Below are 57,671 nucleotides of genomic sequence, written 5' to 3' on the forward strand. Positions count from 1 at the left end.
CCCAGGCGCTGACGAACTCGCTGATCGCCTTGAGGATGCCCGAGGAGGTGCCGTCCGTGTCGAGATGCGAAGAAGTGAGATAGGCCATGATGTCTCTCCAGCGTGTGTCCGTCGTTCTTTGGAGAGAACATAATCTGGTATACGCGATACCAGAATCGCAAAACCCACAATGCAGCGTAGCACAAACGCATGACTGCACCCTTTGGGGTTGCTGAAATTCAGCAATCGGAACTGTCAGCGTCACCAGCGGAACTGTCCGCTATGTCTGCTCCCGATGTGCGATAAGGCTGCTCTGCTGCTGGATTCCAATGGCCGGCATCGCTCCTCTTCGCACTTGGCCGTGCCGCACGGAGGGCCCCGTCCTGCTTGGGTCCTCCTCCGCGCCGATCCGGCTCAGACCGGATATCGCCTTCCGGCCCCGGCGGCGCAGGGCCCATCCTTGTCACGCCAGTCCAGCCGCCGTTACGGCCAGGATCAGGCTTGTCTGTGGCTCTCACCTTGGCCGTGGATGTCCCGACTGGCCCGCCGTCTCCCTGCCGCTTCCCGGCGGCGGGTCATTTTCCCCACGCTTTAGGGCTTCGGGTTCGACCGCCGCGGACATGTCGCGGCTAGACGGACCCACCCTTCCAGCTCCTGAACCAGGCCAAGCCGCCCGAGCGTAGCGGGGCTTCCGAGCAATCGGGATAAGGGCAACTGCAGGACGGAAAACGGCATTCATCGCCATTCAGGTCATTCGAGCGGATCGCCAGCTCGTAACGGCGGCCACTCAATTCGTCGGGCGAGGCTCTGCCCAGCAGCGCCTCGCGATCCAGCATCTCCCTGAGCTGCGCCAGGGTTCGGCGCTCCATCTCGTCTCCATACCCCATGACCACTCTCGTTTGGTCTCCGGTCCGGATAGCAACAGGGAGCGCGGCCCATGAGCGCGCCGGAAAGATCCTCGGGGACCCTTTGGGGACGGGCGAGCTTCAGAAACCGTCCTTCAGCTCGGACAGGCTGGGCTGCTTGCGGTCCTTGTCGGAGAGCAAAGCCTTTTCGGCGGAAACGGGCCACTCGATACCCAGTTCGGGGTCATTCCACAGCAGGCCCCGATCGTGCTCGGCCGAATAGAAGTTGGTCACTTTGTAGATGACCTCGGTGTCAGGTTCGAGCGTGCAGAAGCCATGGGCGAAGCCGATCGGGACCAGGATCTGGTTCCACTCCTCGGCGCTGATGACCGCGCTGACATGCTGGCCGTAGGTGGGGGATCCCCTACGGATGTCGACGGCCACGTCGAGGATGGCGCCCTTCACCACGCGCACCAGCTTGTCCTGGGCAAAGGGTGGAAGCTGGAAATGCAGCCCGCGCACCGTTCCCACCTCGGCGGAAAGGGATTGGTTGTCCTGCACGAAGTCGTACAGCAGCCCCGCGGCTTCGAATGCCTTCTTGTTGTAGGTTTCCGAGAAGAAGCCCCGGCTGTCACCGAACTTCTTGGGGTGGATGATCTTCACCTCGGGAATGGCAAGGGCAACGACGTCCATGATCAGGTTCTTCCTATCGAAATGGCTTGGAATGCGGCAGGAAAGCCGGTGATGAGCGCAGAGATGCTGTGATGCAGTTTCCGGTCCATCCGCGCTTACGAGCGCGGCGCGAGCGACAAGTAGCCCGACGTCAGCAGCAGGTCCTCGACCATTTCCATCAGCGCATGGCCGGCGGTAATGTGCGACTCCTGGATGCGGGCGGTGTCCGCGGAGGGCACGACGAAGGCGATCTCGCAATCGGCCAAGGCCGGTCCCCCATCTCCGCCCAGGAAGCCCAGCGTCAGGATGCCGCGCCGCTGCGCGGCCTTGAGGGCCCGGATCACGTTGGGGGAACGGCCCGACGTGGTGATGCCCAGCAGCACGTCGCCCGGCTGTCCCAGCGTCTCCACCATCCGTTCGAACAGCACCTCGTAGCCATAGTCGTTTCCGCAAGCCGTCAGGGTCGAGCTGTCCATGGTCAGGGCGATGGCCGGCAGGCCCTGCCGGTTGACCGAGGAGCGCAATCGGACCAGCAGTTCCGCCGCGAGATGCTGCGCGTCAGCGGCGGAGCCGCCGTTGCCGCACAGCAGGAGACGGCCACCCTTCGACAGCGCATCGGCGAGGCGCAGGGCCATCACCGCGAGGCTGTCCAACTGGCCGGACTCCAGAACCGCCTTCTTCGTGGCGATCGAGCCCTCGAAAAGTGCGCGGGCCTGCGCGGCGAGATCCGGGATGTTCCTAGAGGACACGGCTATTCCAATCTTCCTGGCTTTCACGCGACCAACCGGCCGCGCGCGGCCGGCAGACTAGCAAAGGGCGGAACCATCCGTTACCGGCTTTCGAGATCGGCCGGGGCGAAGGCCGCCCGGAATGCGCGGTAGGACAGCGGGGTCTCCATTACACCCCCCGATACCGTGTTCACGGCCGCACGCTCCAGCTTCTTGGAGTCGGTCAGGTGCAGGATTCCGATGGGATGCAAGGGAGCCCCAGGATCGCAGAGCAGCCCCCGCGACGGATCGAGAAGCGGCCTGTGGGTGGTGACGTTCCAGTTGCAGGACTGCGGCAGCAGGGAGAAGGAGACCTTCCGGTCGAGGATGGCGAGGTTGAGCGCCTGCTGCTCCACCAGCCAGGTCTTGGCACCCGGCCTTAGCCCCCTGGCCAGATAGGCTTGCCACACCTTCCAGACGGGGGATTCGGCGGAAAGAGCGAACACGCCCGTGTTTACGATCAGCTTCTTGGCCCGTTCTGCTCCGTCTTCGCCGAAGCATTCGGTGTAGCAGTGGGCAACCATGGCCCGTATTCGCGCTGCATCGATGATGGCGCCACCGGTGGGGAGCTGCACGGGCTCCATCACGTCGAGATCCTCGGCGGCCAAGGCCACGCGATGTCCGACCGCGGCCTCTTTCATCCGTTCCAGGCAGGACGCGTCCTGCACCCAGGCGTCGGCGTCGATCCACAGATAGGTGTCATATTCCGGGAAATGGTCCGGCAGGAACGGGCGTGCGGTCATCGCCTTGAACCAAGCCGGCGTGGCCGCCTGGTTCGGAAAGGGAAGATCCCAACCCGGCCGCTTCAGGATGACGCCGCGTCGCTCCAGGCCAGTCGCCTGTTCGAGGGTCAGGCCGAGATCGAGCACGGCGACCGCGTGGCGGGCAAAGACCCCGCCATCCTCCAGCGAGGCGATCAAGCCGTCGAGCAGCCGGAAATATCCCTGGTCGGCCGCGCTGACAACCACACTCCTTGGCATGCGAAAGCTCCTGTAAGGCCGTCCTCCGAATCCCGGCGGCCTTGCGACGTCCGCCGCACCATATCGCCTTTCCCGCGGGCCGGGATCCGTGAATTGGAAAAAAACCCAGCCGTCTTTCCGGACGAAGTCCTCAAAAGCTTGGGAGTTCACGTGGGTTGTTGTAAAAACCAGCCGTTCGCATTTTTGGATCGGAAGCGGCTCATGTCCGTCAACAGCGGTGCGGCCTACATCGACGCGCTCGTGCAAGGCCTGGACTATCGGTGGAACGTTGGCAGTCCAGTGGGTACGCCCGTGGCGTTGACCTACAGCTTCATGTCGTCAGCACCGTCGAACGCCGATGCGGAAGACCGGAACGGCTTCCAGCAGCTGACCGAGGTCCAGAAGGCTGCGGTCCGGACCGTGCTGGCCGAATTTGCCAGGGGCTCCAGCCTCACCTTTGCCGAGACGATCGATGTGGCGGGGGTGAACCTCCGGTTCGGCGCGAACTCCCAGGGAACCGTGTCGGCGGCCTACGCCTATCTGCCTCACTCGACCGAGGCCGGAAATGGCGGGCAGGTCTATCTCAACGCCGACGATCCCAGCATGCAGGCCATCGCGCCGGGCGGCTACGGCTTCTCGACGCTTCTGCATGAGACTGGCCACGCGCTGGGGCTGAAGCATCCCGGCAACTACAACGCCGGCGACGACAGCGCAACGGCGGGCACGCCGCCCTTCCTTTCCGCGGCCGAGGACAATACGAACAACACCGTGATGTCCTACACCGACCTGTCCTCCCTCCAGCCCATGACCCTCATGCGCTACGACATAGCGGCGCTGCAGTATCTCTATGGGGCGAATAGCGGCACCAACGCGGGCAACGACATCTACAGCTTCCCCGCCTCTGCTGGCCTTTCCACGCTGTGGGACACCGGCGGGACGGACAGCCTCGACTTCTCCAACCAGACCCTAGGGGTTCGGGCCGACCTTGCCCCCGGCGGCGTCTCGTCCGTCGGCGCGCTCGACAACGCCCTGGCCTCGGGCAATCTGTCCATCGCGTTCGGGGTGATCATCGAGAACGCCACTGGCAGCGCCCATGCGGATTTCGTCATGGGGAACACGGTAGCCAACCGCATCACCGGAGGCATGGGCGGAGACACGCTGCATGGCGCCGGAGGCGGCGATCTCCTGGCGGGCAACGCCGGCCAGGACCTGCTGTACGGCAACGCCGATCGCGACACGCTGTTCGGCGGCGCCGACGACGACACGCTCTATGGTGGCCAGGGCGACGACGCGCTGAGCGGCGACAACGGGTCCGACCGCATGATGGGCGACCTCGGCAATGACCTGCTGGTCGGCAACGCCGGAGCCGACACGCTCTACGGCGGCCGCAACGAGGACACGCTCTACGGCGGCGCAGGCGATGATTGGCTGTCCGGGGATCTCGGCAACGACTGGCTGAGCGGCGACCTCGGCGCCGACACGCTGGCCGGCGGTGGCGGGGCCGATCTTTTCGTCTTCCGCTCAGGCGGCAACGCAGACCTCGTGGCAGACTTCTCCTTCGCCGACGGCGACCGGCTGGCGGCTGGCGGACGGACCTGGACGGTGGCCGACGGAGCGGCAGGGGCAGTCGTGAACTTCGGCCTCGGCGACACCGTCACCCTGGCCGGCATCGCCGCGCGGCAGGTGAACCAGGCCTGGTTCGCCGCCTGAGCCCGTAATCCGCCGCTGCCATGCGACGCCCTTCGAACCATTCCGGTGCATGGAATGGCGCGACCGTTCCTCAGCAATTCTCGCTGTCCAAACCTACTTTACTAGGATAGAACAGATTCAGACCAAATCCTTCCTGGCGAGCTATAATGTTCCTTGACATATTGAAAAAATTTCGTCGCGCCCGCACAGAGCTTCATTCAATTTACCAGGTAATAACGGCCCAGCGAGGGCTGATGGAAGCTCAGCAGGAACTTGTCCTGGCTCAAAAAGAGCAAGGGGCAGAGTTGGTCGCGCTGAAGGATGCTGTCCAGAACGTAAGAGTGGTTTTGGAGGGAATCCCGCCTCCCGCGCCGACCACCTGGGTTCCGCCGGGGCATTTCTACTCCCCGATCGTCGACACAGTGGAATTGGCCAAACGGCGCAAGGCCGTGTTCGACCGGAATCAGGCGCCGGTCGACGTCGATATGCGCGAGGCCGAACAGCGCGCCCTTCTCGCCAGGATGAAGCCCCATTACGATCGGCTGCCCTTCGCCGATGAAAGGCGGGATGGATTGCGTTACCAGTATGTCAACGGCGCCTTCAGCTATGGCGACGCGATCATCCTGGCCTGTCTGCTGATGGAGTTGCGCCCGAAACGGATCGTCGAAATCGGTTCGGGTCATTCATCCTGCGTCACGCTCGACGTGAACGACCTTTTCCTCGACGGCTCGACCGAGGTTACCTTCGTCGAGCCTTATCCGGACCTGCTCCATAGCCTGATGAAGCCAGGTGACCGTGAGCGCTATCCGGTGATCGCGACCCCCGTCCAGGACTTGGACCTGTCCGTTATCGACCGGCTTTCCGCCGGCGACATTCTGTTCATCGACTCCACTCACGTCGCAAAAGCGGGCAGCGACGTCAATTTCGAGTTCTTCACGATCCTGCCGCGCCTGAAATCCGGCGTTTATATACATTTCCACGATATGTTTTACCCGTTCGAATATCCGGAATCCTGGTTCTTCGAGGAAAACCGGTCCTGGAACGAGCTTTACCTCATGCGCGCCTTCCTGGCGGGCAATCGGGACTATGAAATCGTTTTTTTCAACCACTTCATGCAGCTCCGCCACGGGGCCGAGATGGCGGCACTGATGCCCGATTTTTCTAAGAACTGCGGCGGCAGCCTATGGCTGCGCAAGGTCTGAGCCGTCGCAGGGCCTTCCGCATGGCTTCATAGGTTCGGCAGGCCGGGTGGGAGCCCGGCCTGCCGAACCTCCCCAAGTGCAGAGAGCTGTGGGGGTGCATCGAAGGAGAAGGCGCCTAGCCTTCCGCCGCTTGTCCGTCTGCTCCTGCCGTTCCTGCCATCGCCTACCCCCATATTGGGGGCCGTTGGAACCGGCAAGAATGGGGGAGGGATATGGACAGGCCCGGTGATCGCTTCAGCGTCGATCCTTACAGCCTGCCGGCACCCCAGTCGGGCGTCTGGACCAGCAACCAATCAGCCGGAACGGGCCGGCCGGCGGGGGTACTTCCGCAGGTGCCCGCCGGCTTTGAGGTCACGGTCTTCGCCGAGGGGCTGGGCCGCGCGCGCTGGATTGAGGTCGCGCCCAACGGCGACGTGCTGCTGTCGCGGCCGAACAATGGCGACGTCCTCGTCCTGCGCGACGGCGACGGCGATGGGCGGGCCGACTCCGTCTCGACGCTCGCCAGCGGCTTCTCGGTGCCGCACGGCATGGCGGTCGGTGCCGGGGGGCTCTATGTCGCCGACGTGAACGCCGTATGGCGCGTGCCCTACACGCCGGGCGACACTGCGGCATCGGGCGCGCCGGTAGCCCTGACGCCGACAGGCGCCCTTGGCGGCACCGCCGGGCACACATCGCGTTCGCTCGCGCTGAGCCCGGACGGAACATCCCTCTATGTCGGCATCGGATCCGAGAGCAACATCGCGGAGGAGTCGGCGCCGCGCGCCACGGTGCTGCAGTTCGACAGCAACGGAGGCAACGGGCGCGTCCTGGCGAGTGGGCTGCGCAACCCCGCCGGGCTAGAGTTCGACCCGCGCACCGGCGCGCTCTACGCCACGGTGGTGGAGCGCGACGGCATGGGCGACAATCTGGTTCCGGATTACGTCACCCGCGTGCAGTCCGGCGGCTTCTATGGCTGGCCCTACGCCTACATCGGACCCAACGCGCAGCCCGGCATCACGGCGCGTCCCGACCTGGTTGCCCAGACCATTATTCCCGACGTGCTGTTCGAGGCCCATTCGACGCCCATCGGCCTGACCTTCTACAGCGGCAACCAGTTTCCGGCCGAGTACCGGGACGACATGTTCGTCGCCATGCGCGGCTCCTGGAACGCCTCTGAGACCCGCGGCTTCATGGTGGCCCGTGTGAACATAGAGAATGGGGTTCCGGTGAACGGGTACGAGGCCTTCATGACTGGCTTCGTGCTGAGCGAGCGGGCGCCCGTGTCGGTCTTCGGGCGGCCGACCACGGTGGCGGTCGCCGGAAACGGCTCCCTGCTGGTCGGCGACGACATCGGCGGCACCATCTATTCGGTGCGCTACACCGGCGCTCCCGGCGCCAATGCGGATGCCAACATCCTGACCGGCGCCGCCGGGGCGGACAACCTCATGGGGCTGGGCGGCGGTGACACGCTCTATGGCGCTGGGGGCGCCGACCTCCTGGCGGGCAACGCGGGCCGGGACCTGCTGTACGGCAACGCCGACCGCGACACGCTGTTCGGCGGCGCCGACGACGACACGCTCTATGGTGGCCAGGGCGACGACCTGCTGAACGGCGACAATGGCTCCGACCGCATGATGGGCGACCTCGGCAACGACCTGCTGGTCGGCAACGCCGGAGCCGACACGCTCTACGGCGGTCGCAACGAGGACACGCTCTATGGCGGCGCAGGCGATGACTGGCTGTCCGGGGATCTCGGCAACGACTGGCTGAGCGGTGATCTGGGCAATGACACGCTGTCCGGCGGCGCCGGGGCCGATCTCTTCGTCTTCCGCTCAGGCGGCGGCGCTGATCTCGTGGCGGACTTCGCCTTTGCCGACGGCGACCGGTTGGCCATTGGCGGACGGGCCTGGAGCGTGGCCGATGGAGCGGCGGGGGCCGTCCTGGACTTCGGCTCCGGCGACACCGTCACCCTGGCCGGCATCGCCGCAGGGCAGGTGAACCAAGCCTGGTTCGCCGCCTGACGGGGGCTCCGCCGCCGACCTGATCTCCTTTTGCTTTTCCCTTCAGGGCCGCTTCGGAAACGGAGCGGCCTTTTCCATTTTCGGCCGCAGTCCAACCGCCGTTCCGGAGCCATGTCCTCGCCGGCCGAAGAATTGCGCCCAAGATCAAGCTACCACTGATTTTCTCGTGAGAATTCAGTGATAACGTTGTTGGCGGAGAGGATGCGTTAAGACAATGGGCGTCAGAACTTCTGGATAGCTCCCTCAGGAGGGCGCCATCAGGTCGAGTTTCTAGACGATGCAATTCTCCTCTTGCGTGTGTGCCTTCTGTGCCGGGACGCCCGGCTCCACTCAGCCCAGCTTCGTCCGGACCGGCGCCGGTTCGGATCCATTCAAGGCGGGCATAACCACGGGTTCCGGAAGCCCCGGCTACATCACCTATGGCTGGCGCTGGGGCGGCATGGCGGATCTGGGAAACACTGCGCAGGTCACCTGGAGCTTTGCGCAAAGCAACCAAAACGGCCAGCCGGGTGGCGCCTTCGACGCTCCGCTCGACGCCGATCAGCAAGGCGCCGTCCGAGCGGCCCTGGCCCGTTGGGAAGAGGTGTGCCGGATCGATTTCGTGGAGGCCGGCGCGGATTCGGCCTCCGTCGGCCTCCGCTTCGGCATGGATGCGATGGACGGCCAGAACAACGTGCTCGGCCAGTGCAGCTATTTCTACAACAACGGCGCCTTCGTCAGCACCTTCGTCCGTTTCGACAGCGCGGAAAGCTGGAGCTATGCCGGCTCCGGAAGCGCGCCGGGCGGGACATACTCCTTCTACACGGTGGCTCTGCATGAAATCGGCCACGCCATCGGCTTGGCTCACAGCAGTTCCCTGAGCGCCCTGATGGCCCCCGCCTACAATTCCTCCCGTCTCGACCTGCAGGCCGAGGACATCGCGGGCGGCGTGTATCTCTATGGAGCAACAGGGGGAGACTCCGGCGCGTCCGCGCTCGCGGACGGCGGCACAGCGGCGCCCCCGCAGCCCTCCCCGGTGCAAGCGGGCACCCACCTGAGCGGCACCGGCATCGCCGATGGCATAATGGGCCAGGCGGGGAACGACACCATCCTTGGCGATGGGGGGAACGACACGCTTTCGGGAGCCTCCGGCGCGGATCTGGTCTTCGGAAACCAGGGTAACGACCTCCTGTATGGCGGCGATGACGCCGATACGCTGTTCGGCGGACGCGACGGCGACGTGCTGAACGGCGACAACGCTTCCGACCGCCTGATGGGCGACCTCGGCAACGACCGGTTAGACGGTGGCGACGGTTCCGACACGCTCTACGGCGGCCGCAACGAAGACACGCTGCATGGCGGCGCCGGCGGCGACTGGCTTTCCGGGGATCTCGGCAACGATTGGCTGAACGGCGGTGCCGGCGCCGACCTCTTCGTGTTCCGCGCGGGCGGTGGGGTCGATCTCGTGGCGGATTTCGCCTTCGCCGACGGTGACCGGCTGGCCACCGACGGGCGGGTCTGGAGCGTGGTTGATGGGGCGGCGGGAGCGGTTGTGGACTTCGGCTCCGGCGACAGCGTCACTCTGGCCGGCGTCGCTGCGGGGCAGGTGAATCAAACTTGGTTCACCGTCGCCTGACCTTGATGTCCACCAGCCTCTGGAGTCGAGACGGCAGGGCTTCTGCGCACAAATCGGGTTGAGGGCAGAAGCCGCCTGCACCCAGCGGTGATAAGGTGAACCGCACCGGGTTTGCCGGAGGCAGTTTGTGTTGAGTCACGCCGCCCTGGCGACGTCCTTGGTTTGAGCATAGTAGCGCGCTTCGGCCTCGGCGGGAGGAATGTTGCCGATGGGTTTGAGGAGACGCCGGTGGTGGAACCAATCCACCCATTCCAGGATGGCGAACTCGACGGCTTCCAGGATGCGTCATGGCCCGCGGCGCCGGATCAGCTCGGTCTTGTAGAGGCCGTTGATTGTCTCGGCCAAGGCATTGTCGTAGCTATCACCGACGCTGCTCACGGAGGGCTCGACCCCGGCCTCCGTAAGACGCTCGGTGTACTTGATAGCGACACGCGCTCCAGCGCTTTGATCCGCTCCTGCTCATCCGTCGTTGGGCCCGGCCGTTTGTCCTGGTCGCGTTCGGCCTGGCGGACCCAACCCCGCAACGTCTCCGCTGTGCAGTCAATCTTCCGCGATCGAGCTGATCGCCGCCCATTGCGGGGCGTGCTCGCCTTCATGCTCGAACACCATCCGAACCGCGCGCTCGCGGACTTCAGGGGCGTATTTGGGTGATGCTTGCTTCGTCATGATGACCCCACTTCTTCAGAAAATAGAGCCTCCGGCAAAGCCGGCGCGGTTCACTCCTCCTACGCTGAAAAGCATGCAAGACCAATCCGTCACGGCGTTCGCTTGTATCGGAAGCAATATGATTTTTTGGAAATAATCAGACTTTTGGCCGAATATCAGCGAAATGCACGATGCGGCACCGGACCTGGAGAACCGCCGCCGCAGTCGCAACGGTCGCAATCGCCTTTACGGACACCGGCAGGCGGGCACCGTAAAAAGGGTCGCCGTCATCGGCGGTGCTTCGCTATCCTGACGCGGTCGTAGCGTTCGAGGGATCATGACGGTTCCATCTGTGGAGGCGCTGTGCCGCGTAGGAATCGCGCGGCACGACCGTGGTGAACAGGCTCAAGCGTTGGCCGCGTTGCGCCGCGCCGCCAGCATCAATCCCCAGGATGCCAGAGCGCTGACCGGCTTGGCTTGCGTGTTGGACACCATGGGCGACTGGCTGATCGGGCTGCGCCATCACACCCGTGCCTTCGTCGCCTGTCCGACCCCAGCCGCGGCCGTCAACCTCGCCATGGCGCTGCTGCTGCACGGCCGGTTCCAGGACGGCTGGGATCTCTTCGAGGGGCGCTTCGTGCTGTCGTCGTGGTCCGGCATGGTCAGCCGCGACAGCCTGCTGCGCCACGCCGGACGCCGCCTTCGCCCTGGCGTGGCGCTGGCCGGGCAGCGGATCGTGGTATTCACCGAGCAGGGCTTCGGCGACGCGCTCCAGTTCGTGCGCTATGTGCCGCTGTTGGGCGCGGCGGGCGCCCGCGTGACGCTGGTCTGCCCGGCGGCGCTGCACCGGCTGTTCGCCGCCCTGCCCGGTGTGGAGCGCGTGCTGGCCCCGCCCACCGCGGGCGTGTCGCTCAACCTGGACGCCCTGCCGCACGACTGGCACGTCGCGGCCATGAGCCTGCCCTGGGTGTTCGGAACCACACTGGATAGCGTTCCGTCCGTCACGCCGTACCTGAGACCGTCCCCGGAAGCCATCGCGGCATGGCGGGCGCGGCTGCCCGATGACGGGCCGCTGAAGGTAGGCTTGGTATGGGCCGGGAACCCGCGCCTGCATCACCTCACCGATCGCCAGCGCAGCCTGCCGCCGGAGCGGCTGGGGGTGCTGGCGGGAATCGGCGGGCTTCGCTTCGTCAGCGTGCAAAAAGGCGATGCAGGCCAACCACCCGCCGGGCTGGCGCTACTCGACCCTATGGCGGGCGTGACGGACTTTGCTGACACCGCGGCGCTGATCGCCAACCTGGACCTCGTGGTCACGGTGGATACGTCGGTCGTGCACCTCGCCGGGGCGCTGGGCAAGCCGGTGTGGCTGCTGTCGCGCTTCGACGGGTGCTGGCGCTGGCTGCTCGAGCGCGAGGACAGCCCCTGGTATCCGAGCCTGCGTGTGTTCCGCCAGCGCGCGCCAGGGGATTGGGACAGCGTGCTGGAGAGGGTCGCGGTAGAACTCGCTGCCGTCGCCCGCCGTTGCCCGCGGTGGTCAGGGGCTGACGTGAGGGCGTGATCCGGTGGACGCACCGTTTTTATGAGGTATACCCTGGCAGGATGTCTCAGCCGACCGTCGGATTGGCGGAATCCTGTGTCCCATTTGGGTCGGTTCTGGGCTACGGAACAGGTCCGGCAAGTGGGTCCAGACCCTACTGAAACAGAGGCGAAACAGCCCGGAGAGCACGCTTCTAAACCTCCCTGAGGAGGGGGCAGAGAAAGGTGAAGGAGGAGTGAGCAGGCCTCGGAACGAGGCGGTGAAAAGAGATAGGGCCGCCCCGAAGAGCGGCCCTTTTCCCGAAGGTGCCGAGTGGATGCGGGTTACGCCACCAAGAACCAGCTTGCGGTCACCTGATTGGCGGTGATGCCGGTCAGGGTGAGCGTATCACCGGTGTTGAAGGTCAACACCGCACCGGCTGCGCTGTTTGCAGCCGTCCAGCTGCGTTCGCCGGCCACCAGACGATCTCCATCGGCGAAGTTGAAGTCCGTCACCGTGTCGTTGCCGTCGCCGACCCGGAAGACGAACAGGTCCGCGCCTGCGCCGCCGGTCAGCCGGTCGTTCCCGATCTCGCCCACCAGCGTGTCGTTGCCCCAGTCGCCGAACAGCACGTCGTCGTCCTTGCCGCCGTGCAGCAGGTCCATGTCCTGGCCGCCGTGCAGCGTGTCGGCGCCGGCGTTGCCGTACAAGGTGTCGTTGCCGGTGTTGCCGAACAGCAGGTCGTTGCTCACGTCGTTTATGACGCGGTCGGACACGCCGCCGTACAGCCGGTCGTTGCCGAACTCGCCGAGCAAGGTGTCCGCGCCGAGGTCGCCCGTCAGCACGTCGTTGTCCTGCCCGCCATGGAGCAGGTCCATATCCTGGCCGCCGAACAGCGTGTCGTTGCCGGTGTTGCCAAACAGCGTGTCGTTGCCGGTGTTGCCGAACAGGCCGTCGTTGTCGGCACCGCCCTGGACCGTGTCGTTGCCCTCGTCACCGTACAGCCAGTCGTTGCCGGTCAGCGAGCCGACGAAGTCGTCGCCGCCGCCGCCGTGCAGGGTGTCGTCGTCAGCGCCCAGCACAATGTACTGCGCGTTGCCGTCGCCCCAGACATTCTGCGAGCCCTCGCCGCCGGTTACCCGCACGGCGCCGATCACCGCCGCGAACTCCACGTTCTGCAGCTGGATCACCGTGCCAGACGGCAGGCCGCGCGTGTCGATGACCAGCGCGGTCAGCGGGTTGCCCGCGGCCGCCGACGTGCCGGTGATCACCAGCGGCTCGTTCGGGGCCGCCGCGTTGAACGCGACGCTGGGCACGATCGTCTGCACCAGCAGCGGCGCGTCGGCCGGCAGTCCCTGGAGGAAGCCGGAGCCGCCGCCCGTCAGCTTGTTCTGGTCATCCGACCCCGCCGTGGTGTGGGCCTTGATCTCGCGGATCAGGTCGGTTAGCGAGGTACCGGCCGCCTTCGGTGCCGCCGAGCCCTGCACCGACAGGCCGAAGCCCGTCGGCACCTGGGCGGTCAGCAGGTTGCCGCCCGTGCTGGTCGTGACCAGCGGAATGTCGGCCACCGCGTTGTTGCCGACCAGCTCCTGACGCGTGTTGGTGACCACGGGAATGGTGACCGTGGTGGAAGTCGTGCCGTCGTTGTTCGTCACCATGCCCGTGCCGACCTGAACGCCGTCGACCGTGGAGGTCTGTGTCGGAGCGGGCGGCGGGGGGGGCGGGGGGGGAGGCGAGACGGTCGTGAAGTTGTAGTCGTACACGCTGCCGGTCTTGGTCAGGCCATCATGGGCATTGCCGGCCAAGTCGAGGATCGCTCCGCCCGCCAGGGTCACGTAATACTCGGTCGAATAAGCCAGGTCGGCGACAGGGTTGATCGTCACGGTACTGCCGCTGACGGTCACGGCGCTGGAGGTCACATTGATCGTCTCGATGACCGTGTCGTCGCTGACCTTCCGGACGAGGATGTTACCCGTCCCCTTCTGCACCGCCGCGTCGAACGTCAGGACCAGGTTCGCGCCAATGGCCACCCCGGTCGCGCCATCCGCCGGATTGAGGGTTGCCGTCGGCTTGGTGGTGTCCACCACGAAGGTCTGGGTGGCGCTCGTGCCGGCGTTATTCAAAGCATCCGCGACCCGCGCCTGGACCTTGTAGGTGCCTTCGCCGAGCGTGTTGAGAGCGATGGTGGCGGCGCCGGCGGTGATGGTGCCGCTGCTGTGGTTCGCCTCGCCGGCGTCGGCGAAGTCGCCGTCGTTGTTGAGATCCACGTCCACGGCCACCGCCGTCCCGTCCGCGACACCCGAGCCGGCATCCGTCACCGACACATTCAGGTTCGATGTTGGGTCGTTCGTCCGGGCGGAAATGGTCGCCGCCACCGCCGGGGGGGTATTGTCAACCAGGAAGCTTTGCGTGCTGCTCGTGCCCATGTTGCCCGCCGCGTCAGCGACGCGCGCCTGTACCTTAAAGCTTCCGTTGGCCAGCGTGTTGAGGGCGATGGTGGCGGCGCCGGCGGTGATGGTGCCGCTGCTGTAGCCGGTCTCGCCGGCGTCGGCGAAGTCGCCGTCGTTGTTGAGGTCCACGTCCACCGCCACGGCCGTCCCGTCCGCGACGCCCGAGCCGGTCTCGATCACCGAAACCGTGAGGTCCGGCGTCGTGTCCGCGGTCGTGGCGGAAATAGTGGCCGTCACTACCGGCGCGGTGCCGTCCACCATGAAGTTCTGGACGGTGCTCGTGCCCATGTTGCCCGCCGCGTCGGCGACGCGCGCCTGAACCTTGAAGCTTCCGTCGATCAGCGTGTTGAGGGCGATGGTCGCGGCGCCGGCGGTAATGGTGCCGCTGCTGTGGCTGGCCTCGCCGGCGTCGGCGAAGTCGCCGTCATTGTTGAGATCCACGTCCACGGCCACTGCCGTCCCGTCCGCAACACCCGAGCCGGTCTCGATCACCGAAACCGTGAGGTCCGGCGTCCGGTCGTTCGTGAGAGTGGCGACCATCACCGTCACCGTCGGAGCGGCAGTGTCGACCATGAAGCTCTGCGTGCTGCTCGTGCCCGTGTTGCCCGCCGCGTCGGCGACGCGCGCCTGTACCTTGAAGCTTCCATTGGCCAGCGTGTTGAGGGCGATGATTGCGGCGCCGGCGGTGATGGTGCCGCTGCTGTGGTTGGCCTCGCCGGCGTCGGCGAAGTCGCCGTCATTGTTGAGATCCACGTCCACGGCTACCGCCGTCCCGTCCGCGACGCCCGAGCCGGCATCCGTCACCGACACGTTCAGGTTCGGTGTCGTGTCGTTTGTCGGCGTCGTCAGCGTCGCCGTGACGGCCGGCGCGGTCTGGTCGATGGTCACCGTCGAGCCGGTCGTATTGCCGTTGCCGGCACCGTTCCCGCCGATGCCGACCGTGCTGACCTTGACGCTGTCGTCATCGACGAAGTTCACGCCCAGCGTGCCGTTGCCGGCGACGTTGGTCACGGTCAATTTGAAGGTCCTGGCGTCTCCATCCCCGTTGTCGGAAACGGTCACCGTCGTGTCGGCGGTCACGCCGGCACCCGCCACGACGCTGAAGTCGGCCGCATCGACGGTTGCGGCATCGTCCGGCGCGTGACTGAAGGTCGCCAAGAACTCGACGCCGTTCGCCTTGGTCGGAGTCGAGGTGATCGCGGTGACGCTGACCGACGGCACGTCGTCGTCCGTCATCGTAAGGGTGACCGAGTTGGTCGAACCCGCCGTCGCGTTGGTCAGCGTGCCGAGCGTTGCGATGATGGTTTCATTGCCCTCGATCAACGCGTCGTTGACACCCGTCACGGTCACGCTGCCGGTGGTCTGGCCGGCGGCGATGGTGATGCTGGTGTCGGAGATGTTGTAGTCGGTGCCGCTGCCCATAGCCGTTCCGGTGACGGTGATCGGGATCGTCACCGTCTTGGAGGACGCCGCGCTCAGCGTCGCGGTGATGGTGGCCGTGCCCCCATTCTCCGCGACGCTCCCCGGCGTGACCGACAGGTTCACCGTCGGTAACGGGTCGTCGTCGACGATGGTGATGGTCTGCTGCTGGGTGCCGCTTTCCGTCGCGCCGCCGCCGCCCGTGACATTTGCGATGTCCAGGATGATGGTCTCGTTCGCCTCGTTCAGCGCGTCGTTGTTGAGGGTGACGGTGGCGGTGCCGGTGGTCTGCCCGGCGAGAATGGTGATGGTGGTGGAGGACAGCGTGTAGTCAATGCCGCCGCCCGTCGCCGTGCCGGTCGGCGCCAGGGTCACGACCGTGTCGGCCCCGGCCGGCGCGCTCAGCGTCGCCGTCACCGTCACGGCGGCGCCATTCTCCGCAGGCGTCGCGTTGCCGACGCTAAGCGTCACCGTCGGGGACGCCACGGTGACGTTGTAGGTCGTGTCGTCGGTGATCGCGGCCAGCGTGCGGTTCGCTCCGTCCACCAGGGCGCCCGCAGCGAACCGCACGCTGTAGGCGGTGCCGGCCAGCAGGTTCGCATTCGGGTTCAGCGTCAGCGTGTCGCCGCTGATCGTGGCCGTGCCACCGGCGCTGCCCGTGAAGGCCGTGCCGTTGCTGGTGAAGGTTTCCACCACCGCGCCCGCCACGGTACGCAGTTCGATCGTGGTGCCGTTGGCACCGGCCGCTACGTTCTCGCTGAACTTCAGAGCGAGGTTATCGGCTACTCCGACACTGGTGGCGTCGTCCGCGGGCGTGGAGCCCGCCCGGTTCAGCGTTGGGGCGACGTCGTCCGCCACCGTGATGGTCAGCGCCTGCGTGACCGTGCCGCCGGCGCCGTCGTCAGCCTGGACCAGGACGCTGTAGCTGCCGGCCGACAGAGCACCGGCGTTGTTCGCCCGCAGGCTGCTGCCGCTGATGTTGAACAGGCCGTTGTTGGTGTCGCCGGCCCCCGCAACCAGGGTGTAGGTCGGGCCGCCGCCGTCCGGGTCGGAAACGGACAGGGTGCCGACGGTGGCGTTGACGCCGCCGGATTGGTTGACCGTGTCCGTGACCGCGCCGTCGAGCCGCAGCGCGGTGGGCGCGTCGTTGCTGGCTGCGACGGATATCGTCACCGTTTCGCTGGATTGGCTGGTGCCGCTGTCCCTAGCCGTGATGGTGACGGTGCGGGCGGCTGTGGTGGGCGTGTCGGAGTTGTTCTGGTAGCGGATGGCCCGCAACGCCACCTGCATGTCGGCGGTCGTCGCGCCGCCGGCGCGCGTAATAGTGATCGTGTTTCCCGTCGTGACGTCGAAGCTCACCCCCGACGCCGGGCTGAAGGTTGAGGCCACGAACAGCCGTTCGCCCGTGTCGCCCTGCCCCGCAAGCGCCACCGTGACGGTGTCGACCGTGCCGTCGCTGTCCGACAGAAGGGCGCTGGGAACGATCTCAACGCCGTTGCCGTCACCCGTGCCCTGATGCGTCCCTTCGCTGAAGGAGGCGGTCGCGTTCGTGCCCGTGGTGCCGTTCAGGTCCACCGTCGGCGGTGTGTTGTCATCGTTGTTGATCGTGCCGGTGGCGGTCGCCGTGGTGATGCCGGCGTTGGTCGCGCCGCTGAGCGTGATCGTGAAGGTCTCGTTCGTCTCGGCCGCCGTGTCGCCCAGGATCGGAACGTCGATGGTCTTCGTCGTCTCGCCGGCCGCGAAGGTCAGCGTGCCGTTCGTGGCGGTGTAGTCGCTGCCCGCCGTCGCCGAGTTGTTGGACGTGGCATAGTCGACCGTCACCGTCTGGCCGGACGCGGCGCTCAGCGTGACCGTGAAAGTCATGTTTGCCGAGCCGCTGTTGCCTTCGGCTTGGTTCTGGTTGCCGATGGACAGGGTCGGGGTTGCGTCGTCGTCGACGATGGTGATGGTCTGCTGCTGGGTGCCGCTTTCCGTCGCGCCGCCGCCGCCCATGACATTTGCGATGTCCAGGATGACGGTCTCGTTCGCCTCGTTCAGCGCGTCGTTGTTGAGGGTGACGGTGGCGGTGCCGGTGGTCTGCCCGGCGAGAATGGTGATGGTGGTGGAGGACAGCGTGTAGTCAATGCCGCCGCCCGTCGCCGTGCCGGTCGGCGCCAGGGTCACGACCGTGTCGGCCCCGGCCGGCGCGCTCAGCGCCGCCGTCACGGTGACGGCGGTGCCGTTCTCCGAAATCGTGCTCTGGTCGGCGGAGAGGCTGACCGTGCCGGCGTTGGTGACGAGATGGATCGGCAGCAGCAGGAACGGGGTGGCGTCGTTCGTGGTCGTGTTGACGTCCTTGACCAGGGACGTTCCCTCGGACGTGCCGTCGCTGATCCAGAGTTCGCCGCCGTTGGCGCCGTCGTTCGCCTGGAACATGACCCGGCTGCCGACCACGGTGAAGCCGCCCGGACTGGAATCCAGCGTGCCGACATTGATGTCGCGGACCATGGACGTGCCGGCCGAGGTGCCGTCCGTCACCCACAGTTCTATGCCATGGGTGCCGTCATGGGCCTGGAAGAACACCTTGCTGCCGACGACGGTGAAACCGCCGGGGAAGCTCGATCCGAAGCCGCTGCCGATGTCGCGGATCATCGAGGTGCCGGCGGAGGTGCCGTCCGTCACCCACAGCTCGCGGCCATCGGTGCCGTTGTCGGCCACGAACAGCGCCCGGCTGCCGAACAGGGTGAAGCCGGTCGGGCTGCTTGACGACGAACCGACATTGATGTCCCGCAGCATCGAGGTGCCGGCGGAGGTGCCGTCGGTGATCCAGAGCTCGTCCCCGGCGGCGGAGCCGTTGGTCGCGCTGAACAGGACCTTGTTGCCCAGCTTGATAAGGTTGTTCGGATTGGAGCCGGCCGTCCCGACATTGATATCGCGGATCATCGTGGTGCCGGCGGAGGTGCCGTCCGTCACCCACAGCTCGCGTCCGTTGGTGTCGGTAAAGGCGGCGAATACCGCCCGGTTCTCCAAAGCGACGAAGCCGCTCGGGATCGAGGCGGTCGTCCCGGGATTGATGTCGCGCACCATCGAGGTGCCGGCGGAGGTGCCGTCCGTTACCCAGAGCTCGGAATTGCCGGAAGTGGCTGCGGCGGCGAACACCGCCCGGTCGCCCAGCAGGGTGATGCCGTTGGGATTGGTGTCGCCGGTGGTGTTGATGTCGCGGACCATCGAGGTGCCGGCGGAAGTGCCGTCCGTCACCCAGAGCTCGCGGCCGTTGGTGCCGTTGTTGCCCACGAACAGGACCCGGCTGCCGAACAGGGTAAGCTCGCCCGGGGACGACCCTCCCGCGCCGGTCAGGATGTCGTGGACCATCGAGGTGCCGGTAGCCGTGCCGTCGGTTACCCACAGCTCCGCGCCATTGGTGCCGTTGTTGGCCTGGAACAGAACCCGGTTGCCGAGCCTGACGAAATTTCCGGGGTTGGCGTCGCCGGTGCCGACATTTATCTCCGCCAGGAGTGACGTGCCTTCGCCCGTCCCGTCCGTCACCCAGAGTTCCGTGCCGATCCTGCCGTCGTTGGCCTGGAACAGCACACGGCCGTCGAAGCCGAAGAGGCTGATTGGATTGCTGCTTTTCGTCGTGGGATTCAGGTCCTGCAGCAGGGAGGTTCCGGCGGAGGTGCCGTCCGACACCCACACCTCGCTACCTTTGATGCCATCATTGGCGATAAACAGAACCCGGCTGCCCAGAGCCATCAGGTTCGAGGGGCTGGAGCTGGAGACGCCGCTGCGGATGTCACTGACCAGCGACGTGCCCTCGGACGTGCCGTCCGTCAGCCACAGCTCGGCGCCGTTGATGCCATCATTGGCCTGGAAGAACACCCGGCTGCCTTGGGTCACGAGGTTCTGCGGCGCCGAGCCGCCGGAGCCGATATTGATCTCGCGGATCATCGAGGTGCCCTCGAACGTGCCGTCCGTGATCCACAGCTCCGTGCCGTTGCTGCCGTTGTTGGCGCTGAACAGCGCCCGGCTGCCCAGGACGGTCACGCTCGAAATGTTGGCGTTGCCGGTGCCGGCATTGATGTCGCGCACCAGCGAGGTGCCCTCCGACGTGCCGTCGGTGATCCACAGCTCGGCGCCGTTGGTGCCGTTGTTGGCGGTGAACAGCACCCGGCTGCCCAGGCGGGTCAGGTTGGCGGGGCTGGCATTGGCGGCGCCGCTCAGGATGTCGCGCACCATGGAGGTGCCGGTGGAGGTGCCGTCGGTGATCCACAGCTCGGTGCCGTTGGTGCCGTTGTTGGCGGTGAACAGCACCCGGCTGCCCAGGACGGTATGATTGAGGGGGTTGGAGGAATTCGCACCGGCGTTGATGTCGCGCAGCAGGGAGGTGCCGTCGGACGTGCCGTCGGTGATCCACAGCTCCACGCCCGTACCGGAAGCGACGGCGTTGAACAGCATCCGGTCGCCGAGCACCGTGAAGTTGTTCGCACCGGAACTGCTGGTGCCGGCGTTGATGTCCCGCAGCATGGAGGTGCCGGCGGAGGTGCCGTCGGTCACCCATAGCTCGCCGCCATGGATCCCGTCGGTGGCCCGGAACATCACCCGGTTGTCGAAGGTCGTGAAGTTACCCGGATTGCTGAAACCCGTGCCGCTGATGATGTCGCGGAGCAGCGAGGTGCCTTCGGGCGTGCCGTCCGTCACCCAGGGCTCGACGCCGTAGGACGCCGAGGTGGCGGCGAACACCACCAGGCTGCCGAGCCTTGCCAACCCGGACGGATTGGAACTGGCCACACCGGGGTTGATGTCGCGCAGCATCGAAGTGCCGGCGGCCGTGCCGTCGGTGATCCAGAGCTCGATGCCGTTCCGGCCGTCATTGGCCTGGAAGAGGATGTGGTTCAGCTCGGGCAGCAGGCCGCCATAGGCGGGCAGCGCCAGGGCGCGGTCCAGCGGCGCCCCGCCTACATCCAGCCGCCAGCCGCCGCCCAGCCCGGCCGCACCCACCGGCGCGGCTGACGCCCGCACCTCTACCCCCGTGGCGGCGGCCAGCGCTTCCACGAAGGTACGGCCTTCCACCCCCGCTCCCACCCGGCAGCCATAGACCAGGAGCACGCCGTCCGGCGCCAGCGCGCGCCCGATCGCCGCAAGCTCCTCCCGCCGCGCCACCACGCCCTCCAGGGTCAGCGCGCCGCCCGACAGCAGCAACCGGCCCGGCGCGCCGTGGGCGAACAGATGGATGGCCCGCGCACCATGCCAGCCCTGCGCCAACAGCGCCGCCCGCGCCAGCGCGTCCGCTCCGGCCGGCAGCAGACTCGCCCCCACATGGGCCGGCAGGCAGGCGGCGAGATCCGCGCCGTCCGCCACTCCCGCATCGATGATCGCCCATTCCGCCGGCCCGGAGGCCAGGGCCATGCGCTTCGGAGCGGGAAGGTTCGGGATGACGGCGGTGACAGGCATCTTGGATCCGAGGGCTGGAGTCGCTGGCTGCCGTAGCGCATCCCGGTAAGCTCAACGGCTCCGAGGTGCGGGCATGCCGAACGTACTACCCCATCGTGGGTACTGCGGTCAATTTGGGAGCGGCTCGGATCGTCAATATCCGAGGAATAGTCATTTAATTGTCTGATGGTGACACGTCCTTTGTGTAGTAGAGCGTGACCTGGGCCGCAGTTTTGACTTTGGTGACGTGGCAGAGATTGGGTGGTCGAAAGGCCGCGTTGGCCAGAGAAAGGTTGGCTTTGAGCCGTTCCTGCACCTCCTCCGGAGAGCGGCCCTCTAGCACCCGTTGTCGTCGGGCGTTGTAGGCGAGATTGTAGGCGTGGAGCAGGCGCTCGAGATCACGGTGAATGCCGATGCACATGACCAGCACCTCCTTCCCGATGCGGCCATTGAAGCGCTCCACCATGCCGTTGGTGAACCGCACCGGGTTTGCCGAAGGCAGTTTGTGTTGAGTCACGCCGCCCTGGCGACGTCCTTGGTTTGAGCATAGTAGCGCGCTTCGGCCTCGGCGGGAGGAATGTTGCCGATGGGTTCGAGGAGACGCCGGTGGTGGAACCAATCCACCCATTCCAGGATGGCGAACTCGACGGCTTCCAGGATGCGTCAAGGCCCGCGGCGCCGGATCAGCTCGGTCTTGTAGAGGCCGTTGATTGTCTCGGCCAAGGCGTTGTCGTAGCTATCACCGACGCTGCTCACGGAGGGCTCGACCCCGGCCTCCGTAAGACGCTCGGTGTACTTGATAGCGACACGCGCTCCAGCGCTTTGATCCGCTCCTGCTCATCCGTCGTTGGGCCGGGCCGTTTGCCCTGGTCGCGTTCGGCCTGGCGGACCCAACCCCGCAACGTCTCCGCTGTGCAGTCAATCTTCCGCGACCGAGCTGATCGCCGCCCATTGCGGGGCGTGCTCGCCTTCATGCTCGAACACCATCCGAACTGCGCGCTCATGAACTTCAGGGTCGTACTTGGTTAATGCTTGTTTTGTCATGAAAGATCCAGTCTATCAGATCATATTTGATTATGGTCCTGGATTGCATTCTTGAGCATGAGCGCGGAGTACTCGATCGAAAGTAGCGATTTCTACGACATCTTCGGCGGCGCTTTGATCCTGCTCCAGATTCCTGGTCAGACGGCGGTATCGGTTGGTCTGTGTGCCGAAGGTCGCCTGGGCCGACTGGCCAGGACTCATTTTACCCTCGACTGGCTGTCCGATCCCGAACTCAGGAGGCAAACCAGCCAGGAGTTCAACAAGGGCGAGTCCCGCAACAGTCTGGCGCGCGCGGTCTTCATCCATCGACTCGGCGAAATCCGCGATCGGACCTACGAGAACCAGCAGCATCGCGCGTCCGGCCTGAACCTGCTGGTGACCGCGATCATCTTGTGGAACATGCGGTATCTGGAGCGCGCCGGCGCCGTCCTGCGGGAGGTGGAGAATGTCCCCGACCACCTGCTCGCCCATCTTTCACCGCTGGGATGGGAGCACATCAATCTGACCGGCGACTATATCTGGAACACGGTCTCGGTTATGACGGAAAACCATGACGGATTGATGTCACTCCGTCCTGTCCCGGACGGCCTTCTCCTCGCCGCCTGATGTTCTCATTTTGTCTGCTTATAGGCCAAATTCGTGCATTTCGTTCGTTCGGGCCATTTCGGCACTCGACTTCAATGGGGCACCTCTACACCCGCTCGCCCTCCCGATTGCCACCAGCCCGGCCTTTCGCACCAATGCCGGATGGCAAGCCTCTGCCTCAGCCGATGGTGGCGAAGGTGCTGGCGTGACGAGGCGGAGCTAAAAGGGAGTAAGCGGCTTGCGCAGGGAACGCGCATGCCCCAGATGCAATTCAAGCCCATCAACCAATACGGTTCCATGTCAGCTCAAAATCCGGCCGCAGAGGGAGCCAGCCTCTGCGGCCGGATTTTTTATTGTCCTGCCGATGCCCGCGCACCAACGATCCCTGCGGCTTTCGATTGAGGCTTTTCAGCGGCCCCGAAGACGCCGCCACAGGCGCGCCACCAGCCGCCATGGCGCCACGAGATCCCACCAGACTGACCCGAGGATGAGGTCCACCGCGCGTTCCGGGGGCAATGCCATCAGCTGCCGATCCTCGGCGCCTCCTAGAAGACGCCGCACCGGGGCGGTAAGTCTCCAGGAGCTGGAGCCGAGCAGCCCGGCAAGGCGGGCGCGCCGCTCTTCCAAGACCTCGGCCGGAGTGGCCTTCTCCGTGGCGCTCCTCGCGGCGGCTTGCGAGGCGAGGCCGTCCCTTTCGGCCAGGGCACGGGCCGTCACGGCCTCGAACCCGATGGCGAGCCTGACCAGGTCGGCCACCGTTTCATCCGCATCCGAGAGGAAAGGCCGAAGCCGCTCCTCGCGGGTGCAGGGAACGAGGATCGCCGGATCCGCAGCGGTGGCCAGAGGCAGGGGAATCACGTCGATGCGATGGCCGGCCAGGAGCAGGCGGCTCAGCCAGGCGCTCCGTTCCGCCGCATTGTCCGGATCGGGCAAGGGGGCCAGATCCCGGCGGACCAGCAGGGGTCCGGGGCCGACCGGGTCGCGCCATGGGGCGAGCGCCGCTGGGCCGCCCAGCCCCAGGAAGCGCCGTGACCCGGTCTCCACGGCCACGTCGTCCACGGCACCGGTCACGACCGCGGCGCCGGTGCGGGCGGCCACGCCGGCCATGCGCTCGGCCGCCCCGTCCAGCAAGCGCAGGCGCGGGTCGGCGAGCAGCACGTAACCCGCGGGAGGCGCCGATTTAGCCGGAGGGCTCTCCTCCCGGGACAGCTCCGCGACGTGCCACGTGCACCATTCCGCGGCGGTCATCTCCTGGGCAAGGCGGAGCCGGGCGGAGGGAGCGCCCTCCCTCAGGATCCCCGCCAGCTGCTCGGCGAGGGCTCCGGCGTCCGGCTCGAACAGGACCTTCGGAAGATCCTCCTCGGCGACCAGTTCCTCCGTGCCGCCGACCCGGCTCGCCACGAAGGGCAAGGCGTGGATCAGGCATTCGGCGACCGTGCAGGGCGAATTCTCGATGCGCGAGGGAATGACGGCCAGTCGTCCCTCGCCGCGCAGATAGGCCAGGGCTCCGGAGGAGGGCAGGCCCGTCTCGAGCGTCACGGCCCAGGGCCATGCCGACGCCCGTCGGCGGACATAGGCGGCACCATCCTCCCCCTCCACCGGCGCCGATCCGCCCAGGAAGGTGATCCGCAACTCCGGGAATTCCCCCATCCCCCGCAGCTGGTCGAGGGCGTCGCAGAACAGCGTCACGCCCTTGCGCGTTTCCAGCCGCCCGAAGAACACGAGTTCCCGCACCGCCCGAGTCATGCCGGATGGGGGCGTGGCGGAGGTTTGAGAGGATGCGTGGGGCAGGATGTTCTGCCGCACCTCCGTCCGTCCGGGCAGCGCCCAGCCGGACGCCCGGACCCAGCCCAGGAGATAGCGGCTCGGGCTGACGACCACGTCGGCCTGTTCGGCCGAGCGCCGTTCCAGGAAATCGACCGCCAGCTCCTCGACGGCTTCCAAGCCGCCGCCCGTGGCGCTGCGCACCCATCGCGTCGGGCCATGCAGCCCCACCACGAGGCTGGTGCCGGCGAAAGCGAGTCCCTGCCGCTTGGCCGCGGTGGCGCAGAAGCCGAGGCCGGTCCAGTCCGCGAAATGCACAACGTCGAACCGGTGCTGCGAGAGCCAGTCGAAGACGTCGTACGACATACGCAGGAAGGGGCCGCCCTCCACTGGCACGGGGCCGGGCAACAGCCGGACGAAGGTGATCCCGGCAGCCGCCTCGAACCCCTCCGGCACCGGAAGCAGGCCCGTGCACAGCACCGTAACCGCATGGCCGGCCGCCGCGAGCGCCTCGGCGAGGCCGGCGAAGGCGGTGCCGATCCCCCCGCTGCCCGGCAGGCCGGCGAACTCGTGCGTCACGATGCAGACGGAAACGATGGGGGCGGAAACAGTGGAAGACATGCTGCCGGAAGACCTTCGGTGGGGTGGGGCGGGGCGGGTCAGCCGCCGCCGGCGTCGACCTCGGCGATGTCGGACCTGCCGGTTTCGTTCTCACCCTGAGCCGGAGGCTCGGGGGGCAGCCGCCAGGGCGGTACGACGCGCGGCGGCCAAGCGAGGCCGTAATCCTCCGCCTCCAGCGTCAGGTTCGGATTGTAGTAGGGATCGGTCGCCGCGACGTGCGCCCAATGCTCCCTCATGTAGCCCACCTCGATCGCGAACTGGGCTAGGCGCTCGGGCTTCTCCGTACGGCCGCGCGAGGCGCCCTCATGGTGGTACAGCGCGGCGTGCGGGGTCCACAGCAGGCGGTACCCGCTCGCCCGCAGGCGTAGGCAGAGATCCACGTCGTTGAAGGCAACCTGGAGATGCTCCTCCTCGAAGCCGCCGGCCTCCTCGAAGACGGAGCGGCGCATGACCAGGCAGGCCGCCGTCATGGCGGAGAAATTCTGGGCCAAGGCCGCCCGGCCAGCGTAGCCGCGGGATCCGCGCGGAAGCCCCTTGTGCAGATGGCCGACTAGCGTGTGCAGCCCCAGTCCGACGCCGGCGTGCTGGACCGTGTCGTCGGGGTAGTAGAGCAGGGCTCCCACGGCGCCGATCTCCGGCCGGAGCGCGTTCGCCGTCATCTCGGCGAGCCAGTGCGGGTCGATGACCTCGATGTCGTTGTTCAGGAAGCCCAGAACGCTTCCCCGCGCGTGCCGGACGCCGAAATTGTTGATCGCCGAGTAGTTGAAGGGCGCGTCGTAGGGGATGACGCGGGCCTTGCCCGTGCGCTCTAGCTCCGTGAAATAGGCCCGCGCCTCCTCGGTTGCGCTCCGGTTGTCGATGACGAGGATCTCGAAACCACCGGAATAGGCCGTCCTGTCGCGCAGGCTCTCCACGCACAGGCGCAACAGGTCGATCTTGTCCTTGGTCGGCACGATGATGCTGACCAGCGGCGCCGGCTCGGGCAGCGGATAGACGAGGTGGTTGGCCGTCCCGTCGAGCCAGGGCTCCACCCGGACGGACCCCCCTTCTCCCGCTCCGGACCGCTCCGCCAGACGACGGGCGAGCAGGGCGCGTTCTCGGCCGCGCCGGGCCGTTTCCGCCGCCTCTTCCACCACGGTGCGATGGGAAAGGACGAAGGGGATGTGTCGCACCGGGGCCTCGCCCTCGCGCTCCAGCAGGAGGAGCGCTGCGGCGTAGGGCGCATCCTCCACCGATGGCGCCAGCCCCGCTCCCGCCTCCAGCAGGGTCCGGCGCAGCACGATCAAGGGACCCAGATAGTTCTTCGCCTGGAAGAAGTCGGGGCTCCAGCCCGGCTTGAAGACGGGGTCCATCCGCTCCCCCCGGCCGTCCAGCCGGTCCTCGTCTGCGTAGAGCAGTTCCGTGTCCGGCTCGACCGCCAGACGGCAGGCCGCCATGAAGAGCGCATGCGGAGCTAGCCTGACCCCTGGCTCGACCCAGGCGATCCAGTCCCCGCACTCCCGCCCCCCGGCTGGTGCCAGGTCGGACAACGCCGCCACGACGGTGACCCGCGGGTCATCCGCCATCCCGGTCGGCAGGGCCGCAGCATCGGCTGCGACCAGGACCAGCCGCCATCGTGGATGGAGCTGCTCCCGGACGCTGGAGACGCAAGCGGCCAGATCGGCCGGTGCCGCCGTCCCGGCGGGGATCACGACCGTGAAGCCGATTGGGAGGGCGGAGGCGCGCTCCCGGATGGCCGCGCGGTCCGTGTCGTCCAGGCTGTCGAAGCAGGCGATCCAATCCCGGTAGCCGAGCGCCGGCATGGCGTTCTCTAGCCGGATGACCTCCTCCACCGCGCGCGCCAGCCCCGCCCGGCCGCCGGCCAGCCCGGCCAGCATCCTGCGGGGATGTCGTGCCGCCAGCAGCGCCAGCAGGGCCAGCCCTCCCATTGAGGTGGCCTCCAGCCGCTCCAGCCGGAAACGTCCCGGCCGGGCGAGCGGATCAAAGCGCAGGCCGCGCACCTCCAGGGGGAGGCGCAGGAATTGCGTGATCCGGCCGGACCGCAAGGGCGGAAGGGCGAGCTTGCCGGCTTCCGAGGCACCCGCCCCGGCATCGACGTAAAGTTCGGGAACCAGGGGGTGGTCGATGCCCTGGCCGCCGTAGGACAGCCTCGTCCAGCCGCCCGGCAGCCGCCCGTCGATGGTCCGGACATCGAACTGCGGATCCTCGCCGGTGCTCCGGTACAGCCCGTCCTCTTCGGCGACCTCGGCAGAGATCCCGGCGGCGGGCACCAGGACCAGATCATGCCGCCGGTAATGGAGAAGCCTCACCACGCGCCGCGCCAGGCGGGCCGAGCGGCGCACTGGCCCACCCAGGCGCCAAGTGAAGGAGCGGTGGATCGCCTCGATGGCGCGTCCCTGCTCCTCAATGATCCGCTGCTGCTCCTCAATAACGCGCTGTTTCTCGGCGCCCAGGGTCTGTAGGGCGTCGATGACCTGCTGCTTTTCCGTGTTCGCCACCTGGAGGGCATCGATCGCGCCCTGCTTTTCGGCATTGACCGCCTGCAGGGCGTCGATAGCCTGCTGCTTCTCGACGCTGACCGCCTGGAGGGCGTCGACGGCGCGCTGCTTCTCCACGTTCGCGTCTTCCAGGACGGCGAGCGCACGCTGCTTGTCGGCGTTTGCCGCCTCCAGGACCTCGACGGCCTCCTGCTTGCGCCGCCCATCCTCCTGGAGCATGGCGACCGTGCGGTCGGCTTCGATGAAGCTGCCGCGCGCCAGCATCGCCAGATCCGTGGCCAGGGGCGTGCCGGCCAGATAGGGCCGCAGCGCCCGGGCGTGGTTGAGCCCGAGCGTGGTGGTCTTGATCATGCTGCCGGCATCGACGCGATACCAGAACAGGGCGTCCGGCACCGTCAGGAGGCGGGCGCCGGCCAGCACGGCGCGGGCGAAGAACTCGTAATCTTCGTGCCCGACTCCGTAATCCTCACTGAAGCCGCCGAACCGGTGGAAGGCCTCGGTCCGGATCAGGGCGTTGGCGTCGCCGAAGCCGTTGAACAGCACCCCGACCTGGGCGGCCGGGCCGAAGAACAGGCGGCGTGTCTCCGGCAGGGGGCGGCCTTCGTCGTCTTGCCGCGAGAAGGTGTCATTGAAGCAGGTGACGATGTCAGCGCCGGACGCCCGGGCGGCGGCGGCCAGGACGGACAGTTCCTCCGGCTTCGCTAGGTTGTCGTCGTCCATGAACAGGAGGTAGGCGCCGGCTGCCGCAGATGCAGCCGCGTTGCGCGCTGCTCCCAGATAGCGGTTCGCTTGACGGATCAGGCGGAAGGCCGGAACCGGAGGCTCGGCTTCCAGCTCGTCCAGGAACCGCAGGGCCTCCGGGTCGTCGCTGCCGTCGTCGACGACCACTAGCTCGAAGGCCGGATGGGTTTGCGCGGCGATGCTGGCGACTGCTTGACGCAGAAGCCGGGGGCGGTTGAAGTGGGTGACGCAGACGCTCACCAGCGGCGGCCCGTCCTTTCCGGCCGGGGCGGAAGCAGGCGGAGCGGGCGGATCAAGTTCTAGCCGCACCGCAGGCAGCGGCTCAGGCGGTGGAGCCTCCAGGGCCTCCAAAAGCCGGCTGGCGAGCTCCAAAGGCGGGCCGCAGGGCGCCAGTCCGGGAGCGAGGGCGGCCAGCTCGGCATGGCCGCGCCCAACGACCCGCAGCCGGGCGGCCCGGCACAAGACCGCTAGCCAAGCGGCATCCCGGACGGCGCCGGGCAGCACGGCGATGTCCGATCCTCGGAACAGATCCGGCAGGTCAGCGCTCTCGCCGGCCCGTACCGTCACCGTCTCCGCGGACCCGGCGAACAACGCGCCGACGTCCGGGGAAGGGACGGCGGCCAGATCGACGATGGTCAGGCTCACCGGCCCCGGCAGACGGGGGCGCGCCTGGCGCAGCGCCTTTGCCAGGAATCGCAGTTCCGCCTCGGTCAGCTCCTCGCCGAGGGCCAGGACGCGCAGGCCGGCCGCTCCCGGCCGTAGGGTCGATTCCGCGGTCGACTCCGGATCATCGAGGTCGATGGCCAGCAAAGCCGCTTCCGCCACGGAGCGGACACGGTCGGCGCGCGCCAAGCACTCGTCCTCCAGGAACAGGCGGCCCAGCGTGTCGGCCTGCGGGAAGCGCCCGCGCTCCAGCAGCAGCGCGCGGCTCGGGCCGGCGGACAAAATCCCGAAGGCCGTGCCCGTGAAGTCCCGGCCAGCGGCGCGGTCGAGAAGGCAATAGTAGGGCAGGCCGTACAGGTCCACCGCTTGGATCTCGCCGAAGCCTCGGCCTCGCGCCCAGCGGTGGAAGCGGTAGGCGAGCCGCGCGTAGAGGTTCCCCTCCAGGGACAGCTCCGGTTCCGGCGCCGTCTCGATGACAATGCCGTGCCGCCCGGCCAACCGCCGGAGCGCCCGCTCCGCCGGCTTGGGCAGGGGCTGTTCGGAGACGACGCAGGCTGTGACCGCGGCACCCTCCAGGGCGAGCGCGCGGCACAGGGCCAGCCCATGGCGCCAGGCGAGTGCTGCCTGCTCGTCGCTGCCCCAGGCGAGCGGAACGGCCGATGTCCGAAGCACCGCGGTCATTGGCCGAGGCGTTTGCGGATTTTGTAGGACAGATAGCGGCCGGTCCGCCGCGCAGTACCGGACAGGCCTTCCGTGCGGAGCGAGCGCCAGAGCTTCGCCGAATAGACTGGAAGCCAGCCCTGCTCGAAGGCTGCGGCGGGTTGGGCCGGCCGGGCCTCGGGCGCCGCGGCCGCGCTCAGACCGAAGAGCCGCACCGTTTCCTCGGCCGCGTCGGCCCAGCGGTACTTGCCGCGCGCGAAGCGGTAGCACAACAGCGAATGCCGCCGCACCAGGCCGCGGTCGCGCGCGTAGGCGCGCAGCAGCGCCATCATCTCCGTGCCGTCAGCGGCGAGGATGGGCGTCATCTCCGGATGCGCTCCGGTATCGTAGGCGAGCCCGGCCGTGCCCAGGGCCTGCGCCTCCAGGAGCGGCAGGTTGCATCCCTCCCATTGGCTCGGCGAGATGAAGACGTCGAGCGAGCGCAGATAGTCCGCGCGCTCCTCGTCGGTCGCATTGAGGTGGGTGATGATGCCGGCGACCCGGAAGGGCTCCGCATGCTCCGGCTCCCCCCGCCCCATGACGTGGGCCTCGAGGTCGATGCCGGCGGCGCGCGCCGCCGCCACGAGGTCGAGGAAGAGCTGCAGCCCCTTGTAGCGGGCCTCGCCGGGCCCGATGCGCATGAGCGTGCCGACCCGCAGGGGAGCGCCGTCGCCGAGCGGGAAGTCCTGCAACCCCTTGCTGCCGCGGTCGGGGACATGGTCGCAGCCGTTGAAGATCAGGTGGGAGCGCGGCCAGCCTATGTCGTGGCGGATGAAGTCGGAAATGGCGACGACCCCGGCGAGCGCGGGATAGACGTGCTCCTGCTTGTGCCGGATGATCCGCTCGCGCTCCTCGCGATCGTGCTCGAAAAAGAAGGGGCTGGGGTCCCCATGCTCCCAGGCCCAACAGGAGAAGCGGCCCTGAAGCTCCGGCAGCGCCTCGAAGAAGGGGGTGGTGTGGGCTACCAGCGTCCGAGCGCCGACGCTGTCGGCCAACTCGGCGATGGCTGCGGGCTGAGCCTCCACTTGGCGAATGTCGAGGTCGGCTAGGGTCCCGTCATGCTCCATGCAGCCGATGGTGACGGGGATGCCGCGGGCGGTCAGCCGGCGCGCCAGATTCTCGACCACCACCGAAACCCCGAAGCCCCGGGACATGCGGTGACAAAGGAAAAGGAGTGCAGGCATGGGCTCGCGCAAGGGTTCCGGAAATGGGATCAGAGGGCGAAGGCTTCGATGAAGGAGCCCCAACGGCGCATGAAGAGCTGGCGGTCACCCCAGTCCTCCGATCCCTTGGGGCGCGTGGCGTTCTCCAGGTGCAGGACTTGGCCCGCGTTGAGGATGGCGACGCCCCGCCCGAGCCGCTGGGCGGCAAGGCACAGCGCCACATCCTGGCATTCCGTGCGGTAGGCCTCGTCGAACCCGCCGATCTCCCGGAACAGGGACGACCGGATCATCACGCAGGCCGCCGTGACAGCTAGGCAGTCCCAGGACTCTTCCGCCCGCTCCGGCATCCGCGCACGCGCGTGCGGGTGGAAGCAGAAACCCCGCAGCGGGCCGTCGCGGAACACGTCGATGCCGGCATGCTGCACGGTCCCGTCGGGGAAGAACAGGCACAGCCCGGCCATGCCCAGTTCCGGCCGCCGGTCGAGCAGGCGAACCATGCCCATCAGGCAGTCCGGATGGTCCCGGATGACCACGTCGTTGTTGAGGAACAACGCGGTGTCGTACCGCGCGTGGCCGAAGAAGACCTGGTTGTTCGAGCGGGAGAAATGGTACTTCAGCCCGCGCACGGCCTTCACGAAGGGCGGCGCGCGGTCGTACAGCGCCAGCACTTTCGGGTTGGTCGAGCCGGTGTCCCCGACCAGGACCTCGAAGCCGAGGCCAGCGGCGCGGAAGGACGGCTCCACCGCGACGAGGCTCTCGACCAGCGGCACGATCAGTTCCGGCTTGTCGAGGTTCAAGATGATGATCGACAGGCCGCGCGGCGCCTCCTGCCCGATGGCGGCCTGCTCGTCGGGCTGCTTGGCAGTTTCTACACGATCGGCATTCCTGGTGTCGGTGTAGGGGGCGAGCAGGGGATGCAGAGGCATTGAGTCCGGGGTGCGGTCGGGAACGGTCGGCTTCATAAGATAGCCCGTCACCAGCCGCGTCAATCGCTTTCCACGGATGGCTTCCAGCCTATGGCGGCCCTTGTCCAGGGCCAGCCACGCGGGCGGCGGATGAAGCGGGATCCTAGGATTTCAGGGCATTTCCCGGCTTGATTTCGGCGTTGAACGTCCATTCCCCGGTTTCCGCGTCATCAAGGGTGCGATACGCTCCCACTGATCATCCCTCAGCACCAAACGTTCTTTCGCTCCCAAGACCGTCTCCTAAAGAACGGTCTTGAATCATATTTCTTCGACGATGGAAATCCCAAGAGTCCACAGAACCTAGACGGAGGTGATAGCAGCAGGGGGCTTCTAGATTACCATTGTAAGGACATCGGCGGACCTATTACCGAAAAAGCGCGTCTGCCGTGTTCCATCAGGACGCAAATATGAAATCGTCACGCCCCAGTGTTCCTCGCGCCGCATCCAGCAGTGTCACGGTCGAGGTCACAAGCCCCGAGGCGCCATTCGTGAACGGAACAACGACAGTTGCGTTTCCGTCTGTGTAGGTGATCTGGTTTTCGATATCGGCCCATGTCAACGCACGGGTAGAAAAGAGCGGACCGGTCGGGTCGTTAGGCACGCTCATGCGGAACGACGAAACGTCGATGCGATCAATTTCATTCTGCCAGTCCTGAATGGTTATCTCACTCCCTCTATAGGCTGCGCGGTCCGAATAAATAAAGGCCTCGAAAACATCGGCGCCGGCACCTCCATACATCACTGGCGCTCGCAAGCGGTCATCGCCGGCCTCACCGTGGACTTCGGCCGGTCCGCCAGCGCGAAGCTCCGGGATACCCTGAGAATGGGTTGTCATCAACACTGAGTCATTGCCGGCTCCGGCATAAACAACATCACCCCTGCCAGGCGCATAAGTTCCGAGGTTGATCAAATCGTCACCGTCGCCGGACAGAACGAAGCTGGAGTCCCACGTGGTTATCGTGTCGTTCCCTACGGTGCCTTCGATCAGCGGCCGGCCTCGGAAGCTCCGCGTCTCGGTCTGGCCGAAAAGATCATAGTGCTGCATGCCGCTTGCGAATTGTCCGCTAGCGACCGCCAAGGCAACGTCAGGATTTGCCTGGAGATAGTAGTCCTCGGATAGGGATGCCGAAGCATCTCTTCCTTCCTTCATCCCGAATATAGTGAAGTGATGAAAACCAGTTACGAAATCACCTTCCTGGATTCCCCGTGCAACATCGGGGTTTGTTTTGAGGTAATAAGACTCATCGAAGTAAGATGGCGCCGCTGTCCTCCTCCCCTCGGCGCGCCCAAAAAGATCGTAGTGCTGCTGTCCTGATGAGAATTGACCCGCATCCACTGCAGCTTTGACATCTGGATAATAAGATAAATAGAAAACTTCTGAAAGCATCTCCGCCATTCCCTAGCAGCAACAAGACACAAAGCGCAGATTAAACCTATGATAACCGATCTGCAACGTCTGTTATTCTTGCGAAACGTGCTTCACCCGAATTGGAACACCGGATCTTGCATCGCACGCCAAGGCGGAGATGTCCTGCCTCATCCTCTCCCTGTGTGACATCCCTCGGCCCTGAAGGACCGAGCTTCTCTCCCGCAAGCAGCGTCAAGCGGCCAGAGGAGACAAGGCGTTTGTCACACATCGAGCCTTCGTCATCGGCCTCAGCAACAGGTACTGCGCGAGGGTTTCCGAAGCGTGCAGGTCAGCGTCAGCCTGGACGCCTCCTGCTCCGTCTGGCATCGGTGGCCCGATCCTCTGGCTCGACTGCGACATGATGGTCGCCGGCTCCCTGGAGACGTCCTTGGCGGAGCTGTTGGAGGCCATGGAACGGGCAAACGCGGCTTTCGCCGCCGCGCCAGACGCCGAGGGGAGCGATATTGCTGGTTTCGTGACGCTCTGGGGCGTTCCGCCTTTCGCTGTGGCGGTCCGGGCCGCAGGGATCGACCCTGGCGGCCCTATCTCCAACTCCGGTCTCTTCCTCTGCCGGTTGCCCGAGCCCTGGCCGGGGTGCGCGACCTTGGATGAGCATCGCTTAACATCTTCCCCACGGCTAAAGCCGGGAGATTTCCAAGAGTAGCCTAAGCCACCCTCTTCAGTTCGCGCTTCAACGGACGCCCAACGGCAATCCTCGGCGCGGGCTGTGTTCCAGCCCTTAGGATACTGCGGGCGGCATTTGTGTCGGCGTTCGCCGTATGCCCGCAATGTCCACAGCGGAAATTCGCTTGGCTCTCGCGACTTGCTTTATCGATGGTTCCGCATTCAGCGCAGCACTGCGACGTGTATGCGGGGTTTACTTTGCGCAACTCACCGCCGCGTTCGGCGATTTTGTAGGAAAGGAGGGCCTCGAATTGATGCCAAGCGTTGTTCAGGATCGCCCGGTTCAGCCCTGCCTTCTGCCGCACCTTCCGGCCCGGCTCCTCGACCTTCCCCGCCGCGCTCGCCGTCATGCTCTTGGTTTTCAACGCCTCCAGCGCGACTACGCCATGCGTCGCGGCGATCTCCGTCGTGCGCTCGTGGTTCCAGTGCAGGCGGACACGGGCGATCTTCGCCTTCGTGCGGGCAAGAGTCTTGCGGGCGGCGTTGCGGCGATTGGAGCCGCGCTTGCACTTCGCCAGCTTTCGGGCCTGCTTGCGGGCGCGGCGGTCCAGCACGTTCAGCCGCTCTTTCGGCATATCCCGGAACGTCCCGTCCGACAGGGCGAGCGTGCGGACCACACCCCGGTCGATGCCAACGGCCGGGCCAAAGTTGGCCGGCGCGGTATGCTCAACCTCGGTCGAGAAGACAACGTGCCAGCCAAGGGCGTCGCCGGTCACGGTCACGTTCTTGATCGTGCCGGGGATGGCGCGGGTCAGCCGGAACTTGACCTCGCCTATTTTGGGCAGCTTCACCGTCGCCCACTTGGCATTCAGCTTGTGCCACTGGCAATCGCGTCCGCTAAAGCGAAAGGCATCGTTCAGCCCGCGCTTGCGAGGAGTCGGATAGTCGGCCCGGCCAGCGAAGAAATTGCCGAACGCCTTGTCCAAATCGCGGAGCGCCTGCTGCTGACAGATGATCGAGACGGCGGCGATCCAGTCGAACTCGGCGCGGAGTGCGGTCAGCTCGCGGGCTTGCGAGGGGTAGCTGATGGCGTTACCAGTGTTCGCGCGAAACAGTCGCCACCAATTGCGGCGCTGTTCCAGGCCAAGATTGTAAACGAGGCGACAAACGCCAGCGTATTGACCGAACAGGGTTTCCTGTTCATCGGTCGCGTACAGCCGGAATTTGTAGCCTCGGTTGAGCACAGGTCAGACGCCCTTCTGGTTTTCGATGTACCGCTTGATTACGTCGAGCGGAGCCCCGCCCACCGTGCAAACGAAATAACTGTTAGTCCACAAGGTCGGCAGCCGAGACTTCAGCCAGGGGAACTCGCCCCGCAGCAAGCGCGACGACCGCCCCTTGATAGATTTAACCAGCCGGTGGACACCGAACTGCGGATCGCACCCCACGAGCAAGTGCACGTGGTCTGGCATGACCTCCATCTCGATCAACTCGGCGTCCGTCTCACTGCACACGCCCGCAACGACTTCTTTCAGCCGAGCGTCAATCGGCGCCTCAAGCACAGGGCGGCGATACTTCGGGCACCAAACCACGTGGTACTTGCAGGAATAGACGACGTTGTTGTTCGAGCGATAATCAGCCATAGGAGAGTATATAGCATGGAGCAACCTAATGCTCAAGGGCGCTTCGCCTGCGGCGAAGGCTCGGCTGTCCCCATGCCTAAAGGCAGGGGTTTCCGCCGATCCGGGAGTGCGTTCTGATGATCGACCAGAACGCCTTCAGCCTCGTGGTCTGGGAACCCGACCGGCACTACGCGGTGCCGTCTGGAACGTCCATGGCCGTGAGCGGAGGCTTGTGGTAGTTACGCGACCTTTCCGCAGCTGAATCACAAACCACCCGGAACCGGACACCGGCAGCCGAGGGAAGAAGGAGCATGATGGTGGACACCGCAGTCCGGAGAAAAGACCCCTGGCGAGCCGTGAGCGGACTGCGGACTGCCCTGTTGCTGGGCGTTCTGCCCGGCGCGATCCTCGTCGCCCTGCTCATGCCGGCCGCCTTCATTCTGGGCACGAGCGAGGTCTGGTGGCGGCTGGTGCGGGACCAAGCTTGGCACGTGGCCGGCCATCTGCACTTCATCCAATCGGCCTGGCAGTTTCCGATCCTGCTGACCGACCAGTACAATGCCCCGCAGGGCATCAACATCTTTCTGACCGACAGCCTGCCCCTGTTGTCGCTCGTCGCAAAGCTCTTGCACACGGTGTCCGGCCAGACTGTAAATGCATTCGGCCTCTGGTACGCGGCTATTTTTGTCCTGCAGTCGCTCACAGGAGCGCTTCTCGTGCGAGCGCTCGGAGCACGCTCGCCCGTAGCCGTGCTGGCGGGCGCCACTTTCGCTGTCTTGATGCCCACCTTCCTGTTCCGATCAGGGCACTTGGCCCTGAACGGTCATTTCGCCGTCCTAGGCGCCTTGGTCCTTTATGTCCAGACCCTGCGCAGCGGACCTCGTGCGGGCGCTGCACAGGCATGGTTCTCAGCCTACACGGGGGTCATCCTCCTCATACATTCCTATCTTTGGATCATGGCGGTAGCGCTCTGGGCCGCGTCCCTGATGGACGACGCGTGGCGCCGCCGCGCGGGCATCCGGTACATTCTGGGTCAGCTGGGCGGCTTTGCGGGCCTGACTCTCGCCGTGATGCTGGCGACGGGGCTGCTTCAAGCCGCTCGCGGCGGAGCTGAGGGTTTCGGCATTGCTTCCATGAACCTTTTGTCGCCGCTCTGGTTCGGTCAGGGGGCCGTGCTCGGCCCCCATTTACCGCCCCTTCCCATGGATGCGACCGGCGTACAACTCGAGGGATTCAATTACCTGGGGCTTGGAGCCATTCTCGTCGTCATCGCTGGTCTGATTGTTGGCATAAGGTGGATACCGGGGGTGGTGCGCTATCATCCCGCGCTTTTCCTGGCTCTCGCTGCCTGCACCATCTTTGCCCTCTCGAACGTCATCTACGCGGGGCCAGCAAAAATAATTTCCCTTGAGCTTCCAAACCCGGTCTTGGGGCTCGCAAACATCTTCCGGGCGAGCGGGCGATTTTTCTGGCCGGTCGCCTATCTCGCGGTTGGCGCCGCCATAGCGGCGCTGCTGCTGGCGGCGGAAAAGCGGGGCCGTGCCACCCAGATCGCGGCGGCGGCCTTTCTGACGGCGGCGGCGGCGGTGCAGGTTGCGGATGTGGCGCCTTGGCTGCGGTCTCTGGTCTGGACGCGGCAGCCGGAAGCAGCCATGCCGCAGGAAGCCGAGTGGCGCACATTCATCGGCTGGCATGAGCGGCTCGACATTTTCCCGCCGCACAGCTGTCGAGTGCGCGAGCCGAACGCGAGCGCCTTTGACCTTCGTCTGCAACTCGCGACCGGATGGTTTGGAATACCCGTCAACAGCGCCGATGCAGCCCGCCCCGTTGCCGACTGTCCACTGCAGGAGCGCCGGATGTGGGAGGCGGTATCAAGGAACAGCGCCACCCCCGGATCTCTCCTGATGTTCTTTGCTCCCTCAGTTGAGGTTCTGCGTTCGGCCGAAACGACCGGCTTGATCGACCAGTGTCGCTGGGCTTGGTTTGGTCTGGCCTGTAGCGACCGTTGGCTGGACTCCGGTGTGCCGAATGCGTTGATGGCCGCAACCTTGGCAACGGCCGGATCGTCCGCTATGCCGGTTATAGCGGTTGGGCGAAGCCTCGACTTCAAACCGTTCGCCACCGGCAATGCGATCTTGGGATCGGGCTGGTCGGGTCAGGAGGCATCGGGTCGAAGCAGCGACGGCAACCGCGCCCAGCTCGCCTTCGCTGTAGATCGCAGGGCCTTGGAAAACGGTGCTGCCCTCGACCTCACGGTTCTCCCTTTCCTGCGCTCTGAGATTGATCGACAGCGAGTCCAGATTGAGATCAACGCTACACGTCGTCTCGACGCCGTGCTTGATCGGCATGAACTCCAGACGCTCTCGATCCCGCTCCTGCCGGGCGATGTCGGCCCACACGGCCATGTCATGCTGACGCTTGAGTTGCCGGACGCAAGGTCCCCAGCTTCATTGGGGCTCAATGCCGATCAGCGTCGGTTGGCGCTGTTCCTGACTTCCCTTGCCCTCTCCCCGAAACAGGATTGATCATCTCGCGCCGCAAACCCGGTCCTTCAGGGCCGGGTCAGCCCATCAGAGCTTGGTCCGCTTGAAGATTTTCTCCGGGAGGGATCGGATCACCAGCATAATCACCCACCAGACGGGACGGACATACACAATGTCGCGGCCCCGAGCTTCGGCCGCCAGAATGGCGCGCGCGACCTCGTTCGGCTCGGCGGTCAGCCGCGCGGGCAAGCTCATGCCCTCGGTCATGCGCGTGCGCACGAAGCCCGGCTTCACCGTCACCACATGGACGCCGCGCTTGGCGAGCCGGTTGCGCAGTCCGGACAGAAAGGCCGTGAAGCCGGCCTTGGCGGCGCCGTAGATGTAATTGCTGGCTCGGCCGCGGTCGCCGGCCACCGAACTGATGCCGATGATGGTGCCGGAGCCCCGCGCCTCCATGCGGTTCGCCACCTCGCCCAGGATGCTGGCCGGACCCGTCAGGTTGCTGTCGATCACCCGGCGCGCCGCCGTGAAGTCGCGCTCGGCGTCCGGTTGGCTGCCCAGCAGGCCGACCACGCACACCACGGTCGCGGGCAGTTCCTCCAACCCGTCCAGGAAAGCCGAATGCCCGCCGACATCCAGGACGTCGAAATCCGCCACTCGCACGTCCGCTCCCCAGCGGATCCTGAGGTCGGCGGCGTCAGCCTCCAGCCGCTCCGGATTGCGGGCCGCGAGGAGCAGCGGCCGCCCGGCCTGCGCGTAGTGCTGTGCGATTGCCCAGCCGATGTCGGAGGTGGCTCCCAGGATCAGCACAGGTCCGGAGATGGTGGCGGTCATAGGCCGAGCCTTTCGGATTGGAGGGAACGGAACGTTCCTTCGAGGCGGTGCGCGCCGCGCAACGCCTTGAAATTCTCGAGGGCCGGGTAGCCCTGCCGGAGCAGCGATGTTCCCATGCGGGCATCCTTCGCCAGATACAGGCGCCCACCATGGTCGGCGACGATGCGGTCCAGCGCGAGCATGAGGTTCATCGAGGCCGCATTGGCCGGGAAATCCAAAGCCAGCGTGTAGCCTTCCATGGGGAAGGAGAGCACCCCTTCCTGGCGGCCGAACAGCTTCAGCACTGCGAGGAAGGACGCGTTTCCGGTCGACGCAATGGTCTCCAGCAGTGACCGCAGCCCCGCCGCGCTCACCGCTTTGGGCAGCACGCACTGATACTGGAAGAAGCCGGAGCGGCCGTAGATGCGGTTCCATTGCAGCAGCGCATCCAGCGGATAGAAGAAGGTGTCGTAGTCCACCACCGTTTCCCGCGGTGTGCCACGACGCCAGTACAGCTCGTTGAAGGCGCCGACCGTCCAGTTGTTGAGGACGAAACCGGGGAAGTCCAGCGGCACCGTCAGTGGACGGCGCTGCCGGCACGACAGCGGATCAGAGCGGAGTTCCTGGGGCAGCTCGTCCACACCGGCATGCTCGCCGCGGAACATCAGGCTACGCCCGAGCCGGGCTCCTCGGGCCAGGCAATCGATCCATGCCACCGAATAGGTCCAGCCGCCGGACTCCTCGAACATTCCCATGATCCCGTCGAGGTCGTCCGCGCGTAGCGTTTCCTGGCGAACGTAGGCCGTCGTCACGGGGATCAGGCGAACGCTGGCCCGCAGGATCACCCCAGTCAACCCCATGCCACCGCGCGTGGCCGCGAACAGCTCCGGCTCCCGGCCGGGTCCGCAGGTGACGATCCGGCCGTCCGCCAGCAGCAGGTCAAGGCTGACCACATGATCGCCGAAGGAACCGGCGCCGTGGTGATTCTTGCCATGTACATCGGCGGCGATCATGCCGCCCACGGTGACCAGCTTCGTGCCCGGCGTCACCGGCGGGAACCAGCCGCGCGGAACGAACGCGTCCAGGATGTCGCTCAACAGGACGCCCGCCTCGCAGGTCAGCGTCCCGCTATCCGGGTCGAAGGCTAGCATCCGATCCATGCCTCGCATGGACAGGGTGAGGCGAGAGTTGAGGGCGGCGTCGCCGTAGGAGCGGCCGTTGCCGCGGGCGATCAGCCCGCCGGGCTCCGCGACGGCGCGCACGGCATCCCCGGCGGAGCGGGCTGTCAGGGTCCGACATTCGGCGCGCGGAAAGCGGCCCCAGCCTGACAGCCTCATGAAGCACTTCCGAACACGAAACGCCGGTCCAGGCGGTATTTCACCACATAGCCGATGGCCAGCCCCAGGGCGCCGCCCACATAGCGCCAGCTTCCCCCGCCGAGGGCGTCGAAGGCCAGCTCCGTCCCCCAGAAAATGACCGTGGTGAACACGCCCATCAGTGTGTAGAGCGAGAACTTGCGCGCGTGGGCCGCAGCGCCGGTGGAGCGGTCGTCAAAGATCCAGCGCTTGTCCAAAACATACTTGGCCACCAGGCCGGTCAGCGTGCCTAGGGCGAGAGCCGCATAGACGGCGCCGGGACCGGCGTAAAGAGCAAAAAGACACCATTGCGTCAGCAGATTCACCGCCGTCGCCACGACGGCGAAGGCGGTGTAGCGCAGGCCCAGCTCCGGCAGGGAGCGGGGCGCCCCGGACGTACCGGCCGTCACAGCGTCGCCGCCAGGAGCGTTAGCCCCATCAGGCCACCGCACAGCAGGCTGACCCGGTCGGTGGCCGCGAAGACCACGGGGTCGTCGTTCATTTCCCCGCGGTGGGTCAGGATCAGGATCCGGCACAGCCAATAGACCAGAACCAGCCCACCAAACCACAGCAGCCCGGGCCGCTGGTAAAGCGTCGTCACCTCGGGGCTATGGATGTAGAGGGCCAGGACGAGGGCCGATGCGAAGCCGCTGGAAGCGGCCAGCATTTCCAGAACCGGAAGGTCGCCCGGCTCATAAGCACGGCCGGCAGGAGCACCCAGCCCCTGCTTGACGCGGCCCACCAGCTCCGTCGCCCGCTTCACAAGGGCGAGGCTGAGGAAGAAGAAGATGGAAAAAGCGATGAGCCACTCCGACAGGGCGACGCCCAGGGCCACGCCGCCCGCCGCCAGCCGCATCCCGTACAAGCACGCCAGCGACACCACGTCGAGGATCAGCTGGCGCTTTAGGACGAAGGAATAGGCCAGCGTCAGGGCATAATAGACGGCCAGAACCCCGATGAAGGCGGGCGATACCATGAGCGCCAGCAGGAGAGACGCTCCCAGCAGACCTGGGAACAGCAGCATCCCGTGAACCAGCGGCACCGCTCCAGACGCGAAGGGCCGCCGCCGCTTCGTGGTGTGAAGCCGGTCGTTGCGCAGGTCGAGCAGATCGTTCAGGAGATAGACGCTGGAGGCGCACAGGCTAAAGCTGAGGAAAGCCAGCAAAGCGCTGCCCAGGGCCGCCGGGGTCAGGACATGGGCGGCTAGGCCCGGCACCAGGATCAGCAGGTTCTTCAACCACTGATGCACGCGCATGGCGCGCAGGTAGTCCTTGAGGCGCGGGCGTTCGCTGCTCACCACCCGGACGTCCGCGGCGGCGCGGCGGGCCGCCTGGGCGACCCCGTTCGGCACGTTGACGAGATAAGCGGTGCGCGCCCGCGCCCAGACCGGCACATCGGCCAGGGAATTGCCGACATAGTCGAACCCTCCCTCGCCGAACATCTCCACCAGGACGCGCGCCTTGTTCTCCGCTCCCAGGTTGATCTGCCCGTCGGACGCGTAGACGCCGTCAAACAGGCCCATATGCTGGGCGAGGGCCTCCACGTAACGACGGTCCGAGGCCGACGCGAGATACACCCGCCGCCCCTCGGCCCTGGCGCCTCGGATGAGGGCGAGCACCCCCTCGTCCACCGGGAGCGTGTGAAGGTCGAGCAGGACCGCGTCGGCGAGCTGAGCCTTGAAGGCCGCCTTGCCCTTGCCGAGCCAGCTCGGGGTCCGTAACGCGGTCAGAGGATGGGTCGCCAACAAGACGAATAGCGCCTCGTACAGCAGATCGGTCTTCAACAGCGTGCCGTCGAGATCAACCACCAGGGGAGGCTTGGCCGGCCCGCCCGAGCCTGCGGAGTCCTGTGTTTCAGGGCGCGGCGCCACTCGGGTCTGCTGTTCCAAAACATGCACTCCGATCGTCTGTTCCGCGGCGCAGGTATGTCCTGCGACCGAGCCCCGTATAACGCCTCCCTCGAAGAAGAGGCAATCGGCTTGGTTCCATGCCGGCTGCCGGTGCCGGGCTCGGGACGCCGGGCGTGGGCCGCCGGGTTGCGAGCTAAAGGGAAACGGAGGTGAGTTCCTGTCGCCGGGCCAGCAGGGCGGCCTCCGCCGCCGGGTCGTCCGAGCCCTCGGCCATGCGCAGGAGCAAGGCCTGGAGGTCGCGGGTGATGGGGCGCAGCGGCGCGTCGGGCGCCGCCGCGTGCTGCTTCAGCCCGGGGTCGATGGTTCGCGCGACCTGGGCGCGCGCCGTGGCGCGCTTCTCCGGCTCCGTGAGGCCGAGGAAGTCGGCCAGCCGCTCGTACTGGCGCTCCCAGTCGGTGAACCAAGCGTCGTAGTCGGTGACGAGCCGTGCAGCACCCCGGCTGTACTGCAGAGCCTCGAAATAGTGCCGGGTCCACAGCCGCTCGGCCAGTTCGTAGGGGACCTGCCCCTTGGAGGCGAAGGAGGTGGCGACCGTCGCCGGCGCGCGCAGGCTGATCAGGTACATTGGGTCGAGGCGCAGCGTTTGCGCGATGTCGTGCCAGAGCGGCATCAGCCGGACTGTGCGCGGGTCCTTGAAGCCCCATAGGCCCGGAGCCTCCGCCAACTCGGCCTGGACGATCTCCGTCAGTTCGCGCTTCAGCGCGAGGACCTCTGGCTGCTGCCAGGCGGCTTCCGGAATGGGATGATCGGCGCGGTCCTGGTTCCAGTAGCGGTCCAGCAACTGCAGGAGCTTGTCTTGGATCTCGGTGATTCGGGCATGCTCCCAGTAGTCGTAGCGGGGCGCCTGCTCGAAGCTCTCCCGCGTCAGGACGTGACGGCCGAGTTCGACCCCCATCAGCGCGATCGCGCGCGCGAGCAGCGAGGTGCCGCTGTTGTGCATGCCGAGGACGATGACGATCCGGCGGCGGGGGGAACGGGAGAAGAGTCTGCTGAACATCGGATGCGCCTGTCTCTCGAAGAGGCCTTGTCGGAGCGGTGGCTCAGAGGGGTTGCGCCCGGCTGTCGAACGCGAAGTCGATGGGACCGTTGGAGAAGCGGCCGCGGACCGGCAAGACCATGAACATGGTGACGTCCACCAGGCGGCTCAGCCAATGGCGCTCGCCCTCGACCAGCCCGGACACGGAGGCGTTCAGGAAGTAGGTGCCCTCCATCAGCCTGCATTCGAACTCGTGCACCACCTCCAGGACCGTGCCGGCTTCCACGTAATCCAGAACGCGCGGGGTGGAAAGCGTGGTCGAGCCGCCCAGCTCGACACCGGTCACGGTCTTGAGGCGCGTGCCTACGGCGACGCCCCAGGCCCCTTGCTCGAGTTCGACGCGGTAGCAGAGCGCGTAGCGGCGCCCCGACACCAGGACGTTCACCTGACGCCCTTCCTTGTTCGTGATCCGGACGTTGCGGATGTGGGCGCCGCGGGACTCATAGGCCGTGGCGCTCTGCGGCACGAGGCCGGGGTTGAAATGCTCTTCCAGCTCGTCGTCGGGAGAGGAAGGCAATCCTTGCCCCTCGGAGGCGGGCGCGGCGCCGTCCTTTGCGACGGCTGGCGCGGCCGTGACCTCGTCGGGCAGCAGCGCCTCGCCGCGGCGGGCGGCCAGCAGCCCCTCGCGGAAGGCCGTCCGGCGGTCGGCCGGCGTGTAGAGCAGCCGGTGGTAGAAGTTGATGGCCCGCCGCGGCGGGCCGTCGTAGAGCAGCTCGCCATGGTCCAGCAGGATCGCGCGGTCGCACAGCTCGACGACCTGGTTCGCGGAATGCGACACGAAGAGGATCGTCGCCCCCTTCTTCTTGATCGCCTCGATGCGGGCCATGCAGCGCCGCTGGAAGGCTTCGTCGCCCACGGCCAGGGCCTCGTCCACGACCAGGATGTCCGGGTTGACCGAGATCGCCACCGCGAAGGCGAGGCGCATCACCATGCCCGTGGAATAGGTCTTGGTCGGCTGATCCAGGTGGGGGCCGATGTCGGCAAAGGCCACGATCTCGTCGAACAGCCGGTCCGTCTCGTCCCGGCTGAGCCCGAGGATCGCGCTGTTCAGGTAGACGTTCTCGCGCCCGCTGAATTCCGGGTTGAAGCCGGAGCCGAGTTCCAGCAGCGCGGACACCCGGCCGTTCACCTCGACCTCGCCGGAAGACGGCCGCAGGGTGTGGCAGATGATCTGGAGAAGGGTGGACTTGCCCGAACCGTTGTGCCCGACGATGCCGACGGTGCTGCCGCGCTCGATCTCGAAGCTGATGCCGCGCAGCGCCCAGAATTCCTGAAAATACCGGCGCTTCCGGCCCAACAGCGCCTGTTTCAGGCGGTCTTCCGGGCGGCTGTAGATCTGGTAAACCTTGGAGAGGTCACGGACCGCGATCGCCTGATTGGATGAATGCATGCAGAAAAACCGCTATAGGGCCAGCCAAGCTCACCGTGTCTTCGACCGGACAACGCTCGCGGCGCCCGGCGTCCCCCTTCGGAGGCGGCGCATTCATCGCACCCAGGGCGGCGGGGCGCAACAGTTTCCACGCCGGGCCGCCGGCCGGCCTGGCTCCCGGCTTCCCGGCCCTTTCCGGCAGCGCGCATGACCTCCGCTCCCTCATCCGCCCCCGGGCCGGTCTCCTTCGTGACCGGCTCCGACGCCGGCTATTTCGCGATGACCTGCCTGCTCGCCCAGTCTCTGGAGCGGTGGATGCCGGGGACCCGGCTGCTGGTCTGCGACTTCGGGCTGAGCCCGGCACAGCGCCGCTTCCTGACGGAAGCCGGGCGGCTCGTGCCCCGTCCGGCCTCGGTGCCCGAGGGCGCACACCCCTATTTGGCTAAGGCGGCGCTTGCCGACTATCTGAACGGCATCGGCGGCCCCATCCTCTGGCTCGACTGCGACATGATGATCGCTGGTTCCCTGGAGGCGCCACTGGCAGCGCTGCTGGAGGCCATGGAACGGGCGGATGCCGTGTTCGCCGCCGCGTCCGACGCCGAGGTGGGCGACATTGCCAGTTTCATCGCGCTCTGGGGCGTTCCACCCTTCGACGCGGCGGTCCGGGCCGCCGGGATCGACCCGGGGAAGCCCTATCTCAACTCCGGCCTCTTCCTGTGCCAGTCGGCCGAGGCCCTGGCCGGGGTGCGCGACCGCTGCGCGGCCCTAGAGGATCACCGGATGATTGACCAGAATGCCTTCAACCTCGCGGCCTGGGAGCCCGGCCGGCGTTGCGCGGTGCTAAAGGGAGCCGTCTGGAACGTGCACGGCCGGCTGCTAGCGCAGACGCGGGCTAGGGAGGACGGCACGGTGCTGTGCGGGGAACACCGCGCCCTGGTCCTGCACGCCACTTCCATCGGCGGCGTGCATCACGAGGAGCGGCAGGGCAGCCTGCGCGGACCCGCCGGGGACTTTCCGGTCCGGGTGAAGTTCTTCCGCGAGCCCGCCTTGGCGGCCATGCAGCAGGGCTTCCTGGGCGGCTTCGTCGCCGCCCACCGCCCGGCGCTCGCCGCCGCCGGACTTATGAATGGCCAGGGGACCGGTTAGCGGAGGCCGTGAGCCCGGCTGGCGAGCCAGAGGCGCATCCGCTCCGAGGGGGAGAGGCGGTGGGCCGGGCCGGACAGCCAGCCCGACAGGTCCCGGCCCAGGTAGCGGCCCAGGCTTTCGATCTTCGGGCGGTACAGCCCGTCCAGATAGTGGCGCAGGGTCGGGCGCATCGGGTGGCGCGACCCGACATTGTGCGGCGCTGACAGGGAGTCGTCAGGGACCGCCTCGTAGGCGGTGGGGTCGAGGCCGAGATGCCGGCAGCAGCGCCGCAGCACCCCGCGCGGGTCGGCCACGATGTCATCGAAGGTCTCGACGTGAAGCTGCTCGGCCGGATAGTGGCTCCGCCAGACCTCCAGGCAGGTCTCGTAATCGCCGCGGCTGGCCGATCCCCGCGCGTTGAAATGGTCGATGAACCAGGTGTCGGACGCCTCCTCGAAGGCCATTTCCGCGCGCGGCAACGCCATCAGGGCCGAGGACCAGGCCCGCTCGATCGGGTTCCGGATCAGGTAGATCAGGCGGATGTCCGGGAACTCGCGCCGGATCTCCGCCACCGTCTCGGAAGCCAGAATGCCGTAGGCGGGCGTGATCTCCCCGGCCACCATGCCCTGCGGGGCCGCCGCGAACTGCTGCCGGTACCAGTCCAGCCCGTTCGCGCGGTGCTGGTCCCAGAAATGCAACTCCTTCTCCTCGGTCAGGAAGACCGAGGGGTGCTTCTTGAGATTGAAGTAGAGCCAGGTGGTCCCGGCTTTCTGGGCGCCGATGCCGAGGAACTGGAGCATGATCGATCAGGTCTTCGCGTGTCGGGGAAGGGGGCCGTCACATCACGTCGGCGAAGGCCGGGCGGCTGCGGCTGAACCAGTAAAAGCCGCCCCAGGCGACTAGGACGGCAATTACGCTGTACGTCACCAGTTGCCACCAGTCCGGCAGCACCCCCCAGATGATCAGGGCGCGCGCCTGCTCGACCGGGATGGTCAAGGGATTGAGGAAGACGATCGGGCGCATCGCTTCCGGGACGGCCGTGATGGGGAACAGGATCGGGCTGAGGAACAGGAGAAGCGTCATCACCGGCGGCATGACCTGCCCGATGTCGCGCAGGAAGACGCCGAGCGCGGCCAGGAACCAGACGATCCCGAGCGTCAGGACCACCAGCGGCAGCACCACGAAGGGCAGCAGGAGGGCGGTCCAGGGGATCGCTCCCTGCAGCAGCGCATAGATGGCGAAGAGAGCCGCGAAGCTGATCGCGCCATGGAACAGCGCCGAGCCGATGGTGCTCCAGCCGAGGATCTCCAACGGGAAGACGACGCGCTTGACCAGGTTGGCGTTGCCCAGGATCAGGCTGGGCGCACGGCTGAGGCATTCCGACAGGAAGCTGTGCAGGATCAGCCCGACGAAGAGGATCAGCGCGAAGCTGGCATGGCCGTCGGCATGGACGATTGAGTTCTCCGGCGCGGCTGCGGTCCAGCGCGTCTGGAACATCACGCCGAACACCAAGGTGTACATGGCGAGCATGACCAATGGGGTCATGAACGACCACAGCAGGCCAGCGAAGGATCCGCGGTAACGGCCCGCGATGTCGCGCCATGTCATCTGACGCACCAGATAGCGGTGCTGGATCAGGCTCAACGGTATGCGCAGGAAATGTGCGAACATCGACCAACTATAGGGGCGGAGGGGAACGGGTGCGCCGCACGTCGTGCGGCGCGGGGACCCTAACACGCTTCCCTCGCCCCGGTACACGGCAGACAAGGCAGGGCCGGACCGCCCTCCGAACGGTGCGCCGGCGGCCCTCGAACGGCAAAGGGGCCGCCCCGAAGAGCAGCCCCCTGGCAATGCTGGGCTGAGGTGCCCAGTCGGCGATGTTACCCGCCGAAAACGATCCAGTCGTTGGAGAACTGGTCGCGCCGGACCCCGGTCAGGGTGACGGTGTCGTTTGTGGAGAAGCTGATCACCGCCTCGCCCGCCCCGTTGGCTGTGACCGTGTAGGCTGTGCCTGCCGCGAAGGTGATGCGGTCGCCCGCCGCTCCGTCGAAGTCCGTGATGATGTCGGTGCCGCCGCCCGCCGCGAAGGCGAAGAGGTCGGCCCCGGCACCGCCAGTCAGCGTGTCGTTGCCCAGGTCCCCGCTCAGCCGGTCGTTGCCGAGGTCGCCCGAGAGCCAGTCGTCACCTTGGCCGCCGAACAGCGTGTCGTCGTCGCGCCCGCCGAACAGCGTGTCGGCCCCGGCGTTGCCGAACATCAGGTCGGTGCCGACGTTGCCGACCAGCAGGTCGTTGCCGATGTCGCCGGCCAGCGTGTCGGCCCCGATGTCGCCGTTCAGCAGGTCGTCGTCACGGCCGCCGAACAGCATGTCATCGCCTCGGCCGCCGTACAGGCTGTCGGCCCCGGTGTTGCCGAACAGCATGTCGCTGCCGACGTTGCCGAAGACCAAGTCCGCACTGCCGCTGCCGGCCAGCGTGTCGGCCCCGTCGCCGCCGCTCAAGGTGTCGGCGCCGGCGTTGGCTTGGATGAATTGAGCGCCCCCATCGCCGGCGATCATGCCGCCGCCGCCGACCATGGCGTCCCCCAGCACCGCAGCGAAGCCGACCTGGCCCAGTTGGACCGGGCGGTCCATCGTCCGGCCGCGGGCGTCGAGGATATAGGCGTCCTGTGGCCCGGCGCCGGTGAAGGGCTGGGAGCCGTCGGCCGGGGTGAGGGTGTGGACGGTGACGCTGCTGCCGGCGGGCAGGCCGGCGGCGTAGGCGCCGAACATGGCCGAGATGCCGCCGTCGGCGACGCCGAGCCCGGCGAGCGCCTGATCGAGCGCGCTGCCCGCGTCCGGTGTGGTGGGCGTGTCGCCGCCACCTGAACCACTGCCGATGTTGTCGCTGCCGCCACCGGACCCGCCGCTCGAACCACCACCCGAGCCGCCGCCGATGTTGTCGTTGCCGCCGCCGGCCCCACCGCCGGAGCCCCCACCCGAACCGCCGCCAGGAACGGTATCGCCACCGCCAGGCACCGTGTCACCACCACCAGGGACCGTATCACCGCCACCTGGCATCGTGTCGCCGCCGCCGGGCACGGTGTCGCCACCGCCAGGCACCGTGTCACCACCACCGGGGAGCGTGTCGCCGCCGCCGGGCACGGTGTCGCCACCGCCAGGCACCGTATCACCGCCGCCGGGGAGCGTGTCGCCACCGGTGCTAGTGCCGAAAATCACGTTGTCCGCCGTCAGATCGTCAATGTCGACGCCGTCCAGGAAGACATCCTGAGAGTAGTCTGGAGCCAGGATCAGGAAGCCCCGCTCCGGACCGGCCATAGCCTTGACCTGATCGAGGGTATTGATGGGATTGCCTTGCGCATCCACGAAGCCGCGCAGGTCCAGGATGTCGCCGCCGGGGCCAACCTGAAAATCCGTGATGTCGTCGAAGCCAGCACCGGGCGTGAGGACGAAGGTGTCGCGGCCGGCACCACCGGTCATGGTGTCGTTGCCGCCGTTGCCGATGATGGTGTCGTTGCCGCTAGTGCCGGTGAGCAGGTTGTCCCTGGCGTCACCGGTGATGGCATCCGAATTGCCACCGGGCACAGTGTCGCCACCGCCGGGGAGCGTGTCGCCGCCACCTGGCACAGTATCGCCGCCACCGCCAGGCACTGTGTCACCACCACCGGGGAGCGTGTCACCGCCGCCGGGCATGGTGTCGCCAACCGCTGCGATGGTGATGGTGTCGCCCTCCCGCGTGATGACCCGGTCGAAAGCGGCACGCTGCTCCGCTGTCATCGTGACGGTGATGCTCTGGGGACCGGTCAGTTCGAGGACCTCGACGTCGGTCAGCGTCATGCCGCGAATGTCGATGTTCGTTCCGACCGTGTAGCGGGCACCGGGAGTATCCGGGTGATTGATCGGGGTGGAAGTGATCTCAAAGGTGTCCGTGCCCTCGCCGCCGTCGAAAGAGACGCGGCCGGCGCCCGCCTGGTTGGTGATCACGTAGCGGTCGTTGCCGGCGTTGCCCTGGATAAGGTCGGTCTCCGTCGTGCCGACGATCTCGCCCGCATAGATCACGTCGTCGCCGGCGCCGCCCTCAATCGTATCCTCGTCCCAGTCGGCGTAGATGGTGTCGTTGCCGGCTTCGCCGTAGATCCGGTCGGCGCCGCCGAAACCGATCACCGTGTCGGCGCCATCTCCACCATACAGCACGTCGTTGTCGGCCAAGCCGTTGACGCGGTCATCGCCGTCGCCGCCATAAAGCGTGTCGGCGCCATCGGCCGCCTCAAGGGTGTCGTTGCCGCCCATGCCATATTCGAGGTCGTCGCCGGCATGGCCGCGAAACCAGTTGTCGTTGTCATCGCCATAAAGCGTGTCGTTGCCGCCGCCGCCGGCAATAATCCTTATGTTTTCGTAGGTGTCGCCCTCGGCATAGCCCGTGTTGTTTTCCGGGGTGGCGAGATCGACCAGCACAGGATCGTTTCCTAGCCCAATGTAATCAACATCATTGAGGGCTTCCTCCCCACCGTCTTCTCCGACGAAGTGCTGCGGCCCGTCTATCAGCGGAATGTTTGCCAACCTGTCCTCCTTGGTGCACGAATTTGCTTTCGCCGTGCGAACAGCAGAATATTCTGGAGTTCATATGATTTCGACGCGGCGGCGACGTGCGTTGAATTTGCCTTCGCCGATGTATTTGATGGTTTGAATGGCCGGGAACAATTCTGTTAATCGCATTAACTCCTTATCAAGCTGGGTAGTCTGCAGCAATCACACAAATAACTCTCGGATCATATGACCGCTTAACTTGGTAAGCTGGTGAATACGTTGGATTTTAAAGGTGCCTTTCAGGATGATTTCTTTATGTGAACCGCCTCCTGAAAGGGCAAGGCTTTCGCCTAGGGGCGCATCCTCCGGGGGTATCGCTCGAAAATCCATGCCCTGCGATGGAACAAAAGGCCAACAGCCAGCATGGAAAGATTCAGTCTTTCTTTTCAAAGGCATGGCCAAACGCCAAAAAAGGAAAATATCCCGTTGCATCGAGGGCCCTGTGTAAAGAAGAGGCCGCCTGTTCGCTCCGGGGCAAGGCAATGGAGTCTTAATGGGGAGGTGCCGGGGCGATGGGAGCAAGCCCTGGCCCGCTCCCGATCGGCTGTCACTACATGCCAAATGGACGGCTGGGAAAGAGCATGCTACCTCTAGGCTTGGCTGAGTCGGCAACCCTTAAGTTGCAGGCTTAGCCCGTGATGATACGGCGGGGAGCCAGACCGTCTGTGCCGGCACGCTGAAAGGGGGGCCTCCGGCCTCCCCTTTTGCTTTCGGCCCTCGGGTCGGGCCAGCGAACGATTTCCAGCAAAATCAGCCACATTACCAAGATGTAATGTACAAAACCGGCGGGCCTCCCTATTCTGCGCTGGAGCCAAGCTGATTTTGCCAACGACGAGCGCGGGAGAAGGTATTAGCCCCGTGCCTTTGCAACGCACTCTGTCGTTGGCAATCCCTTTTCCGGCCCGCTCCCCCCACCATCCTCCGCTCCTCCTTCCCAAGGTTCGCCTGGGGAAGCGATCACGCCTTCCGGCGTTTCGCCGGGCGGTACCCGCGCTGTAAGATTCCCGCAGCCGGGGGAACAAAAGTCATCTACGTTCTGGAGAGCTTCCGGAAGGCCTTCGCCTTCTAAGGGATGCGGAGGCAATCATTCTCCGCATTTTTGAAATGGCTTGGCAGGCCCACTTCTTTCACAAAGAATGCCTCAACTTTGTCACAAGGGTCCTTTAACGAATAGGAAAGGCTGCCTGATATCGTAAGGATTACCTCTATTGATGGCGACTCTCGCCGGTAATCCGAACGGAACGGGTATGAACAGCCCCACGATCCTGTATCCCGGCTTTGCCGCGCCGGTCGAACAGCTGCGTCAGCCCGCCTACTTCGTCGCTCCCGACGGGAACGACGCCTGGTCCGGCCGGCTGGCAGCACCGAACGCCGAACGCACCGACGGTCCCTTCGCCAGCCTGGAACGCGCGCGCGACGCGATGCGCGCGAGCGCCATCGACACGGCCTATCTGCGCGGCGGCACCTATCGTCGGACCGGCACGCTGGAGCTGACGGCCGCCGACAGCGGCGTGGCGTTCCTCGGCTATCCGGGTGAGACGCCGGTGATCAGCGGCGGCGAAACGGTTACGGGCTTCCAACCGGAGGGGAACGGGCTCTATTCCGCCGCCCTCGCCCGGCCCACCGACCTTGATCTCTTCATCGGCGGCAAGCGGCAGCGTGTCGCGCAATCGGGCGATTGGGACCCGGCGGCGCCCGCCACCTCCGGCTGGCAGTTCACCGAGGCGGGCACCCGGAGGGACGCTCTTACCTTCCGGGCGGGGGAGGTCCGGCCGGGCGACATCGTGCCCGGCATGCGGATCCAGGCCTTCAGCCACGACCGGCTGGCCGACAACATCCTGGAGGTCAAAGACGCCGATTTCGCCACCAACACCATCAGCTTCAAGGGTGAGGCCAAATACGTGATCGGCGCCGGCGGCACCTACCGCCTGCTCAACAGCCCGGCCTTGATCCGCGACGCGGGCGAGTTCGCCTGGCGCCCGTCCGACGGGCGGCTGGTCGTGAAGTCCGAGGACCCCGCGGCACTCACCCAAGATGGGGTGACGGTGCCGCGGCTGGGCACGCTCGTGCGCATGACCGGCGCCACGGGCGTCACCCTGTTCGGTCTGACCTTCGCCGATGGCGCCTGGAACGGCAACGCCGTGGAGATGACGGGCTCCAGTGGCAACCGGATCGGCGGCAACCGCTTCGTCAATGTCGGCAATGGGCTCCGGCTCAGCGGCTCCTCGAACAACGTCATTGACGGCAACCTGATGGAGCATCTGGCCGGCAGCGGCATGGACCTGTCGGACCGCTCGAACGGCAACCGGATCGGCCACAACCTGATCCAGGGGATCGGCGAGATCCGGAAATATGTCGGCGGCATCATGGCCAATGGGGTGCATGACAACCTCCTCTCCCAAAACGAGATCGCGGACAGCCCCGGCTACGGCATCTCCATCAAGAACTGGGACAGGAACACCATCAACACCGGCAACGTCATCGAGTACAACCGGATCCTCCGGACCGGGCAGGAGATCGCCGATGCCGCTGCCATTGAGATGCTTGGCCGCTCCGACATCGACACGCGGGCGGTCGTCCGGGGCAACTTCATCGACGGCGTGAAGGGCCTCGCTACGAACCCGCAGTCGCAGTGGCTGACCAACTACAAGGGGTTCGGCATCTATCTGGACGACCAGGTGAACGGCGTGGCGGTCACCGACAACTTCATCCGGGGCACGAGCTGGGCCAGCGTCTTCATCCATGGCGGCGACAATAACCGGGTGACCAACAACATCGGGATTCTGGGCTCCAACAAGGAGGAGCTGATCCGTGTCGAATGGGTGCCGAGCGCGGGATTGGCCGGAACGCCGCAAAACAACAGCATCACCGGCAACATCGCCTATGCCGCCGCTCCCGTGGATGATTATTGGGAGCTGCTCTCCGCCAACTTCCCGACCATCGCCAACAACCTGGTCTTCAACATGCCCCGCTACGGGGCGGGCGACCGCCAGGCCGATCCCCTGTTCGTCGATCCGTCCGCGGGGGACTTCCGCCTAGGCTCCAACTCGCCCGCCTTCGCCATGGGCATCCGTGACCTGCCCTGGGGAATGATGGGCCGCGCCGGCTATGTCGCGGAGAGCCGGCTCGTGCCGGCACCCCCATCGCCGCCGCCTCCTCCCCCACCCCCGCCCCCTCCACCACCACCTCCGCCTCCCCCGCCGCCATCCGGTTCGGGCGGTGGGGGCGGGGGAGGCGCGGCGCCGGCCGCTCCGCCGCCGGCGGACATGTCCGTCGCCTCTTCGCCGGCGGAGGCGCGGCTGGCGCTCGAGCGGACGCTGTCCCAGCTCGGCTCCGCCGACCCCGGCCTCGGCGCCATGGCCGGCTCCTTTGCCGCGGGCCTTCCCGCCGGGAACAGCGTCGCCATCCAGCGGGTGACCCTGACGGCGAACGCCGATTCCATGCCCTTCACGAGCGCCGGGACCCAGACCGCCTATGTGCTCGACGCCCGCGGCCTGCCAGCGGGGCGGATGGTCCAGCTGGGCCAGGTCGGCTTCGCCGCCATCCTCGGCGACGCCATGGTCAGCGGCGGCGGCATGATCGCCGGCGACGGAGGGATCCAGCGGATCCAGGCCGCCGGCGGCGCCGACACGCTGAGCGGCGGCGGCGGCGGCGACTGGCTGGCCGGCGACGCGAGCGAGGACCGGCTGTTCGGCAACGCCGGCGACGACGCGCTGTTCGGCAACGCCGGGGCCGACAGCCTGTATGGCGGGCAGGGCGACGACGCCCTGTTCGGCGGCCGCGACGACGACCTGCTGAACGGCGACAACGGGGACGACAGCCTGGCCGGCGACATCGGCAATGACCTGCTGGTCGGCAACGCCGGCGCCGACCGGATGTATGGCAACGCCGGGGCCGACACGTTGTTCGGTGGCCGCGACGACGACACGCTGTATGGCGGGGCCGGCGACGACCGGCTGTCCGGCGACATCGGCAACGACCGGCTGAGCGGCGACATGGGCAACGACACGCTGACCGGCGGTGCCGGGGCTGACCTCTTCGCCTTCGCGGCGGGCGGCGGCACCGACACCATCACGGATTTCGACGCGGCGGCGGGCGACCGCATCGCCCTTGCGCCGGGGCTGGGCTACACGGTGGCCGCCAACGGGGCGGGCGAGGCGGTGATCGTCTTTTCCGCGAACGACACCGTGACTCTCGCCGGGGTCGCCCGCGAGGCCGTGACGGCCGGCTGGTTCATTCTAGGCTGAGGGGCAAAGCAACGAGCAGGCCCGGCAGCCCGTCCGGGCCTCTTGCCCTTTTTCAGGCCCCCTCCCCTTTTTTTGGGGGAGCGCCCCCGGCCGGCCCGCCCGGACTGGGCAGGTCCCTTTTCCGCCGGGATCCTCGGAAGCGCCAGCCCCGCATCGTCGCGCTACGCCCCTTCGCGCGGCCCATCGGAAATGGACACTCACATCGGTCCGCCGCCCCTATCCGCAAGCTTTATTCAAACGGAAGGTCCTGCGGCGGGCATTAACCCGATTACTTTCCAAACAACACCTAATCAAGCATCAAAGATGATCGGCTGAACCACAAGCTAATCCTGACCACAAGGCGTCGTGATTTCGTCGCACGGATTTTCATGGTCGGGAGAGTGGCATGTACGATCACTCGGAAATAATCTACAGCACCTCCATACGCTGGGACCGCACGGCCCTGACCTACAGCATCGCGCCGGAGATCGCCGCCTGGCGCCCGGTCATCGAGCAGGCCCTGGCGCAGTGGGACCGGGCGACCGGCCTGTCCTTCACCGCCACCACCGGCGATGCCGACATCGAATACACCACCCTGGCGGCATTGAGCGCGCCGCCGGGGGCGATCGGCTGGTCCCTGCTGTGGACCGACGACGACACCGGCCGGATCGCCCAGGGCTTCGTCGGGCTGCCGGCCGATCCCGCGGGCACCGACGCGCTCTACATGGCGCTGCACGAGAGCGGCCATGCCATCGGGCTGTCGCATCCGGGCCAGAGCTATTTCTCCGACGCCACCTATGAAACCGTGACCGTCATGGCCTATCCCAAGGCGGTCTACGGCAACGCCGCCCGGCTGCGCGACTGGGACATCGCCGCCGGGCAGCTCCTCTACGGCCCGGACCAAGCGCTCACCGGGGGCGCGGCAGGGGACAGCCTGACCGGCGGGACCGGGCGGGACCTGCTGGACGGGGCCGGCGGCGAGGACCTTCTGATCGGCCTGGCCGATGGCGACACGCTCCGGGGCGGGGACGGAGCCGACCTCCTCTTCGGGAACCAGGGAGAGGACCTGCTCTGCGGCAACACGGGCGCCGACACGCTGTACGGCGGCAGCGGCGAGGACAGGCTGTATGGCGGGGCCGGCGACGACTGGCTGTCCGGCGACCTGGGCGACGACTGGCTGAGCGGCGATCTGGGCAACGACACGCTGACCGGCGGGGCCGGCGCCGACCGCTTCCTGTTCCAGCCCGGCGGCGGGGCAGACTTGGTGGCGGACTTCGACGCCGCCGCCGGCGACCGGCTGGTGATCGGCGCCCGAAGCTGGACAGTGGCCGCCGGCGGCGTCGGCGCGGTGGTGGACCTCGGGCTCGGCGACAGCATCACGCTGGCCGGCATCAGGGCCGACCAGGTGACGGCGGGCTGGTTCATGGTGGGTTAGGGGCGGGTTGGAGCGCCCTGTCCCGGCGGAAGTCACATTTCCCGCCGCCCTGCGGCCTTGACCTCTAAGACTCGCCGGCCGTGCCGGAGGGCGAACACAAGCTCCGTCTCTTCGATGACAAGCTGCGCGGCTTCTTCATCGAGGTCTGGCCGATTGGCACCATCACCTTCTACGTCCGCTACCGCGACCCGCGCGGGAGGGGGCGCGAGATGCGCATCGGCCGCCTCGGCGAGATCACGGCCGACCAGGCCCGCAAGAAGGCGCAGGAGATCAAGGCGCAGGCTCGGCTCGGTGGCGACCCCGCCGGCGAGCGCGACAAGCTCAAGGCCATGCCGACGTTCTCGGCCTTCATGGAGAACAGCTACCTGCCCTTCGTGAAGGAGCGCATCCGCTCCCACGTCGACCACGAGAGCTTCTACCGGGTCCGCCTCAAGGCCCGCTGGGGCAACCGGCGCATGGACGAGATCAAGCCGCACGACGTCGCCACCCTCCAGGACAGCCTGCGCAAAGACGGCCTGGCGAACGGGACGGTGAACCGCTACACGGCCTTCGTCCGGCGGGTGTTCAACCTGGCAATCGAATGGGAGGTCATCGAGGGCCGCAACCCTGCCCGCAAGGCCGAGATGCGGCGCGAGCACCACCGGGAGAAGTTCCTCACCGAGGCGGAGCTGCGCGCCCTGTTCCTCGCCCTGCTCGCCGCGACCGGCGCCCGGCGCAGCGAGGCGATGAAGGCGAAATGGGAGCACGTCGACTTCGAGCGGCGGCTCTGGGTGGTGCCGGTCGCAAAGAGCGGCAGGCGCCGGCACATTCCGCTCTCGGACATGGCGGTTCGCATTCTGGTGCGGCAGCCCCGCCCGCCCGGCTGCCCCTGGGTGTTCCCCGGCCAGAGCCGTAAGAAGCACATCGGTTGCCTGCGCAACGCGTGGCTGAGCGTCAAGAAACGAGTCGGCCTGCCGGACGACCTCCGCCTTCATGATCTCCGCCACACCTTCGCCAGCACCCTCGTGTCCAAGGGCCGGACCCTCTACGAGGTCAGCCAGCTGCTCGGGCACAGCCAGATGTCCATGACCATGCGCTACGCCCACCTCGCCCCGCAGCGCCTGCTAGAGGCTGCCAACGAGGCGCTTCCGGAGTTCTCGGAGCCTCCGGAGAACTGATACCGGCGAGCGTTTGTCCTGACACACTCTCGAAGAGGGCCTTCGGGCACGCGTACTCTGGCGGTTAACAAGGGGTGTGTCACTTCATCCGCTCGGCGGTATGAAGAGATTGAGCCCTGCACGAGTTTGCGGATAAAGCAGAGGCCCGACAGCTTCGGCTGCCGGGTCTTGCTCGGTTGCTTTTTTAGTTCTCCCGATGCCGCCCCGAAAAGGCTCAGAAGGCGGCGCGCAGCTGGTCCACCAGATCGGTGCGCTCCCAGGAGAAACCGCCGTCGGCGTCCGGCTCGCGGCCGAAATGGCCATAGGCGGCGGTGCGGGCGTAGATCGGCCGGTTCAGCCCGAGATGCGTGCGGATGCCGCGCGGGCTAAGATCGACCAGCTGCTGGAGGACGACCGACAGACGGTCCTCGTACACCGTGCCGGTGCCGTAGGTGTCCACATAGACCGACAGCGGCTTGGACACGCCGATGGCGTAGGAAACCTGGATGGTGCAGCGGTCGGCCAAGCCCGCGGCCACCACGTTCTTGGCGAGGTAGCGCGCGGCGTAGGCGGCCGAACGGTCCACCTTGGTCGGGTCCTTGCCCGAGAAGGCGCCGCCGCCGTGCGGGGCCGCCCC

The 57,671-nt window shown here is 66.6% G+C and carries 35 protein-coding genes and 6 pseudogenes (1 of these 41 running past the window's edge); 11 read left to right on the top strand and 30 right to left on the bottom strand.

Annotation, left to right across the window (positions count from 1 at the left end; translation table 11 throughout):
* From JUB11_RS22600 to JUB11_RS22620, 5 genes and pseudogenes are all read right to left on the bottom strand, one after another.
* Positions 1-244, bottom strand: a pseudogene (locus JUB11_RS22600) (hypothetical protein); the annotation flags it as partial.
* A 364-nt stretch (positions 245-608) separates the two neighbouring features.
* The gene (locus JUB11_RS22605; protein WP_207461045.1) at positions 609-848 is read right to left on the bottom strand and encodes a hypothetical protein; all 240 of its coding nucleotides are present in this window, start codon (positions 846-848) and stop codon (positions 609-611) included.
* 117 nt (positions 849-965) lie between these two features.
* Positions 966-1,517 carry a dTDP-4-dehydrorhamnose 3,5-epimerase gene (gene rfbC / locus JUB11_RS22610; RefSeq protein ID WP_207461047.1) on the bottom strand — a complete coding sequence of 184 codons (552 nt, stop codon included), beginning with the start codon at positions 1,515-1,517 and terminating at the stop codon, positions 966-968.
* A gap of 95 nt (positions 1,518-1,612) precedes the next feature.
* Positions 1,613-2,245, bottom strand: coding sequence for a D-sedoheptulose 7-phosphate isomerase (locus JUB11_RS22615; RefSeq protein WP_348771492.1), 633 nt, complete (start codon positions 2,243-2,245; stop codon positions 1,613-1,615).
* A gap of 80 nt (positions 2,246-2,325) precedes the next feature.
* Positions 2,326-3,231, bottom strand: coding sequence for a hypothetical protein (locus JUB11_RS22620; protein WP_207461049.1), 906 nt, complete (start codon positions 3,229-3,231; stop codon positions 2,326-2,328).
* Between the two features lie 213 nt (positions 3,232-3,444).
* Here JUB11_RS22620 and JUB11_RS22625 point away from each other — a divergent pair, with 213 nt between their 5' ends.
* From JUB11_RS22625 to JUB11_RS22640, 4 genes are all read left to right on the top strand, one after another.
* Entirely contained in the window at positions 3,445-4,932 is a 1,488-nt protein-coding gene (locus tag JUB11_RS22625) for a M10 family metallopeptidase C-terminal domain-containing protein (protein ID WP_207461050.1), read from the top strand.
* A gap of 233 nt (positions 4,933-5,165) precedes the next feature.
* Positions 5,166-6,113: a class I SAM-dependent methyltransferase gene (locus JUB11_RS22630; protein ID WP_207461051.1), complete on the top strand. Its 948-nt coding sequence runs from the start codon at positions 5,166-5,168 to the stop codon at positions 6,111-6,113.
* 212 nt (positions 6,114-6,325) lie between these two features.
* Positions 6,326-8,113 carry a PQQ-dependent sugar dehydrogenase gene (locus JUB11_RS22635; RefSeq protein WP_207461052.1) on the top strand — a complete coding sequence of 596 codons (1,788 nt, stop codon included), beginning with the start codon at positions 6,326-6,328 and terminating at the stop codon, positions 8,111-8,113.
* A gap of 439 nt (positions 8,114-8,552) precedes the next feature.
* Positions 8,553-9,728, top strand: coding sequence for a matrixin family metalloprotease (locus JUB11_RS22640; RefSeq protein WP_207461053.1), 1,176 nt, complete (start codon positions 8,553-8,555; stop codon positions 9,726-9,728).
* A gap of 135 nt (positions 9,729-9,863) precedes the next feature.
* Here the strand turns inward: JUB11_RS22640 and JUB11_RS32910 are convergent.
* A pseudogene (locus JUB11_RS32910) lies at positions 9,864-10,157 on the bottom strand (integrase core domain-containing protein); the annotation flags it as partial.
* A gap of 111 nt (positions 10,158-10,268) precedes the next feature.
* The gene (locus JUB11_RS33255) at positions 10,269-10,394 is read right to left on the bottom strand and encodes a hypothetical protein (protein ID WP_282189140.1); all 126 of its coding nucleotides are present in this window, start codon (positions 10,392-10,394) and stop codon (positions 10,269-10,271) included.
* Positions 10,395-10,710: 316 nt separating this feature from the next.
* Here JUB11_RS33255 and JUB11_RS22650 point away from each other — a divergent pair, with 316 nt between their 5' ends.
* A complete protein-coding gene (locus JUB11_RS22650) occupies positions 10,711-11,931 on the top strand; it encodes a glycosyltransferase family 9 protein (RefSeq protein ID WP_207461054.1) in 1,221 nt (406 codons plus the stop codon).
* A gap of 302 nt (positions 11,932-12,233) precedes the next feature.
* Here JUB11_RS22650 and JUB11_RS22655 read toward each other — a convergent pair whose 3' ends face one another.
* The 4 genes and pseudogenes from JUB11_RS22655 to JUB11_RS33260 all read right to left on the bottom strand — a co-directional run bounded on the left by JUB11_RS22655 (position 12,234) and on the right by JUB11_RS33260 (position 22,211).
* The gene (locus JUB11_RS22655; RefSeq protein WP_207461055.1) at positions 12,234-21,188 is read right to left on the bottom strand and encodes an ELWxxDGT repeat protein; all 8,955 of its coding nucleotides are present in this window, start codon (positions 21,186-21,188) and stop codon (positions 12,234-12,236) included.
* A 238-nt stretch (positions 21,189-21,426) separates the two neighbouring features.
* Positions 21,427-21,642: pseudogene (locus JUB11_RS22660) on the bottom strand (IS481 family transposase); the annotation flags it as partial.
* 38 nt (positions 21,643-21,680) lie between these two features.
* Positions 21,681-21,974, bottom strand: a pseudogene (locus JUB11_RS32915) (integrase core domain-containing protein); the annotation flags it as partial.
* Between the two features lie 111 nt (positions 21,975-22,085).
* Positions 22,086-22,211, bottom strand: coding sequence for a hypothetical protein (locus JUB11_RS33260; RefSeq protein WP_282189141.1), 126 nt, complete (start codon positions 22,209-22,211; stop codon positions 22,086-22,088).
* A 177-nt stretch (positions 22,212-22,388) separates the two neighbouring features.
* On the opposite strand from JUB11_RS33260, the pseudogene JUB11_RS22670 reads away from it, so the two are divergent.
* Positions 22,389-22,817, top strand: a pseudogene (locus tag JUB11_RS22670) (Tn3 family transposase); the annotation flags it as partial.
* A gap of 387 nt (positions 22,818-23,204) precedes the next feature.
* On the opposite strand, the gene JUB11_RS22675 reads toward JUB11_RS22670, so the two are convergent.
* The 8 genes and pseudogenes from JUB11_RS22675 to tnpA form a co-directional block, all read right to left on the bottom strand.
* Entirely contained in the window at positions 23,205-25,181 is a 1,977-nt protein-coding gene (locus JUB11_RS22675) for a glycosyltransferase family 4 protein (RefSeq protein ID WP_207461057.1), read from the bottom strand.
* 38 nt (positions 25,182-25,219) lie between these two features.
* A complete protein-coding gene (locus JUB11_RS22680; RefSeq protein ID WP_207461058.1) occupies positions 25,220-29,764 on the bottom strand; it encodes a glycosyltransferase in 4,545 nt (1,514 codons plus the stop codon).
* Entirely contained in the window at positions 29,761-30,936 is a 1,176-nt protein-coding gene (locus JUB11_RS22685; RefSeq protein ID WP_207461059.1) for a glycosyltransferase family 4 protein, read from the bottom strand. Before JUB11_RS22685 ends, JUB11_RS22680 begins: the two co-directional genes overlap by 4 nt.
* A gap of 59 nt (positions 30,937-30,995) precedes the next feature.
* Positions 30,996-31,934 (bottom strand): glycosyltransferase, encoded by a 939-nt coding sequence (locus JUB11_RS22690; protein WP_207461060.1) that lies wholly within the window; start codon positions 31,932-31,934, stop codon positions 30,996-30,998.
* A gap of 117 nt (positions 31,935-32,051) precedes the next feature.
* Positions 32,052-32,141, bottom strand: a pseudogene (locus JUB11_RS22695) (IS5/IS1182 family transposase); the annotation flags it as partial.
* A 163-nt stretch (positions 32,142-32,304) separates the two neighbouring features.
* Positions 32,305-33,297, bottom strand: a complete 993-nt coding sequence (locus JUB11_RS22700; RefSeq protein WP_207461061.1) for a hypothetical protein — start codon at positions 33,295-33,297, stop codon at positions 32,305-32,307.
* Between the two features lie 686 nt (positions 33,298-33,983).
* A complete protein-coding gene (locus tag JUB11_RS22705) occupies positions 33,984-35,186 on the bottom strand; it encodes an RNA-guided endonuclease TnpB family protein (protein WP_207461062.1) in 1,203 nt (400 codons plus the stop codon).
* Positions 35,187-35,189: 3 nt separating this feature from the next.
* Complete coding sequence (tnpA, locus tag JUB11_RS22710; protein WP_207461063.1) at positions 35,190-35,585, bottom strand: IS200/IS605 family transposase; 396 nt, start codon at positions 35,583-35,585, stop codon at positions 35,190-35,192.
* 290 nt (positions 35,586-35,875) lie between these two features.
* Between tnpA and JUB11_RS22715 the strand changes: the two genes are divergently transcribed.
* Positions 35,876-38,089: a DUF6311 domain-containing protein gene (locus JUB11_RS22715; protein ID WP_207461064.1), complete on the top strand. Its 2,214-nt coding sequence runs from the start codon at positions 35,876-35,878 to the stop codon at positions 38,087-38,089.
* 45 nt (positions 38,090-38,134) lie between these two features.
* Here the strand turns inward: JUB11_RS22715 and JUB11_RS22720 are convergent, their stop codons facing one another.
* The 6 genes from JUB11_RS22720 to JUB11_RS22745 form a co-directional block, all read right to left on the bottom strand.
* Positions 38,135-38,881 carry an SDR family oxidoreductase gene (locus JUB11_RS22720; protein WP_207461065.1) on the bottom strand — a complete coding sequence of 249 codons (747 nt, stop codon included), beginning with the start codon at positions 38,879-38,881 and terminating at the stop codon, positions 38,135-38,137.
* The gene (locus JUB11_RS22725) at positions 38,878-40,197 is read right to left on the bottom strand and encodes an FAD-binding oxidoreductase (RefSeq protein ID WP_207461066.1); all 1,320 of its coding nucleotides are present in this window, start codon (positions 40,195-40,197) and stop codon (positions 38,878-38,880) included. Before JUB11_RS22725 ends, JUB11_RS22720 begins: the two co-directional genes overlap by 4 nt.
* Complete coding sequence (locus tag JUB11_RS22730; RefSeq protein ID WP_207461067.1) at positions 40,194-40,625, bottom strand: GtrA family protein; 432 nt, start codon at positions 40,623-40,625, stop codon at positions 40,194-40,196. The genes JUB11_RS22725 and JUB11_RS22730 overlap by 4 nt, the downstream gene beginning before the upstream one ends.
* A complete protein-coding gene (locus tag JUB11_RS22735) occupies positions 40,622-42,103 on the bottom strand; it encodes a UbiA family prenyltransferase (RefSeq protein ID WP_207461068.1) in 1,482 nt (493 codons plus the stop codon). The genes JUB11_RS22730 and JUB11_RS22735 overlap by 4 nt, the downstream gene beginning before the upstream one ends.
* Positions 42,104-42,257: 154 nt before the next feature.
* Entirely contained in the window at positions 42,258-43,121 is an 864-nt protein-coding gene (locus tag JUB11_RS22740) for a hypothetical protein (protein WP_207461069.1), read from the bottom strand.
* A gap of 43 nt (positions 43,122-43,164) precedes the next feature.
* A complete protein-coding gene (locus tag JUB11_RS22745; protein ID WP_207461070.1) occupies positions 43,165-44,550 on the bottom strand; it encodes an ABC transporter ATP-binding protein in 1,386 nt (461 codons plus the stop codon).
* 186 nt (positions 44,551-44,736) lie between these two features.
* On the opposite strand from JUB11_RS22745, the gene JUB11_RS22750 reads away from it, so the two are divergent.
* On the top strand, positions 44,737-45,675 hold the full coding sequence (locus JUB11_RS22750; RefSeq protein WP_207461071.1) for a hypothetical protein: 939 nt from the start codon (positions 44,737-44,739) through the stop codon (positions 45,673-45,675).
* Here JUB11_RS22750 and JUB11_RS22755 read toward each other — a convergent pair.
* The 4 genes from JUB11_RS22755 to JUB11_RS22770 all read right to left on the bottom strand — a co-directional run bounded on the left by JUB11_RS22755 (position 45,672) and on the right by JUB11_RS22770 (position 50,669).
* Positions 45,672-46,454: a sulfotransferase gene (locus tag JUB11_RS22755; protein WP_207461072.1), complete on the bottom strand. Its 783-nt coding sequence runs from the start codon at positions 46,452-46,454 to the stop codon at positions 45,672-45,674. The genes JUB11_RS22750 and JUB11_RS22755 overlap by 4 nt on opposite strands.
* Positions 46,455-46,491: 37 nt before the next feature.
* The gene (locus JUB11_RS22760) at positions 46,492-47,325 is read right to left on the bottom strand and encodes an ABC transporter permease (protein WP_207461073.1); all 834 of its coding nucleotides are present in this window, start codon (positions 47,323-47,325) and stop codon (positions 46,492-46,494) included.
* 209 nt (positions 47,326-47,534) lie between these two features.
* Positions 47,535-50,210: a calcium-binding protein gene (locus JUB11_RS22765; RefSeq protein ID WP_207461074.1), complete on the bottom strand. Its 2,676-nt coding sequence runs from the start codon at positions 50,208-50,210 to the stop codon at positions 47,535-47,537.
* A 189-nt stretch (positions 50,211-50,399) separates the two neighbouring features.
* Positions 50,400-50,669, bottom strand: a complete 270-nt coding sequence (locus tag JUB11_RS22770; RefSeq protein ID WP_207461075.1) for a hypothetical protein — start codon at positions 50,667-50,669, stop codon at positions 50,400-50,402.
* An 815-nt stretch (positions 50,670-51,484) separates the two neighbouring features.
* Here JUB11_RS22770 and JUB11_RS22775 point away from each other — a divergent pair.
* The 3 genes from JUB11_RS22775 to JUB11_RS22785 all read left to right on the top strand — a co-directional run bounded on the left by JUB11_RS22775 (position 51,485) and on the right by JUB11_RS22785 (position 57,055).
* On the top strand, positions 51,485-54,484 hold the full coding sequence (locus tag JUB11_RS22775) for a right-handed parallel beta-helix repeat-containing protein (protein WP_207461076.1): 3,000 nt from the start codon (positions 51,485-51,487) through the stop codon (positions 54,482-54,484).
* Between the two features lie 385 nt (positions 54,485-54,869).
* A complete protein-coding gene (locus JUB11_RS22780; protein WP_207461077.1) occupies positions 54,870-55,898 on the top strand; it encodes a hypothetical protein in 1,029 nt (342 codons plus the stop codon).
* An 80-nt stretch (positions 55,899-55,978) separates the two neighbouring features.
* Positions 55,979-57,055, top strand: a complete 1,077-nt coding sequence (locus JUB11_RS22785; RefSeq protein ID WP_207461078.1) for a site-specific integrase — start codon at positions 55,979-55,981, stop codon at positions 57,053-57,055.
* A 214-nt stretch (positions 57,056-57,269) separates the two neighbouring features.
* Here JUB11_RS22785 and metK read toward each other — a convergent pair whose 3' ends face one another.
* Positions 57,270-57,671 carry the 3' end of a methionine adenosyltransferase gene (gene metK, locus JUB11_RS22790; RefSeq protein ID WP_207461079.1) on the bottom strand. It continues 753 nt past the right edge of the window, so 402 of the gene's 1,155 nt are visible here — the last part of the coding sequence; the start codon falls outside the window, past its right edge; it ends in the stop codon at positions 57,270-57,272.

Source organism: Azospirillum sp. SYSU D00513, assembly GCF_017356015.1.
Classification (GTDB): domain Bacteria; phylum Pseudomonadota; class Alphaproteobacteria; order Azospirillales; family Azospirillaceae; genus Azospirillum.

Coding starts and splice junctions, on each gene's coding strand:
- JUB11_RS22605 (WP_207461045.1), bottom strand. CDS start 848: ATGGAGCGCCGAACCCTGGCGCAGCTCAGGGAGATGCTGGATCGCGAG.
- rfbC (WP_207461047.1), bottom strand. CDS start 1,517: ATGGACGTCGTTGCCCTTGCCATTCCCGAGGTGAAGATCATCCACCCC.
- JUB11_RS22625 (WP_207461050.1), top strand. CDS start 3,445: ATGTCCGTCAACAGCGGTGCGGCCTACATCGACGCGCTCGTGCAAGGC.
- JUB11_RS22630 (WP_207461051.1), top strand. CDS start 5,166: ATGGAAGCTCAGCAGGAACTTGTCCTGGCTCAAAAAGAGCAAGGGGCA.
- JUB11_RS22635 (WP_207461052.1), top strand. CDS start 6,326: ATGGACAGGCCCGGTGATCGCTTCAGCGTCGATCCTTACAGCCTGCCG.
- JUB11_RS22640 (WP_207461053.1), top strand. CDS start 8,553: ATGGCGGATCTGGGAAACACTGCGCAGGTCACCTGGAGCTTTGCGCAA.
- JUB11_RS33255 (WP_282189140.1), bottom strand. CDS start 10,394: ATGACGAAGCAAGCATCACCCAAATACGCCCCTGAAGTCCGCGAGCGC.
- JUB11_RS22650 (WP_207461054.1), top strand. CDS start 10,711: ATGACGGTTCCATCTGTGGAGGCGCTGTGCCGCGTAGGAATCGCGCGG.
- JUB11_RS22655 (WP_207461055.1), bottom strand. CDS start 21,188: ATGCCTGTCACCGCCGTCATCCCGAACCTTCCCGCTCCGAAGCGCATG.
- JUB11_RS33260 (WP_282189141.1), bottom strand. CDS start 22,211: ATGACAAAACAAGCATTAACCAAGTACGACCCTGAAGTTCATGAGCGC.
- JUB11_RS22675 (WP_207461057.1), bottom strand. CDS start 25,181: ATGTCTTCCACTGTTTCCGCCCCCATCGTTTCCGTCTGCATCGTGACG.
- JUB11_RS22680 (WP_207461058.1), bottom strand. CDS start 29,764: ATGACCGCGGTGCTTCGGACATCGGCCGTTCCGCTCGCCTGGGGCAGC.
- JUB11_RS22685 (WP_207461059.1), bottom strand. CDS start 30,936: ATGTCCCGGGGCTTCGGGGTTTCGGTGGTGGTCGAGAATCTGGCGCGC.
- JUB11_RS22700 (WP_207461061.1), bottom strand. CDS start 33,297: ATGCTTTCAGAAGTTTTCTATTTATCTTATTATCCAGATGTCAAAGCT.
- tnpA (WP_207461063.1), bottom strand. CDS start 35,585: ATGGCTGATTATCGCTCGAACAACAACGTCGTCTATTCCTGCAAGTAC.
- JUB11_RS22715 (WP_207461064.1), top strand. CDS start 35,876: ATGATGGTGGACACCGCAGTCCGGAGAAAAGACCCCTGGCGAGCCGTG.
- JUB11_RS22720 (WP_207461065.1), bottom strand. CDS start 38,881: ATGACCGCCACCATCTCCGGACCTGTGCTGATCCTGGGAGCCACCTCC.
- JUB11_RS22725 (WP_207461066.1), bottom strand. CDS start 40,197: ATGAGGCTGTCAGGCTGGGGCCGCTTTCCGCGCGCCGAATGTCGGACC.
- JUB11_RS22740 (WP_207461069.1), bottom strand. CDS start 43,121: ATGTTCAGCAGACTCTTCTCCCGTTCCCCCCGCCGCCGGATCGTCATC.
- JUB11_RS22745 (WP_207461070.1), bottom strand. CDS start 44,550: ATGCATTCATCCAATCAGGCGATCGCGGTCCGTGACCTCTCCAAGGTT.
- JUB11_RS22750 (WP_207461071.1), top strand. CDS start 44,737: ATGACCTCCGCTCCCTCATCCGCCCCCGGGCCGGTCTCCTTCGTGACC.
- JUB11_RS22755 (WP_207461072.1), bottom strand. CDS start 46,454: ATGCTCCAGTTCCTCGGCATCGGCGCCCAGAAAGCCGGGACCACCTGG.
- JUB11_RS22760 (WP_207461073.1), bottom strand. CDS start 47,325: ATGTTCGCACATTTCCTGCGCATACCGTTGAGCCTGATCCAGCACCGC.
- JUB11_RS22770 (WP_207461075.1), bottom strand. CDS start 50,669: ATGCAACGGGATATTTTCCTTTTTTGGCGTTTGGCCATGCCTTTGAAA.
- JUB11_RS22775 (WP_207461076.1), top strand. CDS start 51,485: ATGAACAGCCCCACGATCCTGTATCCCGGCTTTGCCGCGCCGGTCGAA.
- JUB11_RS22780 (WP_207461077.1), top strand. CDS start 54,870: ATGTACGATCACTCGGAAATAATCTACAGCACCTCCATACGCTGGGAC.